Annotated in this window: 53 protein-coding genes, 2 tRNA genes and 3 pseudogenes (1 of these 58 running past the window's edge); 20 read left to right on the top strand and 38 right to left on the bottom strand. The window is 69.9% G+C overall.

The genetic code is table 11. The features are described 5' to 3' along the window. Both AB0A74_RS24935 and AB0A74_RS24930 read left to right on the top strand, forming a co-directional pair. A protein-coding gene (locus AB0A74_RS24935; RefSeq protein WP_358252975.1) for an exo 1,3/1,4-beta-D-glucan glucohydrolase crosses the window boundary here: on the top strand, positions 1–664 show its 3' end. The gene continues 1,955 nt to the left of window position 1, outside the view; the window shows 664 of its 2,619 coding nt (coding positions 1,956–2,619); the start codon falls outside the window, past its left edge; it ends in the stop codon at positions 662–664. 161 nt (positions 665–825) lie between these two features. Continuing rightward, positions 826–3,363 carry an alpha-N-acetylglucosaminidase TIM-barrel domain-containing protein gene (locus AB0A74_RS24930; protein WP_358252973.1) on the top strand — a complete coding sequence of 846 codons (2,538 nt, stop codon included), beginning with the start codon at positions 826–828 and terminating at the stop codon, positions 3,361–3,363. On the opposite strand, the gene AB0A74_RS24925 is transcribed toward AB0A74_RS24930, so the two are convergent. Beyond that, a complete protein-coding gene (locus tag AB0A74_RS24925) occupies positions 3,360–3,968 on the bottom strand; it encodes an NAD(P)H-binding protein (RefSeq protein WP_358252972.1) in 609 nt (202 codons plus the stop codon). The genes AB0A74_RS24930 and AB0A74_RS24925 overlap by 4 nt on opposite strands. Further along, positions 3,892–4,812 carry an EamA family transporter gene (locus AB0A74_RS24920; protein WP_358252970.1) on the bottom strand — a complete coding sequence of 307 codons (921 nt, stop codon included), beginning with the start codon at positions 4,810–4,812 and terminating at the stop codon, positions 3,892–3,894. Before AB0A74_RS24920 ends, AB0A74_RS24925 begins: the two co-directional genes overlap by 77 nt. 65 nt (positions 4,813–4,877) lie before the next feature. Here AB0A74_RS24920 and AB0A74_RS24915 point away from each other — a divergent pair, with 65 nt between their 5' ends. Further along, the gene (locus AB0A74_RS24915; RefSeq protein ID WP_358252968.1) at positions 4,878–5,363 is read left to right on the top strand and encodes a MarR family transcriptional regulator; all 486 of its coding nucleotides are present in this window, start codon (positions 4,878–4,880) and stop codon (positions 5,361–5,363) included. 12 nt (positions 5,364–5,375) lie between these two features. On the opposite strand, the gene AB0A74_RS24910 is transcribed toward AB0A74_RS24915, so the two are convergent. Genes AB0A74_RS24910 through AB0A74_RS24900 form a run of 3 tightly spaced genes read right to left on the bottom strand, consistent with a single transcriptional unit; the run spans position 5,376 to position 6,501 of the window. Then, positions 5,376–5,771, bottom strand: a complete 396-nt coding sequence (locus AB0A74_RS24910; protein WP_358252967.1) for a hypothetical protein — start codon at positions 5,769–5,771, stop codon at positions 5,376–5,378. Continuing rightward, positions 5,764–6,144, bottom strand: coding sequence for a hypothetical protein (locus tag AB0A74_RS24905; RefSeq protein ID WP_358252965.1), 381 nt, complete (start codon positions 6,142–6,144; stop codon positions 5,764–5,766). Before AB0A74_RS24905 ends, AB0A74_RS24910 begins: the two co-directional genes overlap by 8 nt. A gap of 27 nt (positions 6,145–6,171) precedes the next feature. Continuing rightward, a complete protein-coding gene (locus AB0A74_RS24900; protein WP_358252963.1) occupies positions 6,172–6,501 on the bottom strand; it encodes a hypothetical protein in 330 nt (109 codons plus the stop codon). 476 nt (positions 6,502–6,977) lie between these two features. Between AB0A74_RS24900 and AB0A74_RS24895 the strand changes: the two are divergent. The 4 genes and pseudogenes from AB0A74_RS24895 to AB0A74_RS24880 all read left to right on the top strand — a co-directional run. Beyond that, positions 6,978–7,379: pseudogene (locus tag AB0A74_RS24895) on the top strand (DUF6359 domain-containing protein); the annotation flags it as partial. Positions 7,380–7,448: 69 nt separating this feature from the next. Next, a pseudogene (locus AB0A74_RS24890) lies at positions 7,449–8,135 on the top strand (endonuclease); the annotation flags it as partial. Between the two features lie 102 nt (positions 8,136–8,237). After that, positions 8,238–9,332 (top strand): serine hydrolase domain-containing protein, encoded by a 1,095-nt coding sequence (locus tag AB0A74_RS24885; RefSeq protein ID WP_358252961.1) that lies wholly within the window; start codon positions 8,238–8,240, stop codon positions 9,330–9,332. 87 nt (positions 9,333–9,419) lie between these two features. Further along, on the top strand, positions 9,420–11,312 hold the full coding sequence (locus AB0A74_RS24880; protein WP_358252959.1) for an acyl-CoA dehydrogenase family protein: 1,893 nt from the start codon (positions 9,420–9,422) through the stop codon (positions 11,310–11,312). A gap of 412 nt (positions 11,313–11,724) precedes the next feature. On the opposite strand, the gene AB0A74_RS24875 is transcribed toward AB0A74_RS24880, so the two are convergent. After that, positions 11,725–12,855 carry an ROK family protein gene (locus AB0A74_RS24875; protein ID WP_358252988.1) on the bottom strand — a complete coding sequence of 377 codons (1,131 nt, stop codon included), beginning with the start codon at positions 12,853–12,855 and terminating at the stop codon, positions 11,725–11,727. A gap of 191 nt (positions 12,856–13,046) precedes the next feature. Between AB0A74_RS24875 and AB0A74_RS24870 the strand changes: the two genes are divergently transcribed. Further along, on the top strand, positions 13,047–17,309 hold the full coding sequence (locus AB0A74_RS24870) for a GH92 family glycosyl hydrolase (RefSeq protein WP_358252957.1): 4,263 nt from the start codon (positions 13,047–13,049) through the stop codon (positions 17,307–17,309). Positions 17,310–17,379: 70 nt separating this feature from the next. Here the strand turns inward: AB0A74_RS24870 and AB0A74_RS24865 are convergent, their stop codons facing one another. Together AB0A74_RS24865 and AB0A74_RS24860 are read right to left on the bottom strand one after the other, a co-directional pair. Continuing rightward, complete coding sequence (locus AB0A74_RS24865; RefSeq protein WP_358252955.1) at positions 17,380–18,282, bottom strand: cation diffusion facilitator family transporter; 903 nt, start codon at positions 18,280–18,282, stop codon at positions 17,380–17,382. A gap of 42 nt (positions 18,283–18,324) precedes the next feature. After that, positions 18,325–19,875 (bottom strand): SDR family NAD(P)-dependent oxidoreductase, encoded by a 1,551-nt coding sequence (locus AB0A74_RS24860; protein WP_358252986.1) that lies wholly within the window; start codon positions 19,873–19,875, stop codon positions 18,325–18,327. An 88-nt stretch (positions 19,876–19,963) separates the two neighbouring features. Between AB0A74_RS24860 and AB0A74_RS24855 the strand changes: the two genes are divergently transcribed. Then, a tRNA-Arg gene (locus tag AB0A74_RS24855) sits at positions 19,964–20,038 on the top strand. 126 nt (positions 20,039–20,164) lie between these two features. Here AB0A74_RS24855 and AB0A74_RS24850 read toward each other — a convergent pair. From AB0A74_RS24850 to AB0A74_RS24765, 18 genes are all read right to left on the bottom strand, one after another. Then, positions 20,165–21,538: a tyrosine-type recombinase/integrase gene (locus AB0A74_RS24850; protein WP_358252954.1), complete on the bottom strand. Its 1,374-nt coding sequence runs from the start codon at positions 21,536–21,538 to the stop codon at positions 20,165–20,167. Further along, positions 21,538–21,705: a helix-turn-helix domain-containing protein gene (locus AB0A74_RS24845; protein WP_358252953.1), complete on the bottom strand. Its 168-nt coding sequence runs from the start codon at positions 21,703–21,705 to the stop codon at positions 21,538–21,540. Before AB0A74_RS24845 ends, AB0A74_RS24850 begins: the two co-directional genes overlap by 1 nt. Positions 21,706–21,941: 236 nt before the next feature. Continuing rightward, positions 21,942–23,609 carry a hypothetical protein gene (locus tag AB0A74_RS24840; RefSeq protein WP_358252951.1) on the bottom strand — a complete coding sequence of 556 codons (1,668 nt, stop codon included), beginning with the start codon at positions 23,607–23,609 and terminating at the stop codon, positions 21,942–21,944. Further along, entirely contained in the window at positions 23,606–24,658 is a 1,053-nt protein-coding gene (locus AB0A74_RS24835; protein WP_358252949.1) for a bifunctional DNA primase/polymerase, read from the bottom strand. The genes AB0A74_RS24840 and AB0A74_RS24835 overlap by 4 nt, the downstream gene beginning before the upstream one ends. An 86-nt stretch (positions 24,659–24,744) precedes the next feature. Further along, positions 24,745–25,566, bottom strand: a complete 822-nt coding sequence (locus AB0A74_RS24830; protein ID WP_358252948.1) for a hypothetical protein — start codon at positions 25,564–25,566, stop codon at positions 24,745–24,747. Further along, the gene (gene dcm / locus AB0A74_RS24825) at positions 25,563–26,684 is read right to left on the bottom strand and encodes a DNA (cytosine-5-)-methyltransferase (RefSeq protein ID WP_358252946.1); all 1,122 of its coding nucleotides are present in this window, start codon (positions 26,682–26,684) and stop codon (positions 25,563–25,565) included. Before dcm ends, AB0A74_RS24830 begins: the two co-directional genes overlap by 4 nt. Before the next feature lie 301 nt (positions 26,685–26,985). Further along, positions 26,986–27,558, bottom strand: a complete 573-nt coding sequence (locus tag AB0A74_RS24820) for a hypothetical protein (RefSeq protein ID WP_358252945.1) — start codon at positions 27,556–27,558, stop codon at positions 26,986–26,988. Positions 27,559–27,583: 25 nt separating this feature from the next. Next, positions 27,584–27,751 carry a hypothetical protein gene (locus AB0A74_RS24815; protein WP_358252943.1) on the bottom strand — a complete coding sequence of 56 codons (168 nt, stop codon included), beginning with the start codon at positions 27,749–27,751 and terminating at the stop codon, positions 27,584–27,586. Between the two features lie 12 nt (positions 27,752–27,763). Next, complete coding sequence (locus AB0A74_RS24810; RefSeq protein WP_358252941.1) at positions 27,764–27,937, bottom strand: hypothetical protein; 174 nt, start codon at positions 27,935–27,937, stop codon at positions 27,764–27,766. Between the two features lie 229 nt (positions 27,938–28,166). Then, complete coding sequence (locus tag AB0A74_RS24805) at positions 28,167–30,419, bottom strand: FtsK/SpoIIIE domain-containing protein (RefSeq protein ID WP_358252939.1); 2,253 nt, start codon at positions 30,417–30,419, stop codon at positions 28,167–28,169. Next, the gene (locus AB0A74_RS24800; RefSeq protein WP_358252938.1) at positions 30,416–31,543 is read right to left on the bottom strand and encodes a hypothetical protein; all 1,128 of its coding nucleotides are present in this window, start codon (positions 31,541–31,543) and stop codon (positions 30,416–30,418) included. The genes AB0A74_RS24805 and AB0A74_RS24800 overlap by 4 nt, the downstream gene beginning before the upstream one ends. Beyond that, the gene (locus AB0A74_RS24795) at positions 31,540–31,806 is read right to left on the bottom strand and encodes a hypothetical protein (protein WP_358252936.1); all 267 of its coding nucleotides are present in this window, start codon (positions 31,804–31,806) and stop codon (positions 31,540–31,542) included. Before AB0A74_RS24795 ends, AB0A74_RS24800 begins: the two co-directional genes overlap by 4 nt. A gap of 162 nt (positions 31,807–31,968) precedes the next feature. Further along, a complete protein-coding gene (locus tag AB0A74_RS24790; RefSeq protein WP_358252934.1) occupies positions 31,969–32,166 on the bottom strand; it encodes a hypothetical protein in 198 nt (65 codons plus the stop codon). Between the two features lie 9 nt (positions 32,167–32,175). After that, on the bottom strand, positions 32,176–32,310 hold the full coding sequence (locus AB0A74_RS24785) for a hypothetical protein (protein ID WP_358252933.1): 135 nt from the start codon (positions 32,308–32,310) through the stop codon (positions 32,176–32,178). Continuing rightward, positions 32,307–32,726, bottom strand: coding sequence for an RRQRL motif-containing zinc-binding protein (locus tag AB0A74_RS24780; RefSeq protein ID WP_358252931.1), 420 nt, complete (start codon positions 32,724–32,726; stop codon positions 32,307–32,309). Before AB0A74_RS24780 ends, AB0A74_RS24785 begins: the two co-directional genes overlap by 4 nt. 23 nt (positions 32,727–32,749) lie before the next feature. Continuing rightward, positions 32,750–32,932, bottom strand: coding sequence for a hypothetical protein (locus AB0A74_RS24775; RefSeq protein WP_358252929.1), 183 nt, complete (start codon positions 32,930–32,932; stop codon positions 32,750–32,752). Beyond that, positions 32,932–33,390: a Pycsar system effector family protein gene (locus AB0A74_RS24770; protein WP_358252928.1), complete on the bottom strand. Its 459-nt coding sequence runs from the start codon at positions 33,388–33,390 to the stop codon at positions 32,932–32,934. Before AB0A74_RS24770 ends, AB0A74_RS24775 begins: the two co-directional genes overlap by 1 nt. Then, positions 33,390–33,704, bottom strand: a complete 315-nt coding sequence (locus AB0A74_RS24765; protein WP_358252926.1) for a hypothetical protein — start codon at positions 33,702–33,704, stop codon at positions 33,390–33,392. Before AB0A74_RS24765 ends, AB0A74_RS24770 begins: the two co-directional genes overlap by 1 nt. A 744-nt stretch (positions 33,705–34,448) precedes the next feature. Here AB0A74_RS24765 and AB0A74_RS24760 point away from each other — a divergent pair. Beyond that, the gene (locus AB0A74_RS24760) at positions 34,449–35,321 is read left to right on the top strand and encodes a GntR family transcriptional regulator (RefSeq protein WP_358252924.1); all 873 of its coding nucleotides are present in this window, start codon (positions 34,449–34,451) and stop codon (positions 35,319–35,321) included. Beyond that, positions 35,227–35,979 carry an HAD hydrolase-like protein gene (locus AB0A74_RS24755; RefSeq protein ID WP_358252923.1) on the top strand — a complete coding sequence of 251 codons (753 nt, stop codon included), beginning with the start codon at positions 35,227–35,229 and terminating at the stop codon, positions 35,977–35,979. Before AB0A74_RS24760 ends, AB0A74_RS24755 begins: the two co-directional genes overlap by 95 nt. A gap of 262 nt (positions 35,980–36,241) precedes the next feature. On the opposite strand, the gene AB0A74_RS24750 is transcribed toward AB0A74_RS24755, so the two are convergent. The 3 genes and pseudogenes from AB0A74_RS24750 to AB0A74_RS24740 form a co-directional block, all read right to left on the bottom strand. After that, positions 36,242–36,751, bottom strand: a complete 510-nt coding sequence (locus AB0A74_RS24750; protein WP_358252989.1) for a phosphoribosyltransferase — start codon at positions 36,749–36,751, stop codon at positions 36,242–36,244. Between the two features lie 144 nt (positions 36,752–36,895). Then, positions 36,896–37,045, bottom strand: a pseudogene (locus AB0A74_RS24745) (hypothetical protein); the annotation flags it as partial. Then, entirely contained in the window at positions 37,042–37,956 is a 915-nt protein-coding gene (locus tag AB0A74_RS24740; RefSeq protein ID WP_358252921.1) for a DNA-processing protein DprA, read from the bottom strand. The pseudogene AB0A74_RS24745 and the gene AB0A74_RS24740, both read right to left, overlap by 4 nt. Positions 37,957–38,570: 614 nt before the next feature. On the opposite strand from AB0A74_RS24740, the gene AB0A74_RS24735 reads away from it, so the two are divergent. The 5 genes from AB0A74_RS24735 to AB0A74_RS24715 all read left to right on the top strand — a co-directional run bounded on the left by AB0A74_RS24735 (position 38,571) and on the right by AB0A74_RS24715 (position 43,428). Then, positions 38,571–39,206 carry a hypothetical protein gene (locus AB0A74_RS24735; protein ID WP_358252920.1) on the top strand — a complete coding sequence of 212 codons (636 nt, stop codon included), beginning with the start codon at positions 38,571–38,573 and terminating at the stop codon, positions 39,204–39,206. 40 nt (positions 39,207–39,246) lie between these two features. After that, on the top strand, positions 39,247–39,492 hold the full coding sequence (locus tag AB0A74_RS24730) for a hypothetical protein (RefSeq protein WP_358252918.1): 246 nt from the start codon (positions 39,247–39,249) through the stop codon (positions 39,490–39,492). A gap of 757 nt (positions 39,493–40,249) precedes the next feature. Next, positions 40,250–40,341, top strand: a tRNA-Arg gene (locus tag AB0A74_RS24725). A 246-nt stretch (positions 40,342–40,587) separates the two neighbouring features. Next, the gene (locus AB0A74_RS24720; RefSeq protein ID WP_358252916.1) at positions 40,588–40,857 is read left to right on the top strand and encodes a hypothetical protein; all 270 of its coding nucleotides are present in this window, start codon (positions 40,588–40,590) and stop codon (positions 40,855–40,857) included. A gap of 696 nt (positions 40,858–41,553) precedes the next feature. Next, positions 41,554–43,428, top strand: a complete 1,875-nt coding sequence (locus AB0A74_RS24715) for a restriction endonuclease (protein ID WP_358252914.1) — start codon at positions 41,554–41,556, stop codon at positions 43,426–43,428. A gap of 80 nt (positions 43,429–43,508) precedes the next feature. Here the strand turns inward: AB0A74_RS24715 and AB0A74_RS24710 are convergent, their stop codons facing one another. From AB0A74_RS24710 to AB0A74_RS24685, 6 genes are all read right to left on the bottom strand, one after another. Continuing rightward, positions 43,509–43,718: a hypothetical protein gene (locus tag AB0A74_RS24710; RefSeq protein ID WP_358252912.1), complete on the bottom strand. Its 210-nt coding sequence runs from the start codon at positions 43,716–43,718 to the stop codon at positions 43,509–43,511. Between the two features lie 94 nt (positions 43,719–43,812). Beyond that, complete coding sequence (locus tag AB0A74_RS24705; RefSeq protein WP_358252910.1) at positions 43,813–43,935, bottom strand: hypothetical protein; 123 nt, start codon at positions 43,933–43,935, stop codon at positions 43,813–43,815. A 318-nt stretch (positions 43,936–44,253) separates the two neighbouring features. Continuing rightward, positions 44,254–44,790 carry a hypothetical protein gene (locus AB0A74_RS24700; RefSeq protein WP_358252908.1) on the bottom strand — a complete coding sequence of 179 codons (537 nt, stop codon included), beginning with the start codon at positions 44,788–44,790 and terminating at the stop codon, positions 44,254–44,256. A 710-nt stretch (positions 44,791–45,500) separates the two neighbouring features. Beyond that, positions 45,501–45,797: a hypothetical protein gene (locus tag AB0A74_RS24695; protein ID WP_358252906.1), complete on the bottom strand. Its 297-nt coding sequence runs from the start codon at positions 45,795–45,797 to the stop codon at positions 45,501–45,503. 522 nt (positions 45,798–46,319) lie between these two features. After that, positions 46,320–46,481 (bottom strand): hypothetical protein, encoded by a 162-nt coding sequence (locus tag AB0A74_RS24690; protein ID WP_358252904.1) that lies wholly within the window; start codon positions 46,479–46,481, stop codon positions 46,320–46,322. Between the two features lie 238 nt (positions 46,482–46,719). After that, a complete protein-coding gene (locus tag AB0A74_RS24685) occupies positions 46,720–47,430 on the bottom strand; it encodes a TetR/AcrR family transcriptional regulator (protein ID WP_358252902.1) in 711 nt (236 codons plus the stop codon). A 99-nt stretch (positions 47,431–47,529) separates the two neighbouring features. On the opposite strand from AB0A74_RS24685, the gene AB0A74_RS24680 reads away from it, so the two are divergent. After that, positions 47,530–49,029: an MFS transporter gene (locus AB0A74_RS24680; protein WP_358252900.1), complete on the top strand. Its 1,500-nt coding sequence runs from the start codon at positions 47,530–47,532 to the stop codon at positions 49,027–49,029. 107 nt (positions 49,030–49,136) lie between these two features. After that, a complete protein-coding gene (locus AB0A74_RS24675) occupies positions 49,137–49,475 on the top strand; it encodes a DoxX family protein (RefSeq protein ID WP_358252898.1) in 339 nt (112 codons plus the stop codon). 32 nt (positions 49,476–49,507) lie between these two features. Here AB0A74_RS24675 and AB0A74_RS24670 read toward each other — a convergent pair whose 3' ends face one another. The 3 genes from AB0A74_RS24670 to eccCa form a co-directional block, all read right to left on the bottom strand. Beyond that, positions 49,508–50,626, bottom strand: a complete 1,119-nt coding sequence (locus tag AB0A74_RS24670; RefSeq protein ID WP_358252897.1) for a hypothetical protein — start codon at positions 50,624–50,626, stop codon at positions 49,508–49,510. A 10-nt stretch (positions 50,627–50,636) separates the two neighbouring features. Continuing rightward, positions 50,637–51,146, bottom strand: coding sequence for a hypothetical protein (locus AB0A74_RS24665; protein WP_358252895.1), 510 nt, complete (start codon positions 51,144–51,146; stop codon positions 50,637–50,639). Positions 51,147–51,286: 140 nt separating this feature from the next. Beyond that, on the bottom strand, positions 51,287–55,237 hold the full coding sequence (gene eccCa, locus AB0A74_RS24660) for a type VII secretion protein EccCa (protein WP_358252893.1): 3,951 nt from the start codon (positions 55,235–55,237) through the stop codon (positions 51,287–51,289). A gap of 145 nt (positions 55,238–55,382) precedes the next feature. Between eccCa and AB0A74_RS24655 the strand changes: the two genes are divergently transcribed. Beyond that, positions 55,383–55,715 (top strand): WXG100 family type VII secretion target, encoded by a 333-nt coding sequence (locus AB0A74_RS24655; RefSeq protein ID WP_343933026.1) that lies wholly within the window; start codon positions 55,383–55,385, stop codon positions 55,713–55,715. Between the two features lie 17 nt (positions 55,716–55,732). Beyond that, a complete protein-coding gene (locus tag AB0A74_RS24650; RefSeq protein WP_343933027.1) occupies positions 55,733–56,026 on the top strand; it encodes a hypothetical protein in 294 nt (97 codons plus the stop codon). Positions 56,027–56,300 lie beyond the last annotated feature (274 nt).

The raw sequence follows: 56,300 nt of genomic DNA, 5'->3' as shown, positions 1-56,300 counted from the left end.
GTACGGCCTGCGCTCCTGGCAGACCGGCAACGTGGGCGTGCTGGACGAGTCGTCCCCGCAGTTCGGCTGCTCGGGCGACGGTGGCGGCGGCACGGCGACCGAGGACCTGGAGGTCTTCGTGCGCCAGGACATCGCCCCGTACAAGAGCTACATCGGTTCGCCGGACAACTGGAGCGGCACCGAGATCGGCCCCGACGGCGAGGCGGCGCACAGCTCCATCAACACCGTGATGGCGGACGTCAACGTGCAGGGCGACGCCCTGAAGACGACGTGGACGGGCACCGGTCCCGGGCAGGTCTACGCGCAGAACCCGGCCGGCGGCACGGACCTGCGCGGGTACTTGAACGCGGACGCGGCCCTGGTGTTCGACGTGATCGTGCACCAGGCCCCGACCAACCGGACCGTGGTGAGCGCGCACTGCCAGTACCCGTGCTTCGCGGAGGTCAACGCGACGGGCCTGTTCACCGCCCTGGCGGGCGGGGCGAAGGCGACGGTGAAGATCCCGGTGTCGTGCTTCGCGCAGGGCGGGCTGGACCTGGAGAACGTCAACACGCCGTTCCTGGTCTACACGGACGGGGCGTTCCAGGCGTCGTTCGCGAACGTGCGGTGGGTGCCGAAGGCGGCCCTCGACCCGGACGCGCGAACGTGCGCTGAACTGGGCTAGCGCTCGGAGGAGGGGCGGTCACCGCGGTGGCCGCCCCTTTTCGCGGTCCCGTACCGGTGCACAATCATGCACAAAGGTCCAGCACTTCAAACAGTAATTGACATCACTGCGACGGTGTCCCACCCTGGTCTGGACCACTTCCGGCCACCTCGGGAGCCGCCGTGTTCAGGACGTTCGTGGTGTCGGCGCTGGTCGCCGGCCTGCTCAGCACCCCGCAAGCCACCGCCCAGCCCGCCGCGTTCGACACCGCGCCCGCCGCGGCCGTGCTCAGCCGGCTCCTGCCGGCCCACGCGAGCCAGTTCACCCTCCAGGCCACCACGGGCCGCGACGAGTACGCGGTGTCCGGGACCGCCGGTGCGATCACCGTGCGCGGCACGTCCCCGGCCACGCTGCTCGCCGGCGTCGGCTGGTACCTGCGGACCGTGGCCGAAGTGGACATCGGGTTGGTCGGCGACAGCCTGAACCGCCTGCCCGCGACCCTCCCGGCGGTCACCGCCACCACCCGCACGGCCGTGGTCCCGCACCGCTACGCGCTCAACGACACCCAGGACGGTTACGCGGGCGCGTACCGGGACTTCGCCGCGCTCCAGCGCGAGGTGGACGTCCTGGCCCTCAACGGCTACAACGAGGTCTACGTCCAGGTCGGCGCGGAGTACCCGTACTACCAGGCGTTCCAGCAGTTCGGGTACACCGCCGCCGAGCTGCGGGCGTGGATCCCCGCGCCCGCGCACCAGCCGTGGTGGCTGCTCCAGAACATGAGCGGCTTCGGCGGGCCGGTGTCGGAGCAGCTGATCACGGCTCGCGCGGACCTCGGCGCACGCCTGACCGGTCACCTGCGGGGACTGGGCATGACGCCGGTGCTGCCCGGCTACTTCGGCACCGTGCCGACGGACTTCGCTTCACGCAACCCGGGCGCGACCGTGGTCCAGCAGGGCACGTGGGTCGGTTTCCAGCGGCCGGCGTGGCTGGACCCCACGAACGCGTTGTTCACCCGCGTGGCGTCGGCGTACTACGCGGCGCAGAAGGTCCGTTTCGGCTCCAGTGCGATCTACAAGATGGACCTGCTCCACGAAGGCGGCAACGCCGGCACGGTGGACGTCCCGCGTGCCGCGCGAGCGGTCCAGGACGCTCTCCGCGCCGCGCATCCCGGCGCCATCTGGGCGATCCTCGGTTGGCAGGGCAACCCGTCGAGCACTCTTCTGTCCGGTGTGGACAAGTCCGGGATGCTGGTCGTGGACGGCCTGTCCGACCGCTACGACAACCTGGACCGCGAAACGTCCTGGGGCGGCACGCCGTACGCGTTCGGCACCATCCCCAACTTCGGCGGTCACACCACGATCGGCGCGAACACGGCGGTCTGGACTTCGCGGTTCCGCCAGTGGCTGGCCAAGCCGGCCGGCGCGCCGCGGGGCATCGCCTACCTGCCCGAGTCCGCGACCGTGGACCCGGCGGCGTTCGCCCTGTTCTCCGACCTGGCCTGGACCACGACCCTCGACCACGCGAGCTGGTTCGCCGACTACGCCGGCCGCCGCTACGGCGGCCGGGACGACAACGCCACGGCCGCCTGGGACTCGTTGCGCCGCGGCCCGTACAGGACCCCGTCGGGGACGTGGAGCGAGTCCCAGGACAGCCTCTTCGCCGCGCGGCCGGCCCTGACCGTCCGCACCGCGGCGACGTGGAGCCCGGAGGCGACGCGGTACGACCCGGAGACCGTCCGGACGGCCCTGACCAGGCTGCTCGCCGTCGCCCCGGCCCTGCGCGCGAGCGACGCCTACCGGTACGACGTGGTGGACCTGGCCCGCCAGCACCTGGCCAACCGCAGCCGGGCCCTGTTGCCGCTGGTCAACGCCGCCTACACGGCGAAGGACCCGACGCGGTTGCGGGCGTTGGCCGACCAGTGGAACCGCGAGATCGCCCTCCTGGACCGCCTGGTGGGCAGCGACCCGCGGTTCCTGCTCGGCCGGTGGACCGCGAGCGCCCGGGCCTGGGGAGCGACGCCGGCCGAGCAGGACCGGCTGGAGTACGACCAGCGCTCGATCCTGTCCACGTGGGGCCACCGCGCCGGCAGCGAGGGCGGCGGCCTGCACGACTACGCCAACCGCGAGTGGTCGGGCCTGGTCTCCGGCCTGTACGCGCAGCGCTGGGCGAAGTTCTTCGGGGTCTTGGACACGGCCCTGGCCACCGGCGCCGCTCCCGCCGCGGTGGACTGGTTCGCCCTGGAGGACGCGTGGGCCCGCCGGACCGACCCGCTGCCGACCAGCCCGTCCGGCGACCCGGTGGCGTTGGCCGCCGAGGTGGCCGCCCTGCCGCCACTGGCGAAGACCGGCCCGATCACCGGCGTGGGCGGCAAGTGCGTGGACGTGACCAACGGCAGTTCGGCGGACGGAACGCCGTTGCAGCTCTACACGTGCAACGGCACCCCGGCCCAGACCTGGACCGCGACCGGCGCGACCCTCCAGGCGATGGGCAAGTGCATGGACGCCCGGAACGGCGGGACCGCGCCGGGCACCGCGGTGCAGCTCCACAGCTGCAACGGCACGCCGGCGCAGTCCTGGACCCACCAGTCGGACGGTTCCCTGCGCAACGCCAAGTCCGGCCTGTGCCTGGACGCGACCGGCGGCTCGTCCGCCAACGGCACCGCCCTCGTCCTGTGGACCTGCCACGGCGGTGCCAACCAGGTCTGGCGGCTGCCGGCCTAGTAGGCGGCGGTGAAGCGGGTTCGGCGGTGGCGCGGGTGGTCCACCTCGTCGAGCAGGGCCACGGCGAAGTCCTCCAGGGAGATGGTGGACTCGCCGTGGTCGTCCACCACCAGGTCGTCCAGGCCGAGCCGGTAGCGGCCGGTGCGCACGCCCGGCTCGATCACCGCGGGCGGGCTGGCGTACGTCCAGTCCACTTCGGACTCGCCGCGGAACACGTCGTGCTGCTCGGCGCACGCCCGCGCGATGGGGAGGATGTCCGCCGGGAACCCTTCCACCTCGTGCACCAGCACCCCCTCGGGCGTGCGCAACGTCGCCGCCCCGCCGACCACGATCAGCCGAGCCGTGCTGCGCCGCACGCCCTCCAGCAGCGCCTTGGCCGTGACGACCAGGTCCCGCTCGGACCCCGGCACCGGCCGGGTCGCGCCGACCACCACGTCGCTTCCCCTTGCGAGCCCGGCCACCCGGTCGACGTCCGTCGCGTCGGCCACGACGAACCCCGGCCGGTCCGACCTGGTCACCGGCGTGACGTCATGCCCGCGCCGGCGCGCTTCGGTCACCACTCGACTTCCGACGGCTCCCGCCGCCCCGAACACGGTGATCCGCATCCGTCTTCCCTCCCTGTTTCTGTGCGACGACCAAAGAAGCGAGCACGACGACGGCCCCCAGCACCTGGAGCGCCGTCAGGTCCTGGCCCAGCGCGAGCCACCCGACCAGCGTGGCCACGACCGGGCTGAGCAAGCCGAGGAACGTGACCTCGGTGGCCTTGAGCAGCTTGATCCCGCGGAACCACAGGCTGTAGGACAGGGCCGCCCCGATCAGGCCCAGGTAGGCGTACCCGGCCCAGTTGCGGGCGGTGATCGTGTCCGGCAGGCCCTCGACCAGCAGCGTCACCGGCACCAGCAGCAGCCCGCCCCACACCAGTTGCCACCCCGTCGAGGCCAGCAGCGGCGCGGGGGACGGCCAGCGCTTGCTCAGCACCACGCCCGCCGCCATCACCGCCGCGCCGCCCAGGGCCGCGGCGACGCCCAGCCAGTCCAGGGCCGCGTTGGCCCGCAGGACCAGCAGGCTGACGCCCGCGACACCGGCGACCGCCGCCAGGGCGACGCGCAGGGTCATCCGCTGCCCCAGCAGCGCCGCCGCGAGACCCGCGACGATCAGCGGCTGGACCGCGCCGACGGTCGCCGCCACGCCGCCCGGCAGCCGGTAGGCGGCCAGGAACAGCAGCGGCAGGAACGCGCCGATGTTCAGCGCCCCCAATATCAGCGACCGCCACCACCAGTCGCCTTGCGGCAATCGGCGGGTGATCAGGACCAGCAGCACGCCGGCGGGCAGGGCGCGCAGCAGGCCGGCCAGCAGCGGGCGGTCGGGCGGCAGGTACTCGGTGGTGACGTAGTAGGTCGTGCCCCAGATGGCGGGGCCCAGCGCGGTGACGAGGCGGTTGCTTAGCACTAAGTCAAACTAACTCATCGCTAAGGTACCTGGCCCGTGATTTGTCTCACCGCTAAGGTAGATGCGTGGCAGACCACGTCGACCTCGTCCTGAGCCAGTGGCACGCGCGGCGGCCCGACCTGGACGTGTCCCCGATGGCCGTGCTGGGCCGGCTGAACCGCTTCGCGCGCGTGGTCGAGGCCGCCCAGCGCGAGACGTTCGCGCGGCACGGGCTGGACCGGGCGTCGTTCGACGTCCTGGCCACCCTGCGCCGCAGCGACCCGCCGCACTGCCTGACACCCACGGAGCTGATGCGCTCGTCCATGGTCACGTCGGGCGCGATCACCCAACGCCTGGACCGCCTGGAGGCGCGGGGCCTGGTGACGCGCAAGCCGAGCGAGGTGGACGGTCGGGGCGTGGTCGTCTCGCTCACCGAGGAGGGACGGCGCCTGGTGGACGCGGCCCTCCCCGACCACCTGGCCACCGGCCACCGCCTGCTCGCGGCCCTCGACCCGGCCGGCCGGGACGCGCTGGCCGACATCCTCCGGACGCTGTTGGAGTCGGCTGAGTAGAGCGGGGGTGCCCTACGCCGCCGGGACGGCCGTGCGGCGCAGCCAGAGCAGGCCGAGGACCGGGAGCACCAGCGGGATGAACAGGTAGCCGCTGCCGAAGTGGGACCACACCGTCGCCTGCGGGAACCACGCCGGCGCCAGGTAGCTGACCGCGCCGACCACGACGACGCCGATCAGTTCGACCGCGCACGACACCCACGCGACCCGCCGGGACGCCCGGCTGCCCACCGCCAGCGTCACGGTCGCCACGACGTAGACCACCGCCGCGAACGCGGACAGCAGGTAGGCCACCGGAGCCTCGGCGAACCGCGTCGCGATCTGCACCCCCGACCGCGCCGACGCGGCCACCGCGAACAACCCGTACACGGCGATCAACAACCGCCCCGGCCCGGACCGCGTGTCAGGCATGACCCGCCCAGATCTGTTGCAGCCGCACGATCATCACCGGCACGCTCAGGCAGCCCACGACCAGCACCGACGCGCCCCAGCGGGACCGTTCGGCGATGGCCCAGAAGCCGGCCAGCGGCAGCACGACCACCGGCCCGATCAGGTAGCCGACGAAGGTGGCGGACGCGATGTCGCGGTCCAGCCCGATCAGCTTGACGACGCCGATCACGGCCTGGACGAGCAGCCCGAACTCCAGCAGCACCACCGCGCCCGCGATGCCGAGGGTCAGCTTGGTGTCCAGCGTCAGGGGCTTGTCCAGGGCCACGAGCAGCAGCGCCCAGGCGGCGCAGACCAGCGAGAGCACGATCAGCGCCACGGCCAGGAAGTCGATCATCGAACCAGGTCCTCCACGGGGAGAACTCTAAGGGCACTCCACGTAGGTGGCGGTCAGCGGCGGCACCTCGAAGCGCGCGTCCACCCGGAGGCAGCGGCCCAACGGCGGCCGGTCCGCCACATACTCCGCCACGACCTCGGCGAACGCGGGACAGGCGAGCTTGAGCCACCCCGGCGCGACCCGCACGCACAACGCGGCCAGGGCGGGCTCGCCACCCGCCACCACGACGTCGTGGATCCGCTGGGTGGTCTCCCGATCGAACGTGTACCCGAGCCGCTCCGAGGCCGGGGTGCCGGTGGTCGGCGCGGTGGGTGCGGCGAGGGCCGGGGCGCCTGCCGCCGGCGGAGCGGCCGGCACGGCGTCGGCTGGCGCTGCCGCCGGCGAAGCGGCCGCGGGGCCCGCGGCGGCGGCTGGTGCGTGAGCGCGAGCGGCCGGCGCCGGCAGGGCGGCTGGCGCGGCGGCTGTGGCCGGCGTTGCCGCCCGCGGAGCGGCTGCGGGGCCCGCCGCGGCGGCGGCTGGGGCGCGGGCTGGCGCGGCGGCTGGTGGCGCGGCGGCTGCCGTGGTCGTGGCTGCCGTGGTCGTGGCCGCGGCGGTGGCTGTTGCCAAGGCCAGCACCAGGAGCAGCGCGCGCATGGCGTCATGGTCCGCTCGGAGCGGCGGCCCACCAACCGGTCATGTCCCGGCCACTTCACCGTGGGTCGCGCATCACTCGACCGTGGCCACTTTCGTGCGATGCTCCCTCGGTGATCACCCGCACATGATCACGCACAGTCAGGACCTCTGACGCGTGCTGTCACCCTGCGACGCCGCTATCGGGGAGAGGACACCCAGCCGTGCGAAAGTTCCCCTGGCGACTGGCCGGCGCACTCACCGCCGCCGCCACGATCGCCACCACCCTGCTCGTCCCGGCCGCCTCGAACGCGGCCACGCCCATCACCGTCACCCAGGCCATCGGCCAGCAGAACGGCTCGACCGCCACCGTCCGCGGGTACGTCGTCGGCCAGCCGACCGCCACCACCACCGTGGTCCGGTCGAACTTCCCGAACGACTACGCCCTCGCCCTGGCCGACACCGCGACGCAGACCAGCACCAGCCAGATGGTCTACGTCCAGATCCCCTCCGCCTTCCGCTCGGCCTGGGGCCTGCGCACCAACCCCGGCCTGCTCGGCAAGCGCATCGACGTCACCGGCACGCTCTCCGCCTACTTCGCCCACCCCGGGCTGACGTCCGCCACGGCCTTCGCCTTCGCCGGCACCACCACCACACCGACCACGAGCACGACCACGACGACCAGCGCCCCGCCGGCCGACGACTACTACCGGGACGCCACCGGTAAAACCGGTGCCGCGCTCAAGACCGCCCTGCACCAGATCATCCGCACCGGCACCAAGCTGTCCTACGACCAGGTGTGGAACGCCCTCAAGGTCACCGACCAGGACCCGAACAACGCGGCCAACGTCATCCTGCTCTACAGCGGCCGGTCGCAGAGCAAGACGCTCAACGGCGGCGACGTCGACGACTGGAACCGCGAGCACGTCTGGGCCAAGTCCCACGGCGACTTCGGCACCGCCACCGGCCCCGGCACCGACCTGCACCACCTCCGCCCGGAGGACGTGACGGTCAACGCCGACCGCGGCAACAAGGACTTCGACAACGGCGGCACCGCCGCGGCCGAGGCGCCCGGCAACTACACCGACAGCGACTCGTGGGAGCCCCGCAACGCCGTCAAGGGCGACGTCGCGCGCATGCTCTTCTACATGGCCGTCCGCTACGAGGGCACCGACGGCTTCGCCAACCTGGAGCTGAACAACAACGTCAACAACGGCACCGCGCCGTACCACGGCCGCCTGTCGGTGCTCCTCCAGTGGCACCAGCAGGACCCGCCGGACGCGTTCGAGAAGCGCCGCAACCAGGTCATCTACGACTCCTACCAGCGCAACCGCAACCCGTTCATCGACCACCCGGAGTGGGTCGCGGCGATCTGGAGCTGACCGCCGGCGGCGTGGGGGCCTGCCTCCACGCCGCCTGTCATCGGTTCCTCATGCGCCCCTCGCGAAGCTCGGGGACGTCCCGACACGATGAGGGGAGCACTCGTGAAACGCCTGTCCCTGGTGGCGCTGGCCGCCGCGTTGTCCGTCACCCCAGCCGTCACCCCAGCCGTCGCCCACGCGCAGACGGCCGTTGACCCGCAGGTGGCGCTCGACTCCTACCGCACCACCGCCGGCGGCCCCGGAGCCGCGCTCCACACGCACTCCCGCACGCTGCACAGCGGCTCGGCGAGCATCACCGAGAACCGGCCCATCACGCCGGACGACCGGTTCCGCGCCGCCAGCCAGACCAAGACGTTCACCGCCGTCGCCGTGCTGCAGCTCGTGGACGACGGCGCGGTGGACCTCGACGCCACCGTGGAGCGCTACCTGCCCGGCGTCGTCACCGGCAACGGCCACGACGGCACGAAGATCACCGTCCGCCAGGTCCTCCAGAACACCAGCGGCATCACGTCGAGCACCGGCGACCCGCAGCCCCAGCCGGACGGCGCCTACACCCTCCGCGAACTGGTCCGCGCCGGCCTCACCACCCCGCCGCGCACCGCGCCCGGCACCGCGTTCGAGTACTCCAACACCAACTTCGCCCTGGCCGGCCTGCTGGTCGAACAGGTCACCGGCCGGTCGATCGGCGACGTCATCACCACGCGGATCCTCGCCCCGCTCGGCCTGACCCGCACGGAGTACCCGCGCACCCGGTCGATGGCGGCCCCGTTCGTCCCCGGCTACCAGGGCGCGCGCTTCGGCCCGTTCTCCTTCTGGCTGGACCGGACCGACTCGGTGGAGCCGTCGTTCATCGCGTCGGCGGGCGCGATCGTCTCGTCGCAGCGCGACCTCTCGACCTTCCAGCGCGCCCTCCTCGACGGCCGCCTGCTGTCGCCGAGCACCCTCCGGCAGATGCGCACCACGGTCCCCATGCCGGGCGTGCCCGCCGACTCCCGCTACGGCCTGGGCCTGTGGCGGCTGGCGCTGACGTGCGGCGGCGAGGCGTGGGGCCACTTCGGCGACCTGTCCACCGGCCACTCGTCGGGCACGTTCGCCACCGACGACGGCCGCGTGGCCGCGCTGGTCACCAACACGATCGTCCTCACCGAGCCCGCCACCACCCGCATCCAGGTGATCGACGCGGCCCTCTGCGCCTGATCCCGGGCAGGAGCCGGGTTTCCTGTCACCCGGATGGGGCTACCCGCCGGTAGTAACGTGGGAAGCCCGGCTCCAGGGAGGTCCGTGATGACCGCGGTGGACCCCGACCGGCACGTGGACGAGCGCCTCGCGCGCAAGGTCGCCGAGCAGGCGCGCGAGACGAGGTGGAAGCACCCGAGCTTCGGCAAGGAGTTGTTCCTCGGGCACTTCCGGCTCGACCTGATCCACCCCCACCCCTCCGGCTCCGCCGACGACCGCGAACGCGGCGAGAAGTTCCTCGGCGAGCTGCGCGAGTACTGCGAGACCATCGACGGCGCGCGGATCGAGCGCGACGCCCTGATCCCCGACGAGGTCCTGGTCGGGCTCAAGCGGCTCGGCGCGTTCGGGATGAAGATCAAAGCCGAGTACGGCGGCCTGGGCCTGTCCCAGGTGTACTACAACCGTGCCCTGATGCTGGTCGGCTCGGTGAACCCGGCGCTGAGCGCGATGCTGTCCGCGCACCAGTCGATCGGCGTGCCGCAGCCGTTGGCGATGTTCGGCACCGACGAGCAGAAGGCCGCCTACCTGCCGCGGTGCGCGGCGGGTGAGATCAGCGCGTTCCTGCTGACCGAGCCGGACGTGGGCAGCGACCCGGCCCGCCTGGGCACCACGGCGACGCCCGTGGACGGCGGGTACGTGCTCAACGGCGTGAAGCTGTGGACGACGAACGGCGTGGTCGCGGACCTGCTGGTCGTGATGGCGCAAGTGCCGGGCAAGGGCATCACGGCGTTCGTGGTCGAGGGCGATTCGCCCGGCATCACCGTGGAGAACCGCAACGAGTTCCTGGGCCTGCGCGGCCTGGAGAACGGTGTCACGCGGTTCCACGAGGTCCACGTGCCCGAGGCGAACCGGATCGGCAAGGAGGGCGCGGGGCTCAAGATCGCCCTGACGACGTTGAACACCGGGCGGCTGTCGTTGCCGGCGCTGTGCGCGGGTGCGGCGAAGTGGTGCCTCAAGATCGCTCGCGAGTGGTCGACCGAGCGGGTGCAGTGGGGGTTGCCGGTCGGGAAGCACGAGGCCATCGCGGGCAAGGTGGCGTTCATCGCGGCGACCGCGTACGCGTTGGAGGCGGTGCTGGACCTGTCCAGTGAACTGGCCGACGCGGGCGGTCACGACATCCGGATCGAGGCCGCGCTGGCCAAGCTGTACGGGTCGGAGATGGCGTGGCTGGTCGCGGACGAGCTGGTGCAGCTGCGCGGCGGCCGGGGGTACGAGACGGCCGAGTCGATGGCCCGGCGGGGTGAGCGCGGTGTGCCGGCGGAGCAGTTGTTGCGGGACCTGAGGATCAACCGGATCTTCGAGGGGTCCACCGAGATCATGCACCTGCTCATCGCGCGCGAGGCCGTGGACGCGCACCTGGCCGTGGCGGGGGACATCATCGACCCCGAGGCGGACGGTCGGGCGAAGGCGCGGGCGGTGGCCCGGGCGGGCGGGTTCTACGCCAAGTGGTTGCCGACCCTGGTCGTCGGGCGCGGGCAGGTGCCCAGGGCCTACGGAGAGTTTGGTCCTCTCGCGACGCACCTGCGGTTCGTGGAGCGGTCGAGCCGGAAGCTGGCGCGGCACACCTTCTACGCGATGTCCCGGTGGCAGGGGCGGATGGAGCGCAAGCAGCGGTTCCTGGCGCGGGTGGTGGACATCGGGGCGGAGCTGTTCGCGATCAGCGCGTCGTGCGTGAAGGCGGCGGCGGACGGGGACCGGGCGGTCGAGCTGGCGGACGCGTTCGCGAAGCAGTCTCGCGTTCGAGTGGACGAGCTGTTCGAGCGCTTGTGGACGAACGCCGACGAGTCGGACGTGGTGCTGGCGCGGCACGTGCTGGAGGGGCGGTTCACGTGGCTGGAGGAGGGGGTGCTGAACCCGTCCACCCCGGGGCCGTGGATCGCGGACTCGACGCATCGGGCGTCCACGGCGGAGAACGTGCACCGGCGCACGCCCCGGCCGTGACGGGTCGACGCAGGTCAAGCGCGATGGCGACGCGGGCTGGGTGATCGCGGGCTGGGTGATCGCCGGCGGGGTGATCCTCGGCTGGATGACCGCCGGCGGGGTGATCCCCGGCTGGCAGTGCCGCCTTCCGGCCCCTCCACGAGCGCCGGCCCTGAGCCGTTGGGGCGGCGGCTCAGGGCGGGGTGGTGCTCGGTCCGTTGGCACACGGGGCAGGTGTTTGCGGGCGCGGCACCTGCCCCGTGTGACGGCCGGATGGGGACCACGTCCCCCGTACTCCCCGTCCGACTCCCCTTTGCAACAACGGAAGGACACACACCCTCCAGGAGGAGGTGCGGTAACGCTATGCCACTACTGGCCAGTTCACACCTACGACAATTGAGTGAATTACCAGGTGAGGGGCGCTCGACTACTCTCAGAGAGTAACTTCTCCGCGCCGGTCGAACACGAGATCGCGGGCCGCCGCCAAGCCCATCGCGACCGCGCCGCTCAGCACCGCCCCGTCACCCAGCTCGCCGGCCACGATCCGGGGCGCCAACGGCGTCAGCCGCGCCAGCGCCTCCGCCAGCGGCGGCCCCAGGTCCGTGTTGCTGCCGATCCCGCCGCCCAGCACCACCAGTTCGGGGTCGATCACCGCCGCCACCGACGCGACCACGAACGCCAGCCGCTCGGCCTCGTCCCGAACGACGTCCACCGCCCGCTCGTCCCCGCCCCGCGCCAACGCGAACACGTCCCGCGCCGACTTCACCGACCCCAACCCGCGCGACCGCGCCAACGCCACCACGGACTCCGCCGCCACCGCGGACTCCAGCCGCCCCCGCGCACCGTCCACATCGGACGGATACGGCAGGTAGCCGACCTCGCCCGCCGCGCCGTTCGCCCCGCGGAACAACCGGCCGTCCACCACGATCCCCATGCCGATCCCGGTCCCGACCGTCACGCACACGAACACGTTCACGCCCCGCGCCGCCCCGTACGCGTGCTCGCCCACGGCCGCCAGGTTCGCGTCGTTCTCCACCACCAGGTCGGGCCCGAGCAGCGCCTCCAGCTCGTCCAGCAACCCCGGCCGCTCCCACCCGGGCAGGTTCGGCGCGTGCAGCAGCGTCCGGTCCCGCGGCACGCCCGGCGTCCCCACGACCTTGACCACCATCTCGGCCAACGACAACCCCGCGTCGGACACCGTCCGCACCGCCAGGTCCCGCACCGTCCGCACCAGCGCCCCGGCCGTCCGGCACCGGTTGCGCTCGTCCACCCGCGCGATCACCGACCCCGCCAGGTCCGCCACCGCGACCCGGATGCGCTGCCGCCCGATGTCCACGCCCAGCACGTGCCCGGCCGCCGGGTTCACCTCGTACACCATCGCCGACCGCCCCGGCCCGGCCGTCGTCCGGCCGATGGGGCGCACCAGCCGGTGCTGCTCCAGGTCCAGCAGCGCCTGGCCCACGGTCGGTTTGGACAGTCCGGTGTCCTTCGCGATCTGCGGCCGGGTCGCGGGACCGCCGCGGCGCAGCCGGTCCAGCACCGCCCGCTGGTTCAGCACGCGCATGCCCGCGGGGGTGCCCACCTGGGGGGACTTCCGGACCGTCACAGCGAGTGAGTCTAGATCGGGTGGAGCAACAACCGGACAGGCTTGTGGACAAGCCGGGTGATCAGTCTTGACAACGATGTCAGCCGCCCGTTTCCCTGACCGGCGAGTTCGGCCGGCGTCAAGGCGAGTCAAGGCGAGAGGCGTGCGCGATGAGGCACATGCGAAGTCGGAGATCCCTGGTCATCCTGATGACCGCTGCGCTGGCCGCGGGGTCCGTGGGAGGCTGGTCGCCAGCGACCGCCGCACCGGGGGAGCCAGCCGTGAGCGAGACCCTGTTCGCCACGTCGTTCGAGGACGGGCAGCCGCAGCCGAAGTGGGCCAGCACCGTGGAGACCGGTCCCGACGGGGCCCCGAAGACCGCCGGCGTCAACGGCTCCGACTCGACCGGCATCCCCGGCAACGTCACCGACCGGATCACCGACGTCGCGGCCAACTCCGAGTACGCGGAGGCCGGTGAGGTCAAGGAGAACCTGGTCGACGGCAACACCGCGTCCAAGTGGCTGACCTTCACCCGCACCGGCTGGGTCCGGTTCACCTTCCCGGAACCGGTGGCGGTCAAGCGGTACGCGATGACCTCCGCCAACGACGCCCCCGAGCGCGACCCGAGGGACTGGACGCTGCGCGGGTCCAACGACGGCTCGACGTGGACCACGCTCGACACCCGCGCCGGCGAGGCGTTCACCGAGCGCTTCCAGACCAAGGCCTACGACACCGCCAACGCGGAGGCGTTCCGCCTCTACCAGCTCGACATCAGCGCCAACCAGGGCGGCGTCGGCCTGATCCAGCTCGCCGAGGTCCAGTTCTCCGACGGCTCCACCACCCCGCCCGCGCGGAACATGCGCACCACCGTCGGCAAGGGCGCCAACGGCGGCTACAACGCGAAGGCCGGCGCGGGCTTCACCGGCCTGAGGGCCCTGCGCTACCAGGGCACCCACGTCGCCGCCGAGCGCGGCTACTCCTACAACAAGGTCTTCGAGGCGGACATCCCGGTCACCGACACGACCGAGCTGTCCTACCTGGTGTTCCCGTCGTTCATCACCGACGACCTGAACTACCCGAGCACGTACGTCGCCATCGACCTCGCGTTCTCCGACGGCACCTACCTGTCCGACCTCGGGGCGCGCGACCAGCACGGGTTCGAGCTGTCCCCGCGCGGCCAGGGCGCGGCGAAGTCGCTCTACACCAACCAGTGGAACCGGGTCGCGTCGGTGATCGGGGAGGTCGCCGCGGGCAAGACGATCAAGCGGATCCTCGTCGCCTACGACAACCCGAAGGGCCCGGCCGGGTTCAACGGCTGGTTCGACGACATCGCGGTGAAGTCCGCGCCGGCGACCGTCGCCAAGCCGCGCCCGTCCGACCACGTCCTGACCACCCGGGGCACCAACTCCAGCGGCAGCTTCTCGCGCGGCAACAACTTCCCGGCCACCGCCGTGCCGCACGGGTTCAACTTCTGGTCGCCGATGACCAACGCCGGCTCGATCAGCTGGCTCTACGAGTACGCCAAGGCCAACAACCGGGACAACCTGCCGACGTTGCAGGCGTTCACCGCGAGCCACGAGCCCAGCCCGTGGATGGGTGACCGGCAGACGTTCCAGGTCATGCCGTCCACCGGCACGCCCACCGCGGACCGCGCGATGCGCGCGCTGCCGTTCCGGCACGAGAACGAGACCGCGCAGGCGCATTACTACGGCGTGGAGTTCGAGAACGGCATGCGCACCGAGATCGCGCCGACCGACCACGCCGCCGTGTTCCGGTTCACCTTCACCGGCGACACGTCGAACGTGGTGTTCGACAACGTCAACAACAGCGGCGGCCTCAGCCTGGACGCGGCTTCCGGCGTGGTGACCGGCTTCTCGGATGTCAAGAGCGGTCTGTCCACCGGTGCCACCCGCCTGTTCGTGTACGGCAAGGTCAACCGGCCGGTGGCCGCGAGCGGTCGCCTGACCGGCGTCGGCCGGGACAACGTGGCGGGCTACCTCCAGTTCGACACGTCGTCGGACAAGACCGTCGAACTGCGCATCGCCACCTCGCTGCTCAGCGTGGACCAGGCGCGCCGCAACCTCGAACTGGAAGTGTCCACTTCGGACACGTTCGAGTCGGTGCGCGACCGCGCCCAGGCGGCGTGGGATGAGGTCCTGGGCATGATCGAGGTCGAGGGCGCCACCGAGGACCAGCTCACCACCCTGTACTCCAACCTCTACCGGCTCTACCTCTACCCGAACTCGGGTCACGAGAACGTCGGCACCGCCGAGGACCCGAAGTACCGGTACGCCTCGCCGGTGCAGCCCGCGGGCCCGTCCACGCCCACCCAGACCGGCGCGAAGGTCGTGGACGGCAAGATCTACGTCAACAACGGGTTCTGGGACACCTACCGCACGACCTGGCCCGCCTACAGCTTCTTCACCCCGAAGAGGGCGGGCGAGCTGGCCGACGGTTTCGTGCAGCAGTACCGCGACGGCGGGTGGATCTCCCGCTGGTCCTCGCCCGGCTACGCCAACCTGATGACCGGCACCAGCTCCGACGTGGCCTTCGCGGACGCGTACGTCAAGGGCGTCAAGGACTTCGACGTCAAGGCGGCGTTCGAGGCGGCGGTGAAGAACGCGACCGTCGCGCCGCCGAACGCGGGCGTGGGCCGCAAGGGCCTGGACACCTCGATCTTCACCGGCTACACGTCCACCGCCACCGGCGAGGGCATGTCGTGGGCGATCGAGGGTTACGTCAACGACTACGGCATCGCGAACATGGCGCGCGAGCTGCACAAGCAGACCGGGGACCCGGAGTACCTGGCGCAGAGCGAGTACTTCGCCAACCGGGCCCAGAACTACATCCACATGTTCGACCCCGGCACGAAGTTCTTCCAGGGCCGCAACCCCGACGGCACGTGGCGCGAGTCGCCCGAGCACTACGACCCGCGCGAGTGGGGCCACGACTACACCGAGACCGACGGCTGGAACATGGCGTTCTCGGTGCCGCACGACGGTCAGGGCCTGGCGAACCTGTACGGCGGTCGCGAGGGGCTGGCGTCGAAGCTGGACGAGTTCTTCGCGACGCCCGAGACCGCGAAGTTCCCCGGTTCCTACGGCGGTGTCATCCACGAGATGACCGAGGCGCGGGACGTGCGGATGGGGCAGCTCGGGCACAGCAACCAGGTGTCGCACCACATCACCTACATGTACGACTACGCCGGGCAGCCGTGGAAGACGCAGGAGAAGGTGCGCGAGATCCTGTCGCGGCTCTACATCGGCAGCGACATCGGGCAGGGCTACCCCGGTGACGAGGACAACGGCGAGCAGTCGGCGTGGTGGCTGTTCAGCGCGCTGGGCTTCTACCCGTTGCAGATGGGCAACTCCACGTACGCGATCGGGTCGCCGCTGTTCAAGAAGGCGACCGTGCGCCTGGAGAACGGCTCCACCCTGGTGGTGAACGCGCCGAACAACAGCGCGCGCAACATCTACGTGCAGGCGTTGAAGGTGAACGGGAAGAAGTGGGACAAGGCGTACCTGCCGCACTCCGCCATCGCGTCCGGCGGCACGCTGGACTTCGAGATGGGCCCCGCGCCCTCGTCGTGGGCCACCGGTGCCGACGCCGCGCCGCCGTCGCTGACCAGCGGGAACGAGCCGCCCAAGCCGCTGCGGGACGTGACCTCCGCGTCGGTCGTCACGGGCGCTCCGGCCTCGGTGCTGGACAACACGTCCCAGACGGCCGGCAGCCTGTCCTGGTTGCAGGTGGACCTGAAGGACAAGAAGGAGAAGGCCGAGTTCTACACGCTGACGTCGAGCAAGGGGTCCGGTGACCCGTCGTCGTGGGTGCTGAAGGGTTCGTACGACGGCAAGACCTGGTCCACTGTGGACGAGCGTTCCGGTGTGACCTTCGCGCACCGGCAGCAGACTCGCGCGTTCAAGATCGCTCGGGCCGGGCACTACCAGCACTACCGGCTGGAGTTCCCGGGCACGGTGTCGGTGGCCGAGGTCGAACTGCTCGTCAAGCCGTTCGTGACCTGCACGTCCACCATCACCGGCGAGCACGCCGGGCCGTTGCGGGTCGAGGGCGTGGTGTGCGTGGACGGCGGGTCGGTGACCGGGCCGGTGACCGTGGCCGAGGGCGCGTCGCTGTACGCGTTCGGCGCGCGGTTGCAGGGTCCCGTGTCCGCGGCCGGCGCGGCGGCCGTGGTGCTGGTGGAGACCTCGGTGGGCGGGCCGGTGAACGTGACCGGGGCGTCCGGCGAGGTGTCGCTGGAGCGGGCCACGGTGGGCGGGCCGGTCAACCTGGTCGGCAACCGCGGCGGCACGGTGGTCGCGGGCAACACCGTCAGCGGGCCGCTGTCCTGCGGGACCAGCAGCCCGCCGCCGGTGGACAACGGGTGGGTCAACGACGTGCGGGGGCCGAAGTCCGGCCAGTGCTCGGCGTTCTAGTCGGTCGTCCCGGTTCGCAGGGTCACGGTTCGGAGGGTCACGGTTAGGAAGGGCACGGTTCGGAGGGTCGTCACCAGGAGATTTCGCGGCAGCGCTGCGCGGAGTCCCCTGGTTCGACCTGGAGCGTGGCGTGCTCGATGTGGTACCGGTCGGCCAGCAGCGTCTGGGCCGCCGCGAGCACCTGCGCCGGGTCGGCGTCGCGGCACGTCGTGAGGTGCGCGGAGGCGACCTCCATGCCCGAGGTGAGCGTCCAGACGTGCAGGTCGTGCGCCTCCTCGACCCCGGGCAGCTCGCCCAGGTCGGCCTGCATGGCGGCGACGTCGACCCGCTCGGGGGCGTGCTGGAACAGGATCCGCAGCGCGCCCGCCGCGAGCTTCCAGGTGCGGGGGAGGACGAACAGGCCGATCGCGACACCCATGATCGGGTCGGCGTAACGCCAACCGAAGAGCAGCGTGACCGCGCCGCTGATGAGCACGCCGACCGAGCCGATGAGGTCGGCCAGCACCTCCAGGTAGGCCCCGCGGACGTTGATGCTGTCCTTCGCGCCGTCGCGCAGCAGGAGGAACGAGACGAAGTTGGCCAGCAACCCGCCCACCGCCACGAGCATCACGGGCAGGCCGGGCACCTCAGGCGGGTTGCCGAACCGTCCGACGGCCTCGAAGACCACGTAACCGGCGACCCCGAACAGCAGCACGGCGTTGGCCAGCGCCGCCAGCACTTCGGCCCGGTACATGCCGAACGTGCGGCTGCCCGCGGCTTTCGCCCGGCGGGCGAGCAGGATCGCGGTGAGCGCCATGCCGACGCCCAGGACGTCGGTGAGCATGTGCGCGGCGTCGGAGATGACCGCAAGCGATTGCGTGGCGAACCCGACGACGAACTCGACCACCATGAACGCCGCGCCGATGCCGAACGCGACCCACAGCTTCCCGAGGTGCTGCGCGCTCGCTGACCCATGGCCGTGACCGTGACCCATGCTTCGGAACATATAGTCACATGCGCATGAGTGCAACCGGACTCAGGTGAACCTTCCCAGGAACCGGACCAGCGACGGCGCGATCCGGTTCGCGACCTGCACGAACCTGGCCTCCGGCGTGACCGGGACCACCACCCGCCCCTCCCGGACGGCCCGCACGACCTCGTCGGCCGCCCTGTCCGCGCTGTACCCGCGCAGCCTGTACATCTTCGCCGCCTTCTTCCTCTTCCGCTCCTGTTCGGCGTCGTCCGAGCCGGCGAACCGGGTGGTCGCCGCGATGTTCGTGTCCACCACCCCGGGGCAGATGGCGCTCACGCGGATGCGGTGCTTGCGCAGTTCGGCGTCCAGGCACTGGGCCAGCATCAGCACGGCCGCCTTGGTGGTCGAGTAGGCCGGGAGGGTGGCCATCGGGAGGTAACCGGCGGCCGAGGCCGTGACCACGAGGTTCCCGCCTTGCCCGCGCTCGACCAGGTACGGCGCGAACGCCCGCAACGTGTGCACGACACCCCACAGGTTGACGTCCACCACCCGTCGCCAGTCCTCCTCGGACGTGTCCAGGAACGCGCCCGCGACCGCGACCCCGGCGTTGGCCATGACCACATCCGGCACCCCGTGCCGTTCAACGACCTCCCGCGCAAGGGCATGCGTGGCCGCGCCATCGGTCACATCCAGCCGATACCCGACCCCACCGGCTTCCGCGGCCGTCCGCTCAGCCCCTTCGAGGTCGACGTCCAGCACCACGACGAACGCGCCATCCCTAGCGAACCGCAGGGCGGTGGCCCGCCCGATCCCGCTAGCGCCCCCGGTGACGACCACGACCCTCTGCGATCGCCGCCCTTCCACGAAGTCCTCGATCACCCGCGCGACCTGCTCGGGATGCGTGCGAGGCGCCCAGTGCCCCGCCACCAGCCGAGACCGCGACAGCTCATCCGTCCACCTCTCGGCGGCCTCAAGGTGTCCGGGCCCCACGAACGGGTCCTTCACCAGCTCGACCTGGTGAACCGGCACGCTCACCCGCCGGGCTTCGGCCCCCGCCCCCAGGTTCGCGCGGTACAACCCCAACCCGTTGACCAGTTCCCGCAGACCCCCGATCCACCGCCCGGCAACCCGCCACACCCCCTCGGCGAGCCCCGGCACCAGAAACCCGGCGACGTACCAGGACCGAGCCAACGTCCCGACCACCCGAACCGGCCGCCGCCACCAGTTCCGCCGCACCCAGTCCCGAACGTGCCCCAGATCGGGCCCGGAGATCGAGACGAACGACCGGAACACCTCGGGATGCCGAGCCACGGCGGCCCACCCGATCACGGCCCCCCAGTCATGCCCCACGAGATGGACCCCGGAGTACCCGCGCCCCACAGCCACCAGGTCCCCGACCACCTCGGCAACCCGATACCCGTCCCGCCGTCGCGGCGCCCCCGACCCACCGGCCCCACGAACATCAACCCGAACCACCCAGTACCGCCGCTGGAGCCGAGCAGCCACCCCGTCCCAAACACGGGCGTCATCGGGATACCCATGCACGAGCACCAGGACAACCCCACCCGGCACCCCACCCTCAACCACCCGAACCCGCAGGTCACCCCGCTCCACGAACCGCTCGACGACTCGCTCCACGCCCCGGAGGGTAGGGGGTGCGAACCCACCCCCAAACCCCTGCTAAGCTTCTCCCGTAGCTACGGCCCCCGTAGCTCAGGGGATAGAGCACCGCCCTCCGGAGGCGGGTGCGCAGGTTCGAATCCTGCCGGGGGCACCACGTTTGACCAGCAACTGAAGGCCCTTGACCAGCGCAAAGCCGGTCAAGGGCCTTCAGTGCGTGTACGGCCATGTCCGAGCGCGACCGGCGATCTACGGCCATCTGTGCCAAATACGTGCCAAAGTTTCAGGCCTCCGATCGGTGCCCCAGAGCGATTTCGACACGCCGGCGAACCGCCGCCGTCTCCCCGTCCAGGCACTTGGCGTAGATCTTGAGCAACACCTCCACGGAGTGCCCTGCCCACTCGGCGACGGTTACCGCGGGAACCCCTCCGTTGAGCCATGTGGACACGGCCGCGTGGCGCAGGTCATAGGGCGTGCCCGCCAACGGCGTCGCGGCCACTTCCGGGGTGAAAACTTCGGCGCGAGCACGCTGCCAGGCCCGGACGATGGTGAGCTTCGGCAGCTCCTGCCCATTTCGCTCCCCGGTGAACAGCCGGCCGTTCAGCGCCGTGCCGAACTGCTTGATGTGGGAGTGCAGCAGAGCAGTCAACTCCGGTGGACACGGCACCGTGCGGGTCTCTCCGCGTGCCCGCTGCTTGAGCTGTCGCCGGTCGCGGTTGGCTCCACTGTCGGTCCACTCCTTCCCTGCGTGCGGTTCGGCCGTGTCGATGGTCAGTTCCCCCCATCCCTCGTGCGGGAGCGAAAGGTTGTGTCTGGCCAGCGCAACAGCTTCCTCAGGTCGCATGGCGGCGTAGTAGAGACACCCGAAGAACGCGACCAGGCGCGGCCCGCTGCGCTGCTGTGTGCCGATGGCAGCCAGCAAGGTGCGTGCCTGCACGGGGTTGGCGACTGACCGCCGGTCCACCGCGTGCACTGTTCGTGGCGCGGTCCACTTGAGCGCGGGAATCGGGTTCTTGGCGAGCACCTTTCGCTCTACGGCGTACTCGACCGTGGTGGACAAGATCTTGCGACGTCGGCTGACCACACTCGCTGCGTAGGGCTTGCCGTCGAGCCGGACCGTGAGTGCGTCCAGCACCGGTCGTAGCACTTCCGGATCAGCCAGGGCGGTCACGGGGCGGGTGTTCCGCTCGATCCAGCGAAGCGCAGCCTTGACGTCGTCCGGCTTGTCCCCGTCTCGTCGGTTCGTGTTGAAGGCCCAACGGCCCAGAGCGGATCGGATGAGCTTGTCGTCGGGTTTGCCCTTGCCGGTGGTGAACATCGCCGTTGTGACAGTGGTCAGAGCTTCCGCGTTCGTGCGCCTGGTCGTGGCGGCTGCCCGAGGCCATTTCATGTCAACGAACGCGCACGCCAGTTCGTACCACGACATGGTTTGCGCCTCACGTCGCATCGTCACCGGCAGTCCGCTGGTGATGTCGAAGGCCTCACCACGTCGTGAAGCGGCCACCAGGTCTGACCGGAAGCTGTCTGCCAGCGCGGCAGTGCGGAAACCCTCACGGTGGAGTTTGCCCGCCACCTTCCAACGGACATAGTGGGTGGTCGTCTTCTTGCCCTGATAGGTCTCGGTCTTGTAGACGCGCACGTCGTACGTGGTGCTCATCAGGCCGCTACCTCTAGAGCGTCGTACCAGGCTTGGATGTCGGATCGGTCGATGCGCAACTTGCCGTTAGGGAGTTTGCGCACCCGTGGCGCACGCTTCTTGGCTTTCCAGTCGTTGAACGTGGACCGCGCGATTCCCATAGCGCGACAGAACTCGTCCACGGTCATCCAGCTTCGCTGTTCGGGCACTGTCGGACCCTTCTAGTCGCTGTGTGCGGTGCGGCGGGGGATGCGAGGGTCAAACCCGCAAACCCGTCAATCCGGGGGTGCCGGGGCTGTGACCTGCGGTGATGCGGTGCGGGTTTGGGCGCGGCTCAAACCCGCAGCAAACCCGCGTCGGGTCGGGCCAAACCCGCAGACCCGCCGCTGGCGGTGGCTGCGCGGTCCGCCAGCGGGTGGTGGTGCTACTGCCAGAGGTCGGGTTGGCCGGCTGGCTCCTGGTGGTCGGTGGTGTGGTGGTCGGTGGTGGTGCGGGTTTCGACCCAGAAGACGCGGGCTTTGGCGTGGGTGTCCATCGCGGAGCGGAGTACGTAGTCGCCGTGCCAGCGTCCGATGTGGCCGGTGAGGATGCGGCCGATCGATTTGGTGGACGGTATGCGGCCTTGTTCGTCGGTGAGGAACGCTCCTTCCCATTGGTCTACGGGCTGGTTGTTGACGATGTCGATTTCGGCTTGTTGGCGCAGGTGTCGGCTGGTGATGGCGCGGTCGTGGTTGAGTTCGTGCCAGCGGGCGAGGAAGGCGACCCATTCGGCGTCTTCGTCGTCGGCTTCGCGCATGTCGGCCAGGTTGTCCAAGAAGCCGTCGATACCGTGGTGGGCGAGCAGCCCGCCGGCGGCTTGTGCCCAACTGGTGAACTGCCGCATGGTGTGACCGGATCGGGGCGCGCCGGCGTTGATCCAGTCCATGACCAGGATCAGCAGGTGCCGCAGCACCGTGACGCGGTTGGCCGGGGTTTTCAGCCAGGCGTCAAGGTGTGGGATGCCGAATTGGGACTGGTCGCGCTGGTCGGGGTGGGGGTCGTTGGGGTCGAGCCGGACCAGGACGGTGCGGGTGGCCATGTCGCCGCCCAGGCGGATGTTGTTGCCGGTGGCCAGCCACAGCCGGTCGTTGACCGCGGTGAACCCCGCGCCGGAGGAACCGAGCATGCGGGCGGACCATTGTGGTGAGGTGAGCAGCTGCGCGAGGACGGCGGAGGAGACCATGCTGCCTTCGGCGATGTTGTCCCACAGCATGATCGGCGCGGGGCTGTGCAGGGCGCTGGTGATGGCCTTCTCCAGCTCGCTGTCATCTCCTTTGCGCCAGACGAGGGTTTTGCTGCCGTAGAGGTAGCCGGGGATTTCCGCGAGCAGGGTTTTGCCGCTGGACTGGGTGGTGGCGGAGATCAGCCCGAAGGGGGTCAGGCACCCGAGGTAGGGGCGCAGGATCGGGGCGAACAGCAGGGCCAGGTGGTTGGCCCGGTCGGCGGGGGCGACGAACGGGAAGTCGCGAAGCAGGCTGCCCAGCACGAATTCCCGCGCCTGGGTGACCTGGTCGCTGGTGGGGGTGGTGGGGATCGGCGGCATGGGTGTGGTGGGCGCGTAGTAGAGGCTGGTGGCGGGGTCGTAGCCGGTGGTTTGGAGCAGGGTTCCGTCCGGGCGCAGCACGGGTGAGCCGACGATGCCGGTCAGCGGGCGCACGCCGGGCCAGTAGCGGGAGGACAGCACCGCCGACAGCGCGGTTTTGGTGGGGCTGGCCTCCACCTCTTCCCACTCGCCGGTCTCTTTGTCCTTCTTGAGCCGGTGGACGTAGGTGTGGTGGGCGAGCAGGAACGCCAGCGCCGGGGCGGTGACCGGGTCGGCCCGCACGGGCAGCGCGGTGGGTTGTTGTTCGCCGGGGTCGGCCGCGCCGGAGACCCGGGACAGGTGGACCAGTTGGCCGCCGGAGACGAACACGTCCGGCAGCGCGCCTTCGGCGACGGCGGCGGTGAGCACGCGGATGGTTTCGGCTTCGCCGCCGATCCGGATGGCCAACCGGTCGGCGGGCGCGGTGTCCACCGCGGTCGTGTCGGTGGTCGTGTCGGCGGCGGTGGTCATGAAGCGCTCCTGTGCTCTGGCGCGGGCCGGGTGTGGCGGAACCCGGACGCGATCGCGTAGCGGATCTCCCCGGCCGGGAGTGCGGCGTGGGCGGCGGCCTCGGTCAGCGCGGTCTCCACCTGGTCCCGGTCGATCCACCCGGCCGCGACCATCCCGGCCAGCCGGCTGGCGGAGCGGAACAGCTTGCGGTTGCGCCCGGAGTCCGGCGGCATGGCGGCGATCTCGGCGCACGCGGACCGCAGCGCGCCCGCGGCGTACCGGGCGTGCCGGTCGTTGTCGCGCGCGGTGACCACCGTGGCTGCCGGTGGTGCCGCCGGTGTGGTCGTGGTGGTGTGTTTGTCGTGGCCGGTGCGGGTCAGGTCGGCGGCCAGCCAGCCGGGTAGCGGCGCGGGTGTGACGGTGGTGGAGGCGCGCCGGTATGTGCCGGCGGCGGTGGTCGAGCCGGGCAGGATCACGTAACCGCCGTGGGCCTTGACGTCGATCTGCCAGCCCAGGCCGGTGCGCACGGCGTCGTCGCGCGCGCGGCCGGTGCTGGACTTCCACCGGCCCGGCTGGGCGGTGTAGAGCAGGTGCAGCCCGCCCGAAGGGGTGTCGGTGGCCAGGGTGCCGGGGTCCACCGGCGCGTCCCGCAGACCGGCCAGGGTGGCGTAGGTGTCGATGCCGTCCGCCGGCGGCGGCTGGTCTGCGGGCCACGGGACGCCGTTGAGCGGCTGGGCGGGTGGGGTGCCGCCGTGGGCGTCCAGATCCACGCACAGCAGCCCGGACACCCCGAGGTGCACCGCCCACACGCTGGTCCGCCACCGGGTCGCCCACCGGCCGATCACGGCGGGGTCGTTGCTGGCCGCCCACACGCCGTGGCACAACGCGCCAGCCCGGCGCGCCAGGCACCGGCACTTCGCCGCGGTGTGCCCGCCCCCGCCCCGGCAGTCCGGGCAGCCGGCCAGGGGCCGTTTGGTGTCGGGGTGCAGCGGCAGCACGTGCCAGCCCAGGCGGGCCGCCACCCACCGGGCCGCACCGGCCGCGCGGTCGGCAACAGAGTTCGTGGACATGGTCGATCCCCCTATCCAGGCAGTGATCAGCGACGTGGTGGTACCGCGCGCGGCACGGCCCGCGGCCCGCGCGGAGCAGGCCCCGGCTACGCGGCGAGCGGCAGTTGCAATTGCGAGCGGGCGGGGGCATCGAGCAGGCGGGCGCGCCATTGCAGGGCGTAGGGCAGGCAGTTGGCGCAGTTCTTGCCGCCGCGCGGGTGGACCGTGCCGCAGAGCACCCGATTCCCCTTACGGCGTGCATCCTCCGACCAGGCCAGCGAGTCAGCCGAGTCCAAGAGGTCGCCGAACAGGGCCAACCCCTTGGTTTTGACGCCGAACCCGTGCAGCCGGCGCAACCCGCGCTCACGCAGCGCCTGGACAATGTCGTGCGCCTCGCGCATCCCTTGCCGGCGGCACACGCTGCCCACCCCGACAAGGCTCTCCTTGGTCAGGTCGATCCCGGCGCGTTCGTAGAGGTCCGCGCAACGCAGGTAGTCATCCCGCTTGTCCCCCTGGACCACCTTCAGCCACGGCAGATCCGGGGCGAGCATCTCCAGCTCGACCGCGCTGTAGACGGTGCGGCGTTGGTGCTCCGGGACGGACAACTTGGTGCCGACGAAGAACATCCGCCCCGCCCGGCCGCCGGAGATCACGATGGACTCGCACATCCAGTCCTGGATGGCGGCGAACTCCATGCGCCCGATCTCGTCGCGGTACCGCCGCACCCGCGCCACGTACTTCCCCGGCGGGACGGTCCACTCCCCGTACTTCTGCAACTGGGTGAACCCGCCGGAGTCCAGCGCCCACGGCGCAGCTGCGCGCGGCAGGTTCTTGTAGTCGCGTAACCGGGTGTCCGACACGAACAGCGGCACCCCCGCGCGTTCCAGGAACGCCGGCTGGTGCACCCCTAACAGGAACCGGGCTTTCATGCCACATACCCGAGGTCTGCCGACGCGAACGCGCTGCTGCTGTGTGCCCCTGGTACGGCTTCCGCTCCGTGACGCAGAAGCCGGCGCAGCGCTGCTGCGCCTTGTTGGGGCACGACGCCGTTGCCGAGGATGCGGAGCTGTTGGTTGCGGGACAGGCCGGGGACGGCGGTGACGTGACCGTGGTCGAGGCCCATGAGCCATTCCACGAACACCGGGTTGAGCACCGCGTTGCCGTTACGTCCGGGGACGCTGGGCGCTGGTGCGGGTCGTCCTAGGATGGCTTCCCAGCGGCGGACGGCGGGTTCGTAGGCTCCCCACCGGACAGCGCTCCGTGCAGGTAGGTCGCGTCCCCGCGCTGGTTCGGCCCCTTGCCGTCGCGTGCGGTCGGTGTCGGCAGCATCCTTACCGTGGTGCGCAGGTCCGCTGCTCCCGTCCCATGTGCTCCCGGGCCGTTGGCGTCCGACGCGGTCGGCGTGGGCAGCAACGCCATCACCGCGGACGGCAGCATCAGGTCCCCCGAGGAGCCGCGCTGGTTGGGGCCACCCTTGGTGCCGTCCGTCGCGCGTGGTGTCGGCAGCAACGACGAAGACGCGGAACCGTTCGTGCGGCGCTCCGACGTCGGATGCGCGTAGGCCACACCATCGCGCGTCGTACCCGAGGCGGGCCAGGTCGCCGAGAACGGCTCCGAGTGCCCGCAGAGCAGGGACGTCTGCTCGGTCTCCCAGACACCACGGGCAGGGTTCTACGTCGCTATCGGCTTCACGGCTGAGCAGTCCTCTCACGTTCTCGATGACGACCAGCCGCGGGCGCAGCGCGGCAATGGCGTCGGCCATGTGGAACCACAGTCCAGAGCGGGTGTCGCGCCGCAGGCCCGCGCCCGCACCGGCCAGACTGAGGTCCTGGCAGGGTGGCCCGCCGGCGAGTACGTCAACCCGCGGCACGGTGTCCCAGTCCACGCGGGTGATGTCGCCCAGGTTGAGCACGCCGGGTTCGTTGTGGGCCAGCACGGCAGATGCCCCCGGGTCGTTCTCGCAGAACCACGCAGGCTTGCCACCCAGTGCCGTGCGGATGGCGGCGGTCAGTCCGCCGTAGCCCTCGAACAGGCCACCGATGAGCATGGCGAAGCCCCCGTCTCTTGTGGATGGTCACGCGTGGTGGGAGTGCCGCACCGGGGACGGGCGCGAGTGGTCACGTCCCCGGTGCGGGCTGCTGTGATGTCAGCGGGCTACCCCTCTTGGCCGGTCCGGTCTGCGGGGGCCTTGAGCGCGTCACACCATGCCTGGTGGTACTCGCCCACGGCCGCGCCGCAGTTGCATTCGGGCTGGTGGGCGCTGGCCGGGGGCTGGTTGACGATCATCGGTCTACCTCCGTGGGAGTGGGGTTGCCACCGACTGGTGGCGGCTTGTCGTGGGGGTGTTGTCAGTCGGTGTGCCGGGTGCGCCGGATGTTGGTGGCGGTCACATCCACGTCGTGGGCTGCGCCGTGGATGCCGCCGAAGATCAGACCGGCCTGGACCTTGGCGCGCCCGGTGCCGGTCGGTCGGGTGGTGCGTGGCGCGGGTTCGGTGGTCACGTCCCGGTCCGGGCCTGTGTCGAATACCAGCGGTCCGTGGATCACGTCTGCCTGGTACACGGTGGCGTTGCCGCTGATGTGGCTGACGTGGTTGTTCACCACGCGCACCGTGGCCCGTCCGAGCCGGTCGGTGTCCTGTGTGGACGGCGGGTTCGTGTTCGCGTCCGACCTGTCGTCTCGGGTCACGTCCCGGGCGTGAGGTGCGGTGTCATCGTTCGGGCGCATGGTCTCGCGTGCTTCCTGGTGTGCTGCGCGCGCGGCGGTGAGCCGTTGCTGCGCGGCGGCGATGGCATCGGCGTCACCGCCGGCTTTGGCCTCGCGTAGGGCTTTGCGGGCGCGTGAGACGCGTTTGCGGGTGGTCTGGGTGGCGCGGCTGGTGTGGTTGCTGCCGTCGCAGCGACGGCCGCCGGTCCTGCACATGTCACGTCCCCGTCCTGGAGTGGGGCTACTTGTGGGCCTCGCAGATGGGGCACCACTTCCGGCTGGTGAACCACACCCAAACCGCTTCGGCCTTCTCGATGCGCCGGCCGCACATCGTCTTGGAGTGCCCGTCCCACAGACTGCGGGACTTCTCGATGTGGATCAGGCCGTCGTCCTGGGCGTTCTTGGCCATGACCCGCCCCCTCTACCGGCTGGTCCGCTGGTGGACGGCCTCGCAGGCCGGGCACGGCGTGTGCCTGGACAGGGACGGGAACCAGACCTTCTCGGCCCCACCGTCCTCAATGGTCAGGCCGCAGAGGGTCTTGACCTTGCCGTCCCACCAGCGGCGGTTGCCCATGTGCATGATCTGCTTGGACACGATCGTCTCCGTAACTGTGCGTAGTGGACTGTGGATGTGCGTCATCGTGCGGGGATGTGGACCCGCCTGCGTTCAGAGCGTGTTTTCGAGGGTTTCCGCAGGTCGGCGCGGTGCGCCTCCCCGCCTCCCCGCAGGGCTGTCTGTGCTGGTCACAGCGGGGAGGCCGTGCGGGGAGGCGTGCGGGGAGTACTCCCCGGGTCGGGCGTGCCTCCCCGCTCCGCTCCCCGGGTCACTCCCCGCCGGTTTCGTCGCGTTCCGTGATCGCCCGGTCGATCTCGGAGCGGCGGGTGGTCATGACGCCGCCGTGGGCCTTGTAGGAGGCGATGCCGTGTTCGGCGAGTCGTTCGGCGAAGTCGGTGGCGGACATGCCCTCGTAGGTGTCGGGGTCCAGTTCGGCCAGTCGGGAACGCAGGATCTCGTTGCGGGTCTTGGGTTCGGTGCCCATGACCTGTGCCAGGTCGGCGAGCAGGTCGCGCGCCGGGGTGTCGCTGTCGGTGGTGCGGGTGGTGGTGCGGGTGCGCAGGGTCTTGGCGCGGTCGGCGATGGTGGTGGCGTCTTCTCCGTCGATGAAGTGGGTCCGCACGGTGATGGCGGCCTGTTGCGGGGGCAGCGGGACGCCGTCGCCGGCGACGAGCAGGGTTCCCTTGTCCAGGCCCTGGCGCAGTTCCTGCGGTGCCGCGCCGGCGTTGACTGCCTTGTCCCCCAACGCCATGCGGGCCTCGCTCTCGGTGCCCACGACCAGGGAGGCGCGGATGTGCGCGCCTTCGCGGACCAGCTTGGGCAGGTTCTGGTCGGTGGGGTTCTGGGTGCCCTGCCACAGGGTGACGTTGACCGCCCGCCCCTGGTTGTGGAGCTTGCGGGCGGCCATGAAGTAGCGGGACTTGTTGGTCTGCCCGCCGTAGGGCCGCTTGTCCTCGCCGACGGCGGGGTTCATGAACGCCTGCTGCGCCTCGTCCACGATCAGCACCAGGGGATGGAATCCCTTACCGGCGCGCGCGAGGTCGCGGGTGACGCCGTTCTTGTGGGTCTCGGGGTCCACCGCGGCCAGGCGGCGTTCCATCTCCTCCACCCCGGCTTCGAGCATGTGGGTTGCGGCGCAGGCGTGGTCGTCGGTCGGGCCTTCGATCAGCACGGTGGCCAGGTCGGCGAACATGTGCCAGTCGCCGATGCCCTTCAGGTCGGCGATCCGGAACTCCACCGTGGCGTCCAGGGCCAGCCACAGCGCCAGGGCGCGCAGGGCGGCGGTCTTGCCCTGGTTGGACAGGCCGGTGATCAGCAGGTGTCGTTGCAGCAGCGACAACGTCATCGCGTCACCGCGCAGGTCCTGCCCCCACGGGGCGCGGCCGGTGTACATGTCGGCGGTCATCGTGGGGTCGGTGACCAGCGGGGACGGGCCGATGGGTTTGTCGAGTTCGCCGGGGTCGGCGATCCACAGCCGGACCGTGCGTGCGGCCGGGGGGATGGTGATGAACAGTTCGTGTTCGTGGCGGTAGAGGTTCTCCGCCAGGCGTCGCCGTTTGCCGGTGATGTCGTGGGTGGACACCCCCGAGGGCAGGGTGACGTCCACCTCGACGCCGCACCCGGCGATGCGGATCAGCCCGAGCATGCCCGCGCCGGCGTCACCCATCTCCTTGATGGCCCGGGTCAGCTTGGACACGCCCAGGTCCCGCAGCGCGGTCACCAGGACCGACGGGGTGATCGGCACGTCCGTGCGGTCCTCGGACCGGTGGGCGGCGACCCAGGACGGCGGGGTGGTGCGGGTGCGGCCCACGTGCCACAGCCACGCCAGCGCGGCGAACGGGGCCGCCGTGGTCAGCGGCCCCCACACCGCGTCGATCACCGACACCACACCGGACAGCACCGCGAACGTGGTGGCGAACGGGGTCAGGAACGCGGCCAGGTCGCCGCTGTTGACCGCCAGCACCAGGCCGGTGAGCAACAGCAGCCCGACCAGCGCGACCAGCACCACCAACACGGCCTTGACCACGTGCACCGGGGCCGCGAGCCACGTCATGATCCGGCGGTGCCGTTCGGCGACGAACCGGGCCTGCCGCTCCTCCCACTCCGCGACCGCCGCGAAGTCCCCCGCGGCTTCGGCCGCGCGCATCATCCGCTGGTAGCGGGCGGTGGTGTGGGCCTCCCACACCTGGCGGGCCACCACCCCCGCACCGGCCGGCACGTACAGGGCGTTGCGCACCACCGCCCGCCCGGCCCGCCGGGTCCGGTCGTGGGTGGCGCCGGTGCGCACCACCCGCGCGACCGTGCCCGCCGCCGCGCGCAGCCGCTCCGCACGCTGCGCCGCCAACCGACGGTCCAGCGCCGCCGACTCCTCCGGCGTCAGCAGCTCGCCCTCCATCACCGGGGGCGCGGGCTCGATCTCCGTTCCCGCGGCGGATACGGCGGGGCGCAGCGGCACGACGTTGTCGCGCACACCGGTTCCACCGCGCGGGCCGTCGTCGTGGCGGGGGTCGGGCGTGGTCATGCGGTCACCTCCTCACGGGGGCCGTCGTCATCGGGACCGTTGTCGGGGTGGGCGGGGAACAGGACGCGGTGCACGGCGGCGGCGTCCTCGGCGCGGCAGCGCAGGAACCGCTGCACCTGCTTGCGCGACGGGGCGGCGGCGAGCCGTTCACCGTCGATGGCCGCCCGCACCCGCGCGACGTAGCGCGTGATCTTCGGGTCGGTCAGCGCGGTGCCGGTTTCCGCTGTTCCCGCCGGCCGCGCGCCGATCTCCGACCCCTGCCCGGACCGGTCGCCGGCGGCGTCGGCGGCGGGGCGCGGCGCGGGCAGCGCGGACAGGTACTCGCCGATCTCCGCCGCCATCTGCTCGGCGAGCGTGTCGCCGGCACCGGCCACGGGCAGCCCTGCCACCACGGCGGGCACCAGCCGCGAACGGCCCAGCACCCGGCGGCGCAACCGCACCACGCCCGGGGCGTGCACGAGAGTGGCGGTGCCGTCGGCGGCCAGCGCGGCGGCGGCCTGCCGCACGGCGGCGCGGCGCACCGCGACCACCCGCCGGGCGGCCAGGCGCTGAAGTCGCTCGTGGTCGCGTTCGGCCCGGGTCGGGCGGCGGCCCAGCGGAGAGGCGGTGATCAGTTGGTGGACCACGACACCGCCCACCGACACCAGGGCCATCACCACGCCGTGGGCGACAGTCTCGCCGTGGACGTAGTTCAGGACCGCGGCCACGGCCGCGAACACCCACACACCCAGGTGCAGCCAGCCAGTGGCGCGGCCAGCCCGCTGCGCCATCGGCACGGCGAACGCGAACGTCCACATCGCGCCCTCGGAGAACAGCGGCAGCAACACGCCGGCCGGACCGAACACCTCACGGCCGTAGGCGGCCATCGCCGTCCACGCCAGCACGGCCGGAACCAGGATCACCGGCACGAACAGCAGGTCCAACGTGTGCGCCCGCACCCAACCGGCCACCGCCTTGACCGCGGCCTCCCGCCGGTCGCGGGCGGCCTGCGCCACCTCCTCACGCAACTGCACCTGCGCGGCCCGGTCGGCCCGACGCCGTTCGGCTTCGGCGTCCCGGTCCGCCCGACGGATCGCGGCCTCGGCGACGCGGTTGGCGCGACGTTCCTCCTGCCACGTGCTCATGACACGACCTCCTGACGGCGCAGACGAAGCGAGGAACGGGACAGCGGACGGCGAGCGCCCGCGCGGCGCAGCAGCACCGCCACCACCAACGCCGGCACGCCCAAGGCGATCAGCACGGCGGTGGGGCTTTCGGTCTGGGTGATCACCACCCACTGCGCCAACCCGATCAGGCCGGCGGTGAGCAGCACCTTCCACAACACGATCAACCCGGCGACGGCCAGCGCGGCCATCAGCAACAGCACCGGGGCGGGAACACCGCTCATCGCACAACCCCCCGCGTGACCAGGCGCACGGGCGGCGGTTGGTGGTTACGGGCGTTGTCGGACATGCTTGGTCTCTCCTGACCCGCCCCTGGTGGGGCGGTGTTGGGGTGGACCGGACCGGCGGGCTGTTCTTGGCGGGATTGGCCGCCGGTCCGGGCGAAGTCAGGCCGCGTGCGCGGGCCAGGCATATCGGGTCCAGGTGTGCGGGGTCTGCCGGGTGGGCTGGCCGGGGCAGGCGGTGCGGAAGGTGCCGCAGTGCACGCGGACCTTGCGGCCGTCGCCCAGGTCCGCCAGGACGGTGGTCAGGCCGCACCCGGCGGGGCAGTTGCGGGCGGTGTTGTCCGGGTCGGGAATCAACATGGCTGTTCCTCACTCGGTGTCGTGGTCGGTGTCGGGGAACTCCCAGCCGCCGGCGCTGCCGCAGTCGGTGCAGTCGCACAGGCAGTCCGGGTCCGTGCAGCCCGTTCCGTCGCCTCCGCAGGCGGTGCACTCGACCCACATCACGCGGCCTTCCGTTCGCCCGGGGTGGTTTCGGTGGTCTCGTGGGCGACGCAGTCGAAGCATGCGCCCAACGTGGGAGGGATGACGTAGAGGCGGTCACGGCCGCACTGCGGGCAGATCCGCCGCGCCAGGTTGGCTTTCGCCAGCGCGGTCCACTTGGCCCGGGTCATCGGTCGGACCGGTGCGGCCCGGTCGATCAGGTAGAGGCTGGCGAAGTTGGTCTTGCCGGACCCGCTGTGCCGCACGTAGAGCACCGCCACCGGGTCCTGACCGTTGGGCCGTAACCCCATCGCGCGCAGTTGCCGGCGGGTGGCGAGCTTGGTGCGAGGCGCGCACCCGTAGGACAGCAGCGGTAAGCCCTCGTGGGTGCCGCGGGTGAACTGCGGCCCGTCGGCCCACGGCACGGACCGGGCCAGCACCCACGGGAACCTTCTGCCCGCCATCACGACGGCCCGGGCAACGGGCGCAGCGACAGCGCCAACAGCGCGTGCACCTGCGCGGCGGCCAGGCGGTTCACGGTGTCCCCGTCCGTGCCCGGGTGGCCGAGCAGCCGGCGCGCTTCCGCACGGTGCTCCTCGGCGGTCCACGGCCGGCGCTGGTCACCGGGCTGGATGTACCCGGCCATCACGCCACCGCCATCACGGTCAGCGCGACGGCGACCAGCAGCAGCGCCATCACGATCAGGTCCACCGCGACCCGCACCCGCACGTACTTGCGGCGCACGATCTGCGCCAGGCGCACCGCGTGGGTGGCCATCGCCACCTCACCCGGCCGGTCCTCCAGCGCCGCCAGCAACGCGGAGGGCCGGTCGGCGAACCGCATCACGAACGGGAACCCGTTCTCGTCGTGCGCGGTGAACTGCGGACGCACCACCCACAGCAGCAGCAACACCGCGCCCAACGCGAACCCGGCGGCCAGACCCAGCAGCAGCTGCGCGGCGACCGGCATCGGCCGCGCCGCCAGGGCGACCACACCCACCACCGCGCCGCCGAACAGCGGCAGCAGCGCGGCGGCCTTGCCGTTCGCCTGGCCGATCTGCGCCACCACGTCCGCGAACGCGGCCTCGATCGACTGCGCGGCCATCACGCGGCCTCGCCCACGGCCCGGACGGACGTGACCGTGTGGTGCATGGCCAGGACCCGCGCGGCGTTCTCCCGGGTGCGCTCGGCGATGCGCAGGTCACGGGCGGCGCGGGCGGACCCGTCGAGCAGGGCGGTGGTCCTCACCGGCTGCGCCCGCCGGATCTCGGCCAGTTCGGCGGACAGGCTCGGGTGGCTGATCAGGTGGTGGAACTCCGCGTCCAGGGCGGTCAGGACACCCGACGCGTCGATGGCGGCGATCTGGTCCGCGGTCGGCTCGGTGTCGATGCCGGCGTTCGTGATCTCGTGAGCGTTCATCAGGTGAACCCCTCGCATAGGAATGGAAGGAACCCGGTCAAGCCGTTGGCTCCCGAACCTCCGCACCTGCGCCGGCGATCAGCCGGGCTCCCCGCATGTGTCAGCGGGTGTGGTGCGAAGGAACGGCATCCAACGGATGCGTCTGGTCTGGAGTGCTCCCCGGTGTCGGGCGAGATCCGCACACCGGAGAGCCAGCCGCAATCGCGGCTGACAGCGGCCAGGCCCCCTCAGCCCTTCATGCAGGGCAGGCAGGCGGGCCGCTCACACAGCTGTGGAGGTGTCAAAGAACGACTGCGCTACGTCCACGGCGGAAAGGCGCACGGGTTGCGAACGTCGCGGCGGCTTTCCCGCCGGGACCATGCACACGCAGCGATCAGGGCAACGTCTCCCACGGCAACGCACGGCAAGAACCCGTGCGGCGGGAAGGGCTTAATCACCTTCCGGGATCCGCCCGAAACGCGTCGGGTGATCTCCCTCCAGTGTGGACAGACCTAGCGTCACCGGCTCACGCCGCGCCGCCGTACGGCCCACCCCCTTCGTCAGCCCCATGCCCAGTCGCTGAATCCAGGAACGTATGCAGTTCTCAAAGATCAGAAGCGGTCAAGGCGGTAGGCCTCGCGATCCGCTTGGCTCACCTGGCTAGTCAGGTGGGCGCTGCCGTTAGCTTGGCGGACATGGCTAGTCATGTCAAGCGACGGAGCCAAGGAAGTACGTCTTGGCTAGTCAGGCAGTATGCTGGCTGGCATGAGCGAGGGCCTGGAGTACCTAGACGACCTTGATCCGGACGATCCGCGCACGGAGTCCCAGCAGATCGCCACCAAGCTCAGGGCCGCGATCTTGACCAGAAAGCTTCAGCCTGGAGACAAGCTGCCGTCGCAGCCTGCGCTGGCCAGTAGGTTTGGCGTGGCTCGTGAGACGGTCAAAGCTGCGCTCAGGCTGCTCGCATCTGAGCACCTGATTGTCAGCCGCCAGGGAAGCGGTACATTCGTACGGGCGCAAACCGAGCGACCGGTTGGCCTTCGCCCGCACGTTGAAGCGGCGTTCGAACGTACGCACGTGTCCATCGATTTTGCTGGTTTTGGCAGCGAAACGCTGCGAAACACTCTGTCGGAGGTCCTCGACAAGGTACGTGCTGGACGTCTGACGCCAGAGACTATCGTGGTGCGGATAATGGTCTCCGACATGTCGGCACCAATGGCACTGCCATGCAGGGCCGACACGGCAGCGGACGACGAGGGGGTGCGAATGCGTCAGCAGCGCATTACGCAGCGGTCGATCGATGCTATCGTCGACGATGTTCAGGAACTCGAAGACTTGGGATTGATCAAGTCCGGCAGCGTCCAAGTTAGGGTCCACGGAATTCCGCCGGTGCTGAAGCTCTACATCCTGAATAACGAGGATGCCTTCTTCGGCTTTTATCCTGTCGTCCAGCATGATGTGACCATCAAGGGTGAGTCGGTGTCAATCTACGACCCAATGGGCAAGGACGCCACGCTCTTTCAATACTCGATCAACGACGGGGATGACACATCCACAGCAGCCGAGTACGTGCGCCAAGCGCGGACCTGGTTCGACTCCATTTGGAACTCGATTGCCCGGGAGAAGGCCAATGCATGAGGCTGCGAAAGAGGTGCTTGGTCGAGCGAAGGCCGTACTTCTCGACTTCGACGGCCCTGTATGCAGCGTCTTCGCTGGCCACCCGGCCGACCAGGTTGCGTCGGACCTCGTGGAACTGCTGCGCCGTAGGGGGACGTCTATTCCGGCGGAACTCGGTAGCGAGTCAGACCCAATGGAAGTTCTCCGCTGGTCTGGCATTCACAGCCCAGAGAACCTCATCGCCGTTGAAGACAGGCTTATCCACGCGGAATGCGTGGCCGTTGAGTCTGCGGAGCAGACTGTTGGTGTCGGCGAAGTGATGCACAGCATTGTGGCGAGCGGTCGCAGTGTGGCGGTAGTCAGCAACAATTGTGAAGCAGCGATCGCTAAGTACCTCGGCTTGCATGGTCTGGGCGGCCTTCCGGCTTTCATCTCTGGTCGAGCTTACGCTGACCCTGCGCTGATGAAACCTAACCCGCACTCATTGCACGTAGCGATCAAAGTGCTGGGTGTCAGTCCGGCCGATGTAATCTTGATTGGAGATACTACGTCGGACGTGGCCGCGAGCATAGCCGCTGGCGTGAAGTCCATCGGTTACGCGAACAAGCCCGGGAAAGCGGAGGCCTTGTCCCTCGCTGGTGCCGACGCCGTGGTTGACAGCATGGCATTTCTGCTCTGAGGAAATGACGGAAATGTGCGGGGCACCGGCGAACGGTACCCCGCACATCTGTATGCTAATCCACTCACCGACCTTTGTGCGATGAGGCTGAGGTGACTGCATGGGTGCTTGGTGCGCGCCTCGGCTGCAACTACTCATGAGATTCGGGTGGTGACGCCACCAGCGCGCGTGTCCCTGGTCGACGTGGGTGTCCGGGCACAGGGCCACGCCCGGCTGAGATGTCGGGTACCCGTCTACTCAAGCGCTACGGTGCCGTTTGCATCTACCGCACTCGCGCCTCGTATTGGCATTCGTCATATCTTGCAGGGCAGACGTATGCGTCATACGGAGTTCGTTGCGTATCCAATACTGCTTTGTGACTAGGCCAGTCATAGCGACACCAGCGACCGATGCTGAACGCCGTCACATGTGCGGCTCCTGCATCGTGGAGTGCAACGGCTGCTGACTGAATTTTGGCACCTGAAACCCAGGTATCGTCCACCACTAGGACGTTCTTGCCCTCGACACGGCCGCGATACTTGTCCGGCACGCTGAACCGGTCAGCGCGAACAGTTCTGTCAGGATCGGAGAAACCTGGTCCGGGCCACAAAAGAAAGCGTCCAGTCACAGGAACGCCATACACCATGCGAGCTATCTGCGCGACTGGATGAGAGTTGCCCGGATTATTGATTGATGAGACGAACGTAATGCTGTCCCATCGATACCCAAAGGCGAGTGTGAAGCAATCTTGGTGGATGAGTGTGGCGGCAACCGTCATTAGTTCGAGGTCCATCGCACACTTCTCAGCAGGAGGCCTACCCTTGTACGCGCGCATTGTATGCGCAGACTGATGTGGTGGCCCCGATGATCCTCCGCGCACAAAGGCCAAGATCGCAACATTATCGGCCAGGCGCGGCCCGAACTCCGACCTGTGCGATAGACACCTCGGGCAGACGTGCTGATCAGTCGGATTGAAACAAACACTGCATGTCTTACCCGGCAGGTAACGCGCGTTGTGGAAGAATCCGCCCACACGATGGATGAGGTGCTTGCGGATATCAAAATAGAGGGCATCGTCGCCGGTCATCGTGTGCTTTGCACCAGCTCCAGGATCTCCGAAGCGGAGCGATTCGCGCTCAGGATCTTCTCAACGTGGTTGATCGCGTCTGCTGGTGTTGCAGCCCGAAATACTCCAGGTTGATTGATAAGCTTGCTGCCCCAGTTTGTGCCTCGGACGACTGTCTCCATTAGTATGACAGGGCGGCCATGTGCAACTGCGGAGCGCGCTTGAATGCGTGCTCCGCTTTGCTCGCCAGCTTCCACAATGATAGTTGCTAGCCCATATGCACTCATGGTCGCGTTGCGCATCGGAAAGCTAGACTTCGAGGGTGGAGAGTCAGGCCAAAATTGCGACATTACCATACCTTCAGACGCAATTCTGTCTTGCAAGCCCCGGTTCGTTGCCGGATAGTACTTCAGGATTCCTGTTCCGATGACGGCGACCGTCCGTCCGCCAGCTCGAAGGGCGGTTGTGTGGGCGGCGGTATCAATGCCTTCCGCCAGACCAGATAGTACTGTGACGCCCCTGCTGACTAGTTGCTCTGCTATCGCGTTTGTCGTACGCAAGGCGAGGTCTGAGGCCTTGCGGGAGCCAACTACAGAGACCGCCTTCTCTCCCGGCTTTAGGGTTCCCTTGGTGAAGAGCACGGGAGGAAGCTGGTGCACCTCTCGGAGCTGTGCCGGATAGTCGGCATCCCTGAAAGTGTGAAAGCGGAAATCTGAGTCAGTCCAACGCTGGATATCTTGCATGGCTGTCTCGAGGGGGTCATCCTCGAACGAATCGCCAAGAAGCATCGCCGGTCGACGGCTGTCCCACACAGCTCGAGCGCTGCCTTTGTCACAGACCTCAACGACGAGCTGTGACCAGGTGAGCCCATCGGGGCGCGTCCTCAGGAGGGCCACAAGCGCGGCCCGCTCGTCGTCGTCCCACGTGTGCACACCGGGCAGCGTAGGGCGTGAAGCGGCAACTGGGGAGCCTGTGGACCGGATGTGATCTGAACTCGAGGACACTACGCCTCCCTTCAAGCCTGTCGGATCAGTGTGCGGCCGTTTGTGCAGTATCACTGATCAAGGTCAATGTCGAACATATGTTCGACACGCAGTCTAGTCGCGCGTAACTGCTGGTACAAGGCTTGCGCCTGGGTTCTTGGGCTACCCGTTGTGATCAACAAGCGACCAATTGACTACTGTAAGTTCGCCTAGATGAGTGCCGATGAGGTCGACCTCACGCTCATCCGACCGCCAAAGTCGCTTCAGGGTGGATTAAAACACTGTCACGGTGTGGAGATGCTGATGGCTGAGCCCTGGGGGCGGCGCAGCTGGCGGCGAGCGGAGTTGTTGAGTATCGGCGTGCCTACCCCTACCTCTGCCCCTGCGGGCATCGAGAGCGGGCTTAGCGTCGCGCGGTGCCCCTTACGCCCCCGCGGGTGCGCCCCGTGGAGGGGAGCGGGTGCGTCGTCCGTCCACCCGAACGGGTGAGGTTGCCGTTCCCTTGATCGGACCAGAAGCCGCAGAGAGCATTCTGTCCGGACGCCGTGGGAGTGGAGGTCGCTGTGAGCCGTGCCGACGAAGTTAACCGGACGTTCCTGCTGTGGCTGTACGACAACAATGACCGGTATCCGAACCCTCAGGTGATCCTGGAGACCGGTGCCGCACCGGGCGGTACGCCCGTCACCTTGGACGAGGTGAAGACGTGCAGCCGCTACTTGGCGGCGGCGGGCCTGATCAAGGGATTCACCGCCCTGGGCGGGCAGATGCCGTCGCGCGTCCACCTGACTGACGACGGCCTGCGATGTGTCCACGAGTACGAGGGCGACGTGCAGGCGTGGAACGCCCGGCACACGCCCCGCTGGGACCAGTCGGTGCACGTGACGTCCGGCCGAGACGCCCAGGTGACGGCCCACAGCAGTCACGTGTCGCAGGTGCAGAACACCGGGGACATCAACATCAGCGAGCTGGCAAAGGCCGCCCGCCTCGCCCTCGAATCCCACCCGGTGTTCGGGCCTGTTGCTGCGGAGGTCCGCCAGGCGAGCCAGGACATCCTCGACGAGATCGACAAGCCGGAACCAGACCAGGGACGGCTGCGGGCGCTGGGGAAGCGGTTGAAGACTGCGCTGCCGCTGACCGCCTCCACGGCCACCATCGTGAAGTTCATTTTGGACGGGCTCGGAGCGGCAGGGATCGGCTGAGGTTCGCCGGCTGGTGACACCGAAAGGAGATTGTGGCCGCATGAGCGACGCGGGCAGCGACCTGAACACGTACCGCTGGGCCTTGATGAAGTCGGCCGAGGGCAGCACGGACCGGCTCGCCAGCCAAGATGAACGGGTGCATTGGTCCGTGGTGCACCGCCTGCTGACCGAGCACGGCCCGGCCGAAGGGCAGCCCGAGGTGTGCGCGGAATGCGGCATGGAGTGGCCATGCGGCGTGGTCAACGGGGCCGTGACGGACCTGCGGATGGGACCTGCGGGCAACTGACGTGGGCGTGCCCCTACGCGTGCTTGATGAACCGAGCGGGTACCGGGCGCACCCTGTCTCCATGAGGGCACGAGGCCTACCGAGCGCCCGCGCCGGTCCAAACCGCAAGGTCAGGACCGGTTCTGGGGCAGTCTGTAGATCCGTCGCGGAGCTACACAGGGTCCCAAGCTCCATCCGCAACAGCATCACGAGGCCCCGTGACAGCCCTACTACCCCGGGCGGGGGGTAGTAGGGCAGCCCTTGAGCGGCGCGGTTGGCGGGTTTGATGCGGGTTTCAAACCCGCCGCAACTGCCAAACCCGCCCTCAAACCCGCGCGGGGTTTGCGCAGGCCAACTGCCCTGAGGGTCGGTCCCTGCGGGTTTGCGGGTTTGTTTTCGCCTCTGAGAGAGGGTTGGGGTAAGTAGAGCAGCACGAGCGATACGCCGTGCGGGGCGCTGGCTGGTCGAGTTGGGTCGCACCTCACCTCTGTGGTCTGGGTTGCGACCACCGTTGCGCCGCGCCCAGGGCGCGGAGTCCTTGCGGGAGAGGGGCTGTGGTTGACCGCTCAGAGCCCAGTCAAGCGCCTGAACACCACAAGCCGGGGTGACGGCATGGATGGTTGGACGCTGGACGATGAGGGGACGTCGGCTCTGCCCGCGAGTGACCACCTGCGTGACAACGACGGCGATGAACGGCGACGGGCAAGCTGAAGGAGAGGGCGTTTGGATCGCTGTGTGCCAAATGCGTGCCAAGGTGAGGGGTAGAGGAGACGGCGTCGCACCCGTTTCGGCTGGTCAGGGTTGAGGGCGGCCACGTTTCAGTCTCGCCCTCCGGAGGCGGGTGCGCAGGTTCGAATCCTGCCGGGGGCACTTCACAGACGGTCCCGTTGGGGAGATCTTGCATCTCCATAACGGGGCCTTTCTGTTTTGGGAAGGGAATGACCACCGCCTCTTGCGTCGTGCTGGAGACGGCGTGGATGGTGTCGCCCAGCAGCGTCGCGCGGCACGTGGTGGTGCGGCTGCTGTGGTCGTAGTGGATCTCCAAGCTGAGGGCTTCGAACAGCCGGCGTGAGAGTTCGTCCGAAGTTCGGCCAGGTCCACCGGGGTGATCGGAAGGTGGTCGAGCAGGGTCGGGTTCGGCGCTCGCTGGACCTCGTCCTCGGCTTCGGCGAGTTGACGCGCCAGCTCGTCGCGCTGGGACCGGAGTTCGGCTCGCCGCTCGTTGATGTCGCGGATGAACGCCTGGTCGACGTCGTCGGCGACTTCGAGGGTGCGTACGAGGCGTTTGCTCTTGCTCTTGTGCTCGGTCTCGGTGATGGAGCGGCGGAGGGCGACGATCTTGGTTTGGTGCTCTTGCCTCCGCGGATCGAACCCGACCGGAGGTGAGGAGCTTCTCGATGTTCTCATGGCTGGGTGTCGAGAACAGTCCGATCCCGGACATGATGCGTCCGGAAGGCAACCTGGACATGCCTGGGTGCGGGCTCGTCGGACCGGGGGTTGGAGATGTCGAGGCAGGCCGAGCGATTGCTCGGGCTGTCGAGTGCACCGACCCGGAGGGTTCGTCCGGCAGCTTGACCTGCGTATTGGCCTCAACATCGAGCACGCAGACGGGCGCTGCCGCATGGCGACTACGCAAGCGCATCCGCGACGGCTCAGCTCTACACCTCAGACCGCCGCGTTCACGATGTCCGTTCGGGGCGGGCGCGCAAGCTCTCCCTAGCCGGGCAGACGGCTTTCCTGAAACGAAGCGCGAACAATCCTGATCAGGCGTCGGGCCGACGCAGAGCCAATTCTCAGCTTGACGCGCAGCGTCTCGGCAGAGGTGGCGTCTGATGAGCCCGGTGAGCCGCGTCCTCCTGTCGCGCCCGAACAAGAAGATCTTCCTGCGGGAGCTCGCAGCTACTGGGTCATGGCTGCTGGAGCAGTTCGAGGACTGGCACGAGCGGGACCAGTTGGAGTTCGCAGGCGCCCCAAACTCGTTCACCGACGAGCTGATCGCGAGTAGCAGGGCGATGAGCCGGGTGCGATCCGCGGTTGCCCCCTGCGGTAACAGATGTAACCGTAGGTAGCGATGAGGTGAGCATGGGAGTGCTGCGGGACCCGGTCAAATGGCGCGAAGTGATGGATGCGTACCTCGAGCTGCGCGACCGCCCTCACCTGACACCCCAACGGCGAGGCCAGCAGTTCAACGGCCTGATCGCAGACCTGTTCACCTGCTTCGGGCTCACCGCCAAGCCGGACCAGCAGGGTGACGCCGGTGAGATCGACGTGGTTTTCGGCGTCGGAAACCAGCGGTTCATCCTGGAGGCCAAGTGGGTGGACAAACGGACCTCGATCGACCCCATCGCCAAGCTCCAGCGCCGCCTGGACCAGCGCATGCGGAACGTGACAGGCGTGTTTCTCTCCATGCCCGGCTACACCCCCGGCGCACTCACCGGGATCGACAAGGGCCGCCAGCTGGACGTGCTGCTGCTTGACCAGGAGCACTGGGAGGCGATGCTGTTCGGCCTCGTGCCACCGACGGAGATGATCGACCTCCTCACCGACGTCGCGTCGTACCAGGGTCAGGCCTACACCCCGCTCGGCACCCTGCTGCGCAACGACGTCCCGGCGCCACAGCTGAGCTTCCCGCCTGCCGCCGTCTCGGTCTGCGCTTGCTTGGCCGACCACGTGCGCACCGAGGTCGTGCTCGGCGGCGTCCGGTCGCGGACTGCGGGCCTCACCCTGACCGGGGCGGACTCGATGCTGCTCACCACCGACGACGGCGTGCTGAAGGTCGATCTCACCAACCGAGCGGTGTCCTGGGCAGTGCCTGTGCACGGCTGCCACGGGCGTGCCGTCGAGCAGGGCGACGCGATCCTCGTGCAACGCGGGGTCGGCACCGGCCTCTACCGCAACGGGCGGCTCCGACCCGTCCAGCCGGCCGACCTCGCCGCGACCGCACCGGTCGCGTTGTCCCCCAACGAAGTCGCCCACGTCGATGACACCACCCTGCGCGTCGCGGACCTCGGCACGGGGCGCAGCGTGGACCTTGCGCACGTCGATGGTGTAATCGTCGGCGTGGCCGCGGGGAACAAGGCGAAGTCCCTGTATCTCGCGGTCAAGGACAGCGGCGACCGGATCACGGTCGTGCGCGTCACCGCCACCAAGGCGTGGCTGCACGAGGTGAAACAGGTTCCTGCGCCACGCCCGGCGGAAGCAGCCCCCGTTCCGGTGGCACCACTCGTGATGCCGCTGCCGGCGCCGACCGCACCCCAGGATTCGCGCGCGATCGAGGAACAGCAGGGGTATCGCGACGGCCAGGTGTCCGCGGGCGATCTTCCGTTGTTCGCACTGGACGCAGCGGCCACGGTGCACTTCGACATCGCGCGGTGGCTGGAACCCTTCCGAGAGACCTGGCGGCAGCTCGTCACCCGCGAGGCACCCGCGGGCACCGAACTCCTGCCGTGGCTGCCGCAGGTGGCGCGCAAACTCGGCTCACTCGCCGCGCCCGACCGCACCGCGGAAGCGCACTTCGCTCCGTCGCCCGCCTACGTCGCCGGATTCGGCAACGGTATGCGCGAGGCCTGGCACAGCGCGGTTCGACGACAGACCGTGCCGTACGACGCGCAGTTCCGCCAGCAGTGGTTGCGCGAGCCGGTCGGCAAGCGCGCGGTACTGCGCGGCGCGTTTACTCTGACCGAGCTGCGCACGTCGACGCTCAAAGGGCAGGCGGCGACCACCTCGAAGTGGTTCGGTCGCGTCATCCTATGGCTGGTGACGTCCGTGCTGGGCTTTTTCGAGATCATGGCGATCATCATCGCGGCGACCGGCGGGTGGCCTGGCATCGGCCAGACGATTGCCGGACTGCTCGTCTTCACCGTGCCGTTCCTGGCTTTCCTCACCTGGACGGTGCTGGATCTACGTCGTTTCCGGAGGTTGCGGCGCACCGCTTCCGCCTCGGTCGTGCGTCCCTGAACCTCGTACAGCTCAAACGCCCGAGCCCACTGCTCCCGCGCCTCCCCCAACTACCCGCAAACCCGAGTACCTTCTGCCGTTCACGCTGGCAACTGCGCCTGGTAGATCTTCCGGTGACGGGGGTGCAGTTCCACCTCCAGCACCTGTTCCTGCTTCGCGGGCAGGTCGGCGATGTCGCCGTGCTTCTCGATCGGCAGGGCGTAGCACTCGCGGAACCTGGTCGGGCTGGGGAACAGCCTCGGCGCGCTGATCGACAGCAGCGGCCACAGCTCTATCAGGTCGTGCTCCATCGGCGTGCCGTGATCGCCAGCTTGATCCGGGCCGGCAGCAGGCGCGCGCACCGGTGGATCTTCGACTGGTGATCCTTGGCGAACTGGGCCTCCTTTAGCACCAACGCCGACCAACGCTCGTGCGCGCGACGACGATGAGGAATGGCGGCCCGTCTGGAGTTTCGGTCTTCGCGTGGCAGATCAGCACGAGCGACTGGATCGTCTTGCCCAGTCCCATGTCATCGGCGAGGACTCCGCCCAGCCCGGTTTTCCACAGGAAGGCGAGCTAGCCGAACCCGTCGCGGGGCCTTTCTGTTTGATGGGAATGACCACCGCCTCCCGCGTCGCGCTGGAGACGGCGTTGACCGGGAGTTCAGCAAGGACATCCGAGATGACGTGGTCGATGTGGCAGGCGTCGCCAAAGGGGGTGGTGATCCCGGCCGGGCCGACCGTGAAGGGGGTTGGGTAGGGCCGGCGATGATCGTCGCCAGGGTTGCCGAGGAAGGCGACAGCTCCCCGCACCGCCCGGTGGCCCGCCGGGTCGCCACGAGGCCGATCAGGCGCGGAACTCGGCGATTTGCGTGTTCGAGGCCCCAGCCGCGCGCAGCCAGTCCACGATCGTGGCCCGGAGGGTGGCGATCAGTTCCCGCTGCCAGGCGACCACCCCGTTCGGCGGCTCGTTCTTGGTGCACACGGTGATCGGAAGGCTCTCACCCCTGTTGAGCGCCTTGGTCCCAGTGAGGTGCTCCGGGGTCTTGTCCGCGGCCGTGCGCTTCTCGTACCGGCCGTCCGCGCCGATGTTCAACGCCTGGGGGTGTTTGGTGCTGATGTCGACGTCGGTGTCGTTGTCGATGAGGTGCAAGTGTTCCTTGTCCCTGAAGTGGTCGGCGTTCTTGCCGTCCTCCTCCAGGGTCTCCAGCCACAGGTAGAGGTGGCGGCTGGACCTGTTGTCTTTGTGGTAGGCCAAGTGGCCCCACTCGTCGCCCTGTGACTCGCGCATGATCGTCTTGAACAGCCATTGGCCGAACGGGAGTAACTCGCCTTCGGCGTCGTCGCTTTCCCGGTACGAAATCGTGCCCTTGACCGCACCCATGAGGACCCTCCTCGGTAGTCGCTACCGTCCGTATCGGCCCGCTGTCACGGGCGTTACGCGGACATGAGCGGCCGGCCGGATGTCCTCCGAACGGCCCTGGGTTGATGACCTGCCGAGGAGGAGCAGACGACGTGCGGGCCGCAACGTCGCCGGGGACGGCTCAAACCGCAGGAGCCTGTTCTTCGACCTTCATCACCGCGCCCGGCGCGGTCGCCTTACTCGTGTGTGGAGCCGTGCCGGTCCCGAGGCATCGGTGCGCTGCTGCAGCGACACGCCACGGTTCCCGGCTCCGAAAGGCACCTCCCCGATAACCTCGCTCTCCCGCTCGCACCTGGACGTGATCGAACAGCGGTTCCTCGCGATGACCGTCGGTCCGCAGCCGCTGAGCCTTGTTGCGCGGCCCTCGCGTGCGGACTGCCTGGTGAACAGTTGCCCTTGGACCGGGTGCGTGTTGCTCCTCAAGCGACAGGCGAGTTGGGTGATCAAGGATGCCGCGTGGCAAGAACTAGTCCGACGAGCCCACGTGAAGCCCGAACCGTGGAAGACGGTGGCAGCGGCGATGATGACGCCACCTCTTCGGTGGCCCCTTCGTCCAGCTGTCCGACCACACCTCGTCGCCCGGTCAGTCCGGGGCCCGTCCTTCGGCGCTCCCGCCGGGGCGTCGAAGGACGGGTCAGGTGATGGGTCGATGCGGTCATGACGCCGGCTTGTCAGTTTGTGACGGGCTCTGATTCGAGCGGCGGGATCAGGACTTCACTCCAACGGGTTCCGGCTTTCACTGGGGCGAGGTAGTCGCCGGGGTCGATGATCGTGGTGAGGGTCCTGAACTCCAGGACGATCCCCTTCCACGTCTGTGGCTGGCCGTCGGGTGGTGGGGTGTGTTTGGTCGTGAAGTGGGCGATGGTGCGGATGTCGTCCAGGGAGTGCGCGTGCACGACGGCTAACGGGCGGGGGTGCGTGGCGTAGCCGTGGTCCTTCGCTGTGGAGGGTGGATCGGGGTCGTCCATGAGCGTCATGTTAGTTCGGCGCGGCGGACGGTGGTTGTGGAGGACGGTCGCCTAATGGGGTGATAGGAAATCATTGCAATGCGGCAGTGGCAAGTGTATGCGCGTGAGTGGTTGCTGCGTATGCGGTGCCGTGCGCGAGTTGTGGTTCGGTTGCGGGGACATGGGTCATGTTGCGAGAGCTGAGCGGATGGAGAGGGCTTGATCGGTAGGAGTAAGGAAATTCCGCACGTAATAGTGGGTGTTAGCACGGGCTACTTTCGCCACGCCTGCGATTTACCGGGATCTGTTGCGGCACTTCGCTTCGCACGGGTTCATCGTGGTCGCGGCCAACGCCACTCAGGCTGGGTCTGGGCGGGATATGCTTGCCGGGTTGGATTGGGTGGCTTGGGAGAACTCGCGTAGTGGCGGTGTGTTTTACGGCAAGGTCGATGTTGGGAAGTCGGGCTACCGGGCATTCGCAGGGTGGGGGTGTGGCGATCAACGCCGCCGGTGAGGACCGCTGCGGTGGGCGTCCTTAGCGGATCAGGGGTTGGTCCGCTTTTTCGTGGGTGTGACGCCTGGGCGTGGCTTGCCGATCAGGGCCAACGGTACGGAGAAGTTGACCTGGCCGATGGCTACGGCCAGGTTGGCGATGCCCTCCTCGTCATAGTGCTCGGCCACTTCGGCGTACAACGCGTCGGGCACGCGCTCGCCCTGTGTGGACGGCCGGAGGACGGCCTCGACCAGTGCCGGCGCCGCCCGCTCGGCGGGCTTGTGGTTCGGCGCGTCCGGTGGGTCGTCACAGGTCGGCTAGGTGTTGCCGACGATTTGCCTCGCTCGCAGGTGGAGCAGGCCGACGATGGTGCGCGGCAGTGGGTCCGTGCCGGCGGCGGTGAATGGCGCTTCCGTTCGGCGGAGATGTGACCGCTGTGCCGGGGAGTTTCTACCGCAGCACCAGGGACAGCCCGTCCAGGACTCGGTCCAAGCCGTAAGTGAATGCCTCGTCGCGCGCGCGGACCGGGTCGGAGTCGGTGTAGCCGGTCAGTTGTTGGCGCAGGTGCGGGTGGTTGGCGGCGGCTTGTTCTATTGCCGGGCGGAGTTCGGTCAGCAAGTCTTGTTCTGTTCGGCCGCTGCGCGTCAGGGTGGACAGCCACGCCGCCTCGTTGATGCCGACGCCCACGACGTACGCCATGATCGTGCTGATCGCGTGGTTTCCCTCCACCGCGGAGAAACCCGCCGTCCGGAACAGCGCCAGCATCCGCTCGCTCAGGCGCATCACGTTGGGGCCCAGGTACGCCAGGCCCACCTGCCCCAGCAGGGACGCGGTCCACGGGTGGCGCAGGATCATCGATCGCAGGCTGTGCGCGCACGTCGCCGCGGCGGCCCGCCACTGCGCCGGGTCGTCGATCTCCGGCACCTCGATCTCGCCGTACACCTCGTCCACGACCAGCTCGACCAGCTCGTCACGGTTGGCCACGTGCCGGTACAGCGAGGTCGCGCCCGCGTCCAGCCGCGCGCCGAGCTTCCGCATGGTCAGCGCCTCGACACCGTCCGCGTCGAGCAGGGCCACGGCCTCGGCCACGATCTGCTGCCTCGTCAGCGCGGGCTGTTCCCGCTGCCTGCGCGTGCGCGTCCACACCGAGGGGATGTCCATGCCGCCACCCTAGCGCACGGGGTACGCAGTTGCGTACAGCGTTCCGGTCTGCGTACAGTGTTCGCATTGACGGAACGTTGTACGCACTTTGGAGGGGTCATGGGGGAATCGCGGAACCCGCGCAGGTGGTGGGTGTTGGCAGTGCTCTGCCTGAGCACGTTGGTCCTGGTCGTGGACAACATGGCGCTCAACGTCGCCGTGCCCGCGCTGACCACCGACCTGGGGGCGAGCGCCCAGGACATCCAGTGGATCCTGGACTCCTACATCCTCGTGTTCGCGGGCCTCCTGCTCACCGCCGGCAGCCTGTCCGACCGGTTCGGCCGCCGCAGGCTGCTGCTGATCGGGCTGGTCCTCTTCGGGGCCGGGTCGCTGTTCGGGGCGCTGGCGACCACGTCGCCGCTGCTCATCGCGGCACGCGTCGGCATGGGTGTCGGTGGCGCGCTGATGATGCCGAGCATGCTGTCGATCCTGATCACCGTGTTCGACGAGGAGGAGCGCCGCAAGGCGATGGCCGTGTGGAGCGCGGTCGCGACGCTGGGGCTCATCGGCGGCCCGATCCTCGGCGGCCTGCTGGTCGACTGGTTCTGGTGGGGCGCGGTGTTCCTGGTCAACGTGCCGATCGTGGTGGTCTCGGTCGTGGCGGCGCTGGCGTGGATGCCCGAGTCCCGCGGCCCGTGGCGCAAGCCCGACCCGCTCGGCGCGGTGCTGTCCATGGTCGGCCTGACCGCGCTCATCTGGATGATCATCGAACTGCCGAAGAACGGCCTGGCGCACGCGGGCACGCTGTCCGCGCTGGTGGTCGCCGTCGTGGGCCTGGGCGGGTTCGTGTGGTGGGAGTCGCGGGTCGAGTCGCCGATGGTGCCGTTGACCCTGTTCCGCGACCGCAACTTCAGCGGCGGCAGCCTGTCGCTGACGCTGGTGCAGATCGGCAACGGCGGTCTGCTGCTCGTGGCGACCCAGTACCTCCAGTTCGTGCTCGACTACACGCCCATGCAGGCCGGTCTCGCGCTCATCCCGATGGCCGTGGCCTCCTTGCTGTGCAACGGTTTCGCCGCCACCCTCGGGGCCAAGACCGGCAACCGGGTGCTCGCCGCGGTGGGCCTCGCGATCGCCGCGGGCGGGTTCGGCGTGCTGACGACGCTGGAGCCGGGCGCGGGCTTCCTGCCGATGGGCATCGCGGTCGCGCTGCTGGGCGCGGGCGGCGGTCTGGCCATGCCGGCGGCCGTGTCCGCCCTGATGGGCGCGGTGCCGCACGAGCACGCGGGGGTCGGGTCCGCGCTCAACGACACGATCCAACAGGCCGGTGCGGCGCTCGGCGTCGCCATCCTCGGCAGCGTGCTGTCCAGCGCCTACTCGGCGGCGATGCCGGACTCCGCGCCCGAGGTCGCGCACCGGTCCATCCAGGACGCCTTCGCGGTGGCGGCGGCGACCGGCGACACGGGCCTGGTGACGACCGCGCGGGACGCCTTCACCACCGCCATGTCGGTCAGCTTCGTCGCGGCGGCCGTGGGCGCTCTCGCCGGCGCGGTGCTGTCGCTGGTGATGATCCGCGACCGCAAGCCGGCGGCCGTCCCGGATGAGGCGCCGGTCGCCGCGTGACGGGTGTGGGCGGCGTCACGGAGTTGACGCCGCCCGGTCGTCACATCCGCGCCACGGGCGGGGTCGAGGGGGTGAAGGACCAAGCGAAACCGCGGAGGAGTTGCGCTATGTCGACCACCTACATCGTCGTCACCGTCCTGGGCGCGTTCATGGCCGGGTTCTCGGCCTTCTCGGTCTTCACCAAGGCCAAGTGGGTCGTGGAGCCGCTCGCCGACTACGGCGTGCCGCGCTCGTGGTGGACGTGGCTGGGGACCGCGAAGGCGTTGGGCGCGATCGGGCTCGTGGTGGGGTTGTTCGTGCCGGTGGTGGGGGTCGCGGCGGCGGTCGGGCTCGTCGTCTACTTCACCGGGGCGGTCGTCACGGTGTTGCGGGCGAAGTCTTACGGGCACGTGGCGTTCCCGCTGATCTACATGGCTCCCGCGGTCGCGGTGCTGGCCCTGGCATGAGGAAGGAGCGCCTGGGCGCTCCTTCCCCGCGGTCAGCGGGACGCGTGGTCGCGGATGAGTTGCCAGAGCTCCTCGTCCAGCGGTTGGCCGGAGTACGTGGGTGCGGCCGGGCGCGGGGTGTCGCCGGACCGGCCGCGCAGGGTCTCGGGAACGCCGTCCGTGGCCTCCGCGGTGCGGTGGGTGGTGCGGGATCGGCCGGTTCGACCGTCGTTCGTGGACGGTTTGACGGTGCCGTTCTGCTGGCCGGCGTGCGGGGGCATCATCGGCGGCATCATGGGGGTGCCGAGCGCGTTGCCGGCCTTGATGCCGGTGGTGGTCGGCTCGGGGCGCTTGCCGGCCGGGCGGGCCAGGGGGAGGCCGGTGGCGGACGTCGCCGGGACGCCGAGCAGCGGTCCACCGGACAGGGCCGGCGCGCCGCCACCGCCGCCGGTGGGCAGGCCGGTCGGGGCGGTCGGCGCGGGTGGCGTGGTGACGCCGGCCAGGGAGAAGTCCGTGCTCGGCAGCTCCGGCGGGGACACGTCCGGCAGCGACACGTTCGGCAGCGACCCGGAGGAACCCAGGGCCGAGGACGCCAAGCCCTGCAACGACGTCGCCGCGCCGAGGACGGCCGTGGCGGCTTCGAGGTCCTCCTCGGACACCTGCGGGAGTTCGGGCAGCACGTCACCGGGGGACTTGATGCCCGACGCCGCGCACACGGTCAGCATGGACATGTCGAACTGGCCGCCCAACGCGGTCATGCGCGTCCCGGCGGCCTGCTGGAACGCGACCGCCAGGCCGGCGGTGAACGGGTTGGACAGGGCGGCCAGGTAGCTCTCGTAGAGCGCGGTGACGGTCTGGAGCGTCTCCGGGATCGCGGCGGCGAGGGTGGTCAGGGTCTCGGACACCCGGGAGGCGTCGATGCGCTCGCCCCACATCTTCAGCTCGGCGTCGGAGCGCTGGAACTTCTCCTCCATCGCCCGGCCCGCCTCGTCGGTCCAGTGGGGCGCGAGGTCCTGGGCGCGCGCGTGCAGCTCGACGCGGGCGGACTCGATCCACGTGCGGACCTCGGTCCACATGCGGGCGGCGTCGGTGAGGACGGGGACGTTGGCCTGTTCGGCGGTGATCATCGCGACGTGCGCCTCGATGGGCAGCGCGTTGTAGGGGACGGCCACTGGGCGCTCCTCAGGGGGCGGGCCGCGGGTCGGCGGCGGTGGGCTGGGCGGGTGCGGCGCTGCCGGGCCGGCCTGCGGCGGGTTGGCCCGCAGCGGGTTGGGTGGTGCCGGGTTGGCCTGCGGCGGGTTGGCCCGCAGCGGGTTGGGTGGTTTCCGGTTGGGTGCCGCCGAGGTGGGTGGCGGAGAGTTGTTGCAGGGTCTCGATGCCCTTCTGGGCGAATTCCGCGCCCGCCTTCACCAGGCCGGCCATGGACGTCACGTCCGCCGCCGTGTAGGTGGCCGCCGCGGTCGACGCCTTCACGCCGAACGTCGCGAACTCCTCCGTCGTCTTGGCCAGGAACTGCGCCGCGGCGGCCGTGGCGGCCTTGTCCAGCACGGACATCGCGATGCCCTCGAACAGCCCGCTCAGGTTGGGCGGGGTGCCCAGCCGTCCCAGGGACGGTGGCGACGGGGGCGCGGTGAGCCGTTGCGCGAACAGGCTCATCGCGGTGGTGTCACCCTCGATGCGGTCGGTGGTCATACTGCCCCTCCTCGTGGTCTACCTGCCACAGCACGCGCTGGACCGCGGTGTCCCGGCGTGGTCGCTCCAGCCAGGTTTCCCTTACCAGACAAGCACTTGCGGTCGGGCGCGACGGGCGCTCGGCAGGAACCGGCCGGCGCTCAGTCGCGGGGCGGGTGCCAAGCGATCTGGACCAGGCCCTTGTGGCCCCGGCGGTCCACCAGCCAGCCGCGTCCGGGCGGGAGCACCTGGGCCCGCATACCGCCCAGGAGGGGGCCTTCGTCGCGGTCGCCGGACATCATCAGGCCCGGCGTCCCCACCTCGCGCAGCCGCGCCAGGAAGGGTTCGAACAGGCCCCGGCCCGCGCCTCCGCTGCGGCGGGCCAGGACGACGTGCAGGCCGATGTCCGATCCTTGCGCCACCAGCGGGAGCAGGGGCATCAACGGGTGTTCCTGGTGGGTGGCGACCATGTCGTAGTCGTCCACCAGCACGAAGATCTCCGGGCCCTTCCACCAGTTGCGGGCCCGCAGCTGGTCCGCGGTCACTTCCGGACCGGGCAGCCGGTGGGTCATGGCCTCCGCCACCTCGGCGAGCAGGCCGCGGCTGTTGTTGTCGTTGGTGCCGTAGCCGAGCAGGTGCTCCTTCGGCACCTCGTCCAGCAGGCCGCGCCGGTGGTCCACCAGGATGATCCGCGCCTGGTCCGGGGTGTGGGCGGCCGTGATCCGGCGGGCCAGGGCGCGCAGGAACGACGTCTTGCCGGACTGCGTGTCGGCCAGCAGGAAGAAGTGCGGGTCGGTCGCGAAGTCCAGCCGCAGGGGCGACAGGTCCTTCTCGTGGATGCCGACCGCGAGGCCGGCGTCCGGGCCGGTCAACCGGTCCTCCGGCGGCAATTCGGCCAGTGGCAGGACGCCGGGGAGCAGGCGGACGGACGGGGCGCGCTCGCCCGGCCACGCCCGCGCGATCGTCGTCACCAGGGCGCGCAGCGCGTCGGTGGTGTCGTCGGGCGTGGGCTTGCCGTCCACCCTCGGCAGGGCGACCAGCATCTGGTGCGCCGACATCGAGATGCCGCGGCCCGGCGAGTCGGCGGGCACGCCCATCGCCGCGCGGCGGTCCACGACCGAGTCGATCGGGTCGCCGATGCGCAGTTCGAGCTTGCTGCCGAACAGGTCCCGGATGTTCATGCGCAGGTCGAACGACCTCGCCGCGCTCGCCACCACGTGCACGCCGTAGGACAGGCCGCGGGCGGCGATGTCGCCCACCGCCTCCTCCAGGTCGGCGAACTCGCCGCGCAGCGTCTGCCAGCCGTCGATGACCAGGAAGACGTCGCCGTGCGGGTGGTCGGCGAACCGGCCCTCGGCGCGCAGCCTGCGGTAGGTGGCCATGCCGTCGACGCCGTGCTCGGCGAACAGGCGCTCGCGGTGCGCGAGGACGGTCGCCACCTCTGCGACCGTGCGGCGGACCGCGCCGGTGGCCAGGCGCCCGGACACGCCGCTGACGTGCGGCAGGTCGGTGAGCGCGGCCAGCGCGCCGCCGCCGAAGTCCAGGCAGTAGAACTGGACCTCGCGCGGGGTGTGGGTGAGCGCCAGGGCGGTGATGAGCGTGCGCAGGGTGGTGCTCTTGCCGGCCTGTGGAGCGCCGAGGACCAGGACGTGCCCGGCCGCGCCGGAGAGGTCGAGCACGAGCGGGTCGCGGCGTTGCTCGAACGGCCGGTCCACGACGCCGAGCACCGGTTTGAGGTCGTTGGCGCCGGTGGTCAGGCCGCGTTCGGGGGTGACCGCGACCGGCGGGAGCAGGGCGTCCAGGGTGGGCGACCGGTCCAGCGGCGGCAGCCACACCTGGTGGGCGGGCGTGCCGCGGCCGGCCAGGCGGTCGACCAGGATGTCCAGCAGGGTCTCGCCGACGGCGTCCTGGTCGGGTTCCGGCGCGGCCTCCTCCACCGCCGGGTCCGGGGCCACGTAAGCGGTCGTGAACTCGTGCAGCACCAGGCGTTCCGCTGTGGTGGACTGCGTGTTCGCGCCCGGGTGCTTCTGGTGCACGCCGGACACGTACGCGGCGCGGAACCGTTCCATCGGGTCCATGCCGACCTTGAGGAAGCCGTGGCCCGGGGCGCGCGGCAGCTGGAAGGCGTCCGACACGCCCAGCACCGCGCGGCTCTCCAGCTCGGAGAACGTCCGCAGGCCGATCCGGTAGGACAGGTGCGTCTCCAGGCCGCGCAACCGGCCCTCCTCCAACCGTTGCGACGCGAGGAGGAGGTGGACGCCCAGGGACCGGCCGACCCGGCCGATCTGGACGAACATGTCGATGAAGTCCGGCTTGGCGGACAGCAGCTCGGAGAACTCGTCGCAGATGACCAGCAGCGTGGGCACCTCGGGGAGGGGCGCGCCGGCCGCGCGGGCCTTCTCGTAGTCGCGCAGGGAGGAGAAGTTGCCCGCCGCGCGCAGCAGTTCCTGGCGGCGGATCAGCTCGCCGTTGATCGCGTCGGTCATCCGGTCGACCAGGTGCAGCTCGTCGGCCAGGTTGGTGATCACGGCGCTGGTGTGCGGCAACGCGTCCAGCCGGGTGAACGTCGCGCCGCCCTTGAAGTCCACCAGCGCGAAGTTGAGCGAGCTGGGCGGGTGCGTCACGGCGAGCGCGAGGACCAGGGTGCGCAGCAGCTCCGACTTGCCGGAGCCGGTCGCGCCGATCAGCAGGCCGTGCGGGCCCATGCCGTCCTGCGCGGGCTCCTTGAGGTCCAGTTCGATCGGCGTGCCGTCGCCGCGGATGCCGTACTTCACGCGCAGCCGGTCGCGGTTGGGGCGCGGCACCCACGTGTCGTCCGGGTCGAACGCGTACGGGTCGCCCAGTTCCAGCAGGTCCGCCAGGCCGAGTTCGGTGGTCATGGGGGCGTCGCCCGGCACACCCGCGGTCAGGCGCAGCGGTGCGAGCTGGCGGGCCAGGCCCTCGGCCGCGTGCGGGCCGAACGCGTCGGCGACACCGAGCGGGCTCGCGCCGTCGGTGGTCTCGGCGGTCAGCTCGCCGTCGGCGGCGACGTCCAGCACGACGGTGGTGCGGTCGAGCGCGCGCGGCGGGGTGGTGGTCAGGTCGAGGACCGTCACGCCCTCGACCCCGCCGCCGGTCATCAGGTGCCCGGACCCCGCGACCGACCCGCCGTCCAGCACGACGACCAGGTGCGGACCGGGTGAGCGGGCGTCCACCTCGGGGTCGAACCGGGGTCGGCTGGCCAGTTCCTCCTCCAGCAGGGACTCCAACGCGGGCACGGTCGGCGCGACCAGGCGCAGCGGGCCCAGGGCGTCCGTGCGCTCCGGGTGCAGCGCGTGGGGGAGCCACTTCAGCCACTCCCAGTCGGGGCGGCGCTCGTCGTCCGCGCACACCGCGATCCGCAGGTCCTCCGGCGACTGGAGGGTGGCGAGCTGGGCCAGCAGCGCGCGGGCGAGGCTGGTCGCGGCCGTGCGGTCGCCGCGCAGGTGGACGCGGCTGAACCCGTTGATCGCGATGGCGACCGGGAGCCGGTCCACGGTGGCGTAGGTGGTGATGAACCGCCGCAACGCCAGCGCGGACAACGGTTCCAGCTCCTCCAGCGGTTTCGTGTCGGGCGCGACGACCGTGGTGGTCGGGCTCTGCGCGCCCCGGCCGATGCGGGCGACGCCGAAGTCCGGGTCGTCCTTGCGGCGCTCCCACAGGCGGTGGCTCGCGGCCAGCGACCAGAGGGAGGACGGGTCGGGGTGCAGGTACTCCATGACCACGCGCTGCCGCCGCACGGACCGGCGCAGGCGCAGGCGGTGCTGCGCGAGGTGGCGCAGGTACTTGCGGCGCGCGTGCCCCATCTCGCGCTTGCTCGGACCACCGCCTTGCAGGAGACCCATGACGACCATTCCCAGCATGCCCACGCCCATCAGGCCGTAGACGACGAACCGGATCTGGCCGGTCGTGCTGCCCGAGAACATCAGCATCGTCGCGCCCATCATGGCCACCATCGGCAGGACGGTGAACAGCTGCAACCACTGCCGGCCCGGCGGGGGCGGGATCTCCGGAGGTGCCTGGAGGACCAGCTCGCCCGCCGGCATCTCCGGCGCGGGCACCCGAGCCGGCCTTTTCACCACGACAGTCGCCATGGTTGTGGATGGTCGGGTGGCGCCGGGGACGCGTGGGGGCGGTGGCAGGAACGGGTCACGCGGTGTCGGTGGTGGGGCGGGCTGCCTAGCTTTCGTGGCGGGGCCTGATCCGGTTCCCGGAACCTGGAGCGAGAGGGGAGTGCCGATGACCGGACACTTTCTCCACGGCGAGACCGAGGGCCTGCTCGGTCTGTCGAACAACACCGGCGCGCACGCCGAGGAGATCGGCAACAACAGCGTCGCGTTGGGCAACCACAACGCACAGCTGGCCGGGTCCAGCTGGACCGGCACGTCGCACACCGCGTTCGCCTCGGTGGAGGAGGCGCGGCTGGGTGACAGCCAGCGGTTGACGAACATGTTGCAGCAGCAGGCCGACAGCACGCGCGTCGTGGCGAACCTGTACGAGTCGGTCGACGCCGACAGCAACCAGGTCGTCGCCGGCGTCAGCTACGGCGTCGCCTCGGTCATCAACGGCTGAGCCGGAGGGGAGCGGACATGACCGAGATCAGGATGGTCTTCGACACCATCGCCGGCGCGGTGAGCCAGATGCAGAACACCGCGAGCCAGAACATCGACGCGGCGGCCCAGCAGTTCCGCTACGTGCAGGACGCCGTCGGGTCGTACTTCACCGACGCGGCCGGGTCCGAGTTGGACGTCACGCAGGGGATCTGGTCCAAGCACGCCGACCAGCACGACCAGGCCGTTCTCCAGCAGGCCCGGGCCACTGATACCGCCAAGGAGTTGATGCGCGACGCTTTGGAGCAGGCTCGGCGGACCGTTTCTTCTTAAACTTTCCGCTGCGCTGGCTTGGACGCTGCGCTGGCTTGGACGCTGCGCTGGCTTGGACGCGCTTCGCGCTCTCAGGACTTACGCGCTGGCGCGCTCAAGCCGCACGCGCTGCGCGCTATCAAGATCAAAAGCGCCTCGCCGGCGGGCAGGCCCCCGGGGGTGGAAGGGCGTCGGTCTGTCCCCGCACGGCCTGCCGGAGGCAACCACCCTTTGGTCTTCTCCGCAACCGGAAAAGCTGGTTGCGGAGAAGACCAAAGCGCGGTTGGGCTGCGCC

The sequence above is a fragment of the Saccharothrix sp. NPDC042600 genome (assembly GCF_040647305.1).
GTDB lineage: Bacteria > Actinomycetota > Actinomycetes > Mycobacteriales > Pseudonocardiaceae > Actinosynnema > Actinosynnema mutabilis.
The sequence above is the reverse complement of the archived record's forward strand: the minus strand, read 5'-3'. Positions and strand labels throughout refer to the sequence as shown.

Coding starts and splice junctions, on each gene's coding strand:
- AB0A74_RS24880 (WP_358252959.1), top strand. CDS start 9,420: ATGACCGCGGTGGACCCCGACCGGCACGTGGACGAGCGCCTCGCGCGC.
- AB0A74_RS24840 (WP_358252951.1), bottom strand. CDS start 23,609: ATGACCACCGCCGCCGACACGACCACCGACACGACCGCGGTGGACACC.
- AB0A74_RS24750 (WP_358252989.1), bottom strand. CDS start 36,751: ATGGACCTCGAACTAATGACGGTTGCCGCCACACTCATCCACCAAGAT.
- AB0A74_RS24870 (WP_358252957.1), top strand. CDS start 13,047: ATGAGGCACATGCGAAGTCGGAGATCCCTGGTCATCCTGATGACCGCT.
- AB0A74_RS24685 (WP_358252902.1), bottom strand. CDS start 47,430: ATGGACATCCCCTCGGTGTGGACGCGCACGCGCAGGCAGCGGGAACAG.
- AB0A74_RS24830 (WP_358252948.1), bottom strand. CDS start 25,566: ATGAAAGCCCGGTTCCTGTTAGGGGTGCACCAGCCGGCGTTCCTGGAA.
- AB0A74_RS24820 (WP_358252945.1), bottom strand. CDS start 27,558: ATGTGCAGGACCGGCGGCCGTCGCTGCGACGGCAGCAACCACACCAGC.
- AB0A74_RS24805 (WP_358252939.1), bottom strand. CDS start 30,419: ATGACCACGCCCGACCCCCGCCACGACGACGGCCCGCGCGGTGGAACC.
- AB0A74_RS24675 (WP_358252898.1), top strand. CDS start 49,137: ATGTCGACCACCTACATCGTCGTCACCGTCCTGGGCGCGTTCATGGCC.
- dcm (WP_358252946.1), bottom strand. CDS start 26,684: ATGCTCATCGGTGGCCTGTTCGAGGGCTACGGCGGACTGACCGCCGCC.
- AB0A74_RS24850 (WP_358252954.1), bottom strand. CDS start 21,538: ATGAGCACCACGTACGACGTGCGCGTCTACAAGACCGAGACCTATCAG.
- AB0A74_RS24710 (WP_358252912.1), bottom strand. CDS start 43,718: ATGGAGCACGACCTGATAGAGCTGTGGCCGCTGCTGTCGATCAGCGCG.
- AB0A74_RS24655 (WP_343933026.1), top strand. CDS start 55,383: ATGACCGGACACTTTCTCCACGGCGAGACCGAGGGCCTGCTCGGTCTG.
- AB0A74_RS24650 (WP_343933027.1), top strand. CDS start 55,733: ATGACCGAGATCAGGATGGTCTTCGACACCATCGCCGGCGCGGTGAGC.
- AB0A74_RS24865 (WP_358252955.1), bottom strand. CDS start 18,282: ATGGGTCACGGTCACGGCCATGGGTCAGCGAGCGCGCAGCACCTCGGG.
- AB0A74_RS24775 (WP_358252929.1), bottom strand. CDS start 32,932: ATGGCCGGGTACATCCAGCCCGGTGACCAGCGCCGGCCGTGGACCGCC.
- AB0A74_RS24925 (WP_358252972.1), bottom strand. CDS start 3,968: ATGCGGATCACCGTGTTCGGGGCGGCGGGAGCCGTCGGAAGTCGAGTG.
- AB0A74_RS24765 (WP_358252926.1), bottom strand. CDS start 33,704: ATGAACGCTCACGAGATCACGAACGCCGGCATCGACACCGAGCCGACC.
- AB0A74_RS24815 (WP_358252943.1), bottom strand. CDS start 27,751: ATGGCCAAGAACGCCCAGGACGACGGCCTGATCCACATCGAGAAGTCC.
- AB0A74_RS24875 (WP_358252988.1), bottom strand. CDS start 12,855: ATGCGCGTGCTGAACCAGCGGGCGGTGCTGGACCGGCTGCGCCGCGGC.
- AB0A74_RS24790 (WP_358252934.1), bottom strand. CDS start 32,166: ATGTTGATTCCCGACCCGGACAACACCGCCCGCAACTGCCCCGCCGGG.
- AB0A74_RS24730 (WP_358252918.1), top strand. CDS start 39,247: ATGAGCGACGCGGGCAGCGACCTGAACACGTACCGCTGGGCCTTGATG.
- AB0A74_RS24905 (WP_358252965.1), bottom strand. CDS start 6,144: ATGATCGACTTCCTGGCCGTGGCGCTGATCGTGCTCTCGCTGGTCTGC.
- AB0A74_RS24800 (WP_358252938.1), bottom strand. CDS start 31,543: ATGAGCACGTGGCAGGAGGAACGTCGCGCCAACCGCGTCGCCGAGGCC.
- AB0A74_RS24715 (WP_358252914.1), top strand. CDS start 41,554: ATGGGAGTGCTGCGGGACCCGGTCAAATGGCGCGAAGTGATGGATGCG.
- AB0A74_RS24845 (WP_358252953.1), bottom strand. CDS start 21,705: ATGACCGTGGACGAGTTCTGTCGCGCTATGGGAATCGCGCGGTCCACG.
- eccCa (WP_358252893.1), bottom strand. CDS start 55,237: ATGGCGACTGTCGTGGTGAAAAGGCCGGCTCGGGTGCCCGCGCCGGAG.
- AB0A74_RS24680 (WP_358252900.1), top strand. CDS start 47,530: ATGGGGGAATCGCGGAACCCGCGCAGGTGGTGGGTGTTGGCAGTGCTC.
- AB0A74_RS24770 (WP_358252928.1), bottom strand. CDS start 33,390: ATGGCCGCGCAGTCGATCGAGGCCGCGTTCGCGGACGTGGTGGCGCAG.
- AB0A74_RS24835 (WP_358252949.1), bottom strand. CDS start 24,658: ATGTCCACGAACTCTGTTGCCGACCGCGCGGCCGGTGCGGCCCGGTGG.
- AB0A74_RS24755 (WP_358252923.1), top strand. CDS start 35,227: ATGACACATCCACAGCAGCCGAGTACGTGCGCCAAGCGCGGACCTGGT.
- AB0A74_RS24795 (WP_358252936.1), bottom strand. CDS start 31,806: ATGAGCGGTGTTCCCGCCCCGGTGCTGTTGCTGATGGCCGCGCTGGCC.
- AB0A74_RS24910 (WP_358252967.1), bottom strand. CDS start 5,771: ATGCCTGACACGCGGTCCGGGCCGGGGCGGTTGTTGATCGCCGTGTAC.
- AB0A74_RS24665 (WP_358252895.1), bottom strand. CDS start 51,146: ATGACCACCGACCGCATCGAGGGTGACACCACCGCGATGAGCCTGTTC.
- AB0A74_RS24695 (WP_358252906.1), bottom strand. CDS start 45,797: ATGGACGACCCCGATCCACCCTCCACAGCGAAGGACCACGGCTACGCC.
- AB0A74_RS24705 (WP_358252910.1), bottom strand. CDS start 43,935: ATGGGACTGGGCAAGACGATCCAGTCGCTCGTGCTGATCTGCCACGCG.
- AB0A74_RS24760 (WP_358252924.1), top strand. CDS start 34,449: ATGAGCGAGGGCCTGGAGTACCTAGACGACCTTGATCCGGACGATCCG.
- AB0A74_RS24700 (WP_358252908.1), bottom strand. CDS start 44,790: ATGGGTGCGGTCAAGGGCACGATTTCGTACCGGGAAAGCGACGACGCC.